Annotated in this window: 55 protein-coding genes (1 of these 55 running past the window's edge); 29 read left to right on the forward strand and 26 right to left on the reverse strand. The window is 61.9% G+C overall.

From position 1 onward, the window contains the following. From JST30_11020 to nrfH, 3 genes are all read right to left on the reverse strand, one after another. On the reverse strand, window positions 1-335 hold a 335-nt coding region (locus tag JST30_11020; GenBank protein ID MBS1714853.1), incomplete at its 3' end, for a hypothetical protein. A 280-nt stretch (window positions 336-615) separates the two neighbouring features. Continuing rightward, window positions 616-2,013 (reverse strand): ammonia-forming cytochrome c nitrite reductase subunit c552, encoded by a 1,398-nt coding sequence (locus JST30_11025; GenBank protein ID MBS1714854.1) that lies wholly within the window; start codon window positions 2,011-2,013, stop codon window positions 616-618. Beyond that, window positions 2,010-2,531 carry a cytochrome c nitrite reductase small subunit gene (nrfH, locus tag JST30_11030; protein ID MBS1714855.1) on the reverse strand — a complete coding sequence of 174 codons (522 nt, stop codon included), beginning with the start codon at window positions 2,529-2,531 and terminating at the stop codon, window positions 2,010-2,012. The genes JST30_11025 and nrfH overlap by 4 nt, the downstream gene beginning before the upstream one ends. 254 nt (window positions 2,532-2,785) lie before the next feature. On the opposite strand from nrfH, the gene JST30_11035 reads away from it, so the two are divergent. Next, on the forward strand, window positions 2,786-3,772 hold the full coding sequence (locus tag JST30_11035) for an alpha-ketoacid dehydrogenase subunit beta (protein MBS1714856.1): 987 nt from the start codon (window positions 2,786-2,788) through the stop codon (window positions 3,770-3,772). On the opposite strand, the gene JST30_11040 is transcribed toward JST30_11035, so the two are convergent. The 4 genes from JST30_11040 to rph all read right to left on the reverse strand — a co-directional run bounded on the left by JST30_11040 (window position 3,769) and on the right by rph (window position 6,843). After that, window positions 3,769-4,665: a hypothetical protein gene (locus JST30_11040; protein MBS1714857.1), complete on the reverse strand. Its 897-nt coding sequence runs from the start codon at window positions 4,663-4,665 to the stop codon at window positions 3,769-3,771. The two genes, JST30_11035 and JST30_11040, sit on opposite strands and share 4 nt — an antisense overlap. Window positions 4,666-4,761: 96 nt before the next feature. Beyond that, the gene (locus tag JST30_11045) at window positions 4,762-5,466 is read right to left on the reverse strand and encodes a DUF2807 domain-containing protein (protein MBS1714858.1); all 705 of its coding nucleotides are present in this window, start codon (window positions 5,464-5,466) and stop codon (window positions 4,762-4,764) included. Between the two features lie 55 nt (window positions 5,467-5,521). Continuing rightward, the gene (gene rdgB, locus JST30_11050; protein ID MBS1714859.1) at window positions 5,522-6,133 is read right to left on the reverse strand and encodes an RdgB/HAM1 family non-canonical purine NTP pyrophosphatase; all 612 of its coding nucleotides are present in this window, start codon (window positions 6,131-6,133) and stop codon (window positions 5,522-5,524) included. Further along, the gene (gene rph, locus JST30_11055) at window positions 6,130-6,843 is read right to left on the reverse strand and encodes a ribonuclease PH (protein MBS1714860.1); all 714 of its coding nucleotides are present in this window, start codon (window positions 6,841-6,843) and stop codon (window positions 6,130-6,132) included. The genes rdgB and rph overlap by 4 nt, the downstream gene beginning before the upstream one ends. A 115-nt stretch (window positions 6,844-6,958) precedes the next feature. Here rph and JST30_11060 point away from each other — a divergent pair, with 115 nt between their 5' ends. Together JST30_11060 and JST30_11065 are read left to right on the forward strand one after the other, a co-directional pair. Then, window positions 6,959-7,447 (forward strand): MerC domain-containing protein, encoded by a 489-nt coding sequence (locus tag JST30_11060; protein MBS1714861.1) that lies wholly within the window; start codon window positions 6,959-6,961, stop codon window positions 7,445-7,447. A gap of 288 nt (window positions 7,448-7,735) precedes the next feature. Continuing rightward, entirely contained in the window at window positions 7,736-8,947 is a 1,212-nt protein-coding gene (locus JST30_11065; protein MBS1714862.1) for a tetratricopeptide repeat protein, read from the forward strand. A 49-nt stretch (window positions 8,948-8,996) separates the two neighbouring features. On the opposite strand, the gene dnaN is transcribed toward JST30_11065, so the two are convergent. The 6 genes from dnaN to ilvE form a co-directional block, all read right to left on the reverse strand. Then, a complete protein-coding gene (gene dnaN / locus JST30_11070; protein MBS1714863.1) occupies window positions 8,997-10,097 on the reverse strand; it encodes a DNA polymerase III subunit beta in 1,101 nt (366 codons plus the stop codon). 18 nt (window positions 10,098-10,115) lie between these two features. Beyond that, complete coding sequence (locus JST30_11075; protein MBS1714864.1) at window positions 10,116-10,400, reverse strand: hypothetical protein; 285 nt, start codon at window positions 10,398-10,400, stop codon at window positions 10,116-10,118. Next, entirely contained in the window at window positions 10,397-10,942 is a 546-nt protein-coding gene (locus JST30_11080) for a sigma-70 family RNA polymerase sigma factor (protein ID MBS1714865.1), read from the reverse strand. Before JST30_11080 ends, JST30_11075 begins: the two co-directional genes overlap by 4 nt. An 87-nt stretch (window positions 10,943-11,029) precedes the next feature. Continuing rightward, the gene (locus tag JST30_11085) at window positions 11,030-11,815 is read right to left on the reverse strand and encodes a DUF4397 domain-containing protein (protein ID MBS1714866.1); all 786 of its coding nucleotides are present in this window, start codon (window positions 11,813-11,815) and stop codon (window positions 11,030-11,032) included. A gap of 45 nt (window positions 11,816-11,860) precedes the next feature. Next, a complete protein-coding gene (locus JST30_11090) occupies window positions 11,861-12,124 on the reverse strand; it encodes a hypothetical protein (protein ID MBS1714867.1) in 264 nt (87 codons plus the stop codon). Then, window positions 12,108-12,983 (reverse strand): branched-chain-amino-acid transaminase, encoded by an 876-nt coding sequence (ilvE, locus tag JST30_11095; protein ID MBS1714868.1) that lies wholly within the window; start codon window positions 12,981-12,983, stop codon window positions 12,108-12,110. Before ilvE ends, JST30_11090 begins: the two co-directional genes overlap by 17 nt. A 104-nt stretch (window positions 12,984-13,087) precedes the next feature. Here ilvE and JST30_11100 point away from each other — a divergent pair, with 104 nt between their 5' ends. Continuing rightward, window positions 13,088-14,539, forward strand: a complete 1,452-nt coding sequence (locus JST30_11100; GenBank protein MBS1714869.1) for a VanW family protein — start codon at window positions 13,088-13,090, stop codon at window positions 14,537-14,539. Between the two features lie 8 nt (window positions 14,540-14,547). On the opposite strand, the gene JST30_11105 is transcribed toward JST30_11100, so the two are convergent. Then, the gene (locus tag JST30_11105) at window positions 14,548-16,407 is read right to left on the reverse strand and encodes a hypothetical protein (GenBank protein MBS1714870.1); all 1,860 of its coding nucleotides are present in this window, start codon (window positions 16,405-16,407) and stop codon (window positions 14,548-14,550) included. A gap of 4 nt (window positions 16,408-16,411) precedes the next feature. Next, window positions 16,412-16,795: a hypothetical protein gene (locus JST30_11110; protein ID MBS1714871.1), complete on the reverse strand. Its 384-nt coding sequence runs from the start codon at window positions 16,793-16,795 to the stop codon at window positions 16,412-16,414. Between the two features lie 120 nt (window positions 16,796-16,915). Here JST30_11110 and JST30_11115 point away from each other — a divergent pair, with 120 nt between their 5' ends. Continuing rightward, window positions 16,916-18,325 carry a hypothetical protein gene (locus tag JST30_11115; GenBank protein MBS1714872.1) on the forward strand — a complete coding sequence of 470 codons (1,410 nt, stop codon included), beginning with the start codon at window positions 16,916-16,918 and terminating at the stop codon, window positions 18,323-18,325. 85 nt (window positions 18,326-18,410) lie between these two features. Here JST30_11115 and JST30_11120 read toward each other — a convergent pair whose 3' ends face one another. Continuing rightward, complete coding sequence (locus JST30_11120) at window positions 18,411-18,833, reverse strand: hypothetical protein (protein MBS1714873.1); 423 nt, start codon at window positions 18,831-18,833, stop codon at window positions 18,411-18,413. 187 nt (window positions 18,834-19,020) lie between these two features. Between JST30_11120 and JST30_11125 the strand changes: the two genes are divergently transcribed. Continuing rightward, entirely contained in the window at window positions 19,021-19,812 is a 792-nt protein-coding gene (locus tag JST30_11125) for a PEP-CTERM sorting domain-containing protein (protein ID MBS1714874.1), read from the forward strand. Between the two features lie 330 nt (window positions 19,813-20,142). On the opposite strand, the gene JST30_11130 is transcribed toward JST30_11125, so the two are convergent. After that, on the reverse strand, window positions 20,143-20,781 hold the full coding sequence (locus JST30_11130; protein MBS1714875.1) for a hypothetical protein: 639 nt from the start codon (window positions 20,779-20,781) through the stop codon (window positions 20,143-20,145). A 313-nt stretch (window positions 20,782-21,094) separates the two neighbouring features. Between JST30_11130 and JST30_11135 the strand changes: the two genes are divergently transcribed. Beyond that, window positions 21,095-21,727, forward strand: coding sequence for a hypothetical protein (locus JST30_11135; protein ID MBS1714876.1), 633 nt, complete (start codon window positions 21,095-21,097; stop codon window positions 21,725-21,727). A gap of 388 nt (window positions 21,728-22,115) precedes the next feature. Here the strand turns inward: JST30_11135 and JST30_11140 are convergent, their stop codons facing one another. After that, on the reverse strand, window positions 22,116-22,835 hold the full coding sequence (locus JST30_11140; protein ID MBS1714877.1) for an outer membrane lipoprotein-sorting protein: 720 nt from the start codon (window positions 22,833-22,835) through the stop codon (window positions 22,116-22,118). A 103-nt stretch (window positions 22,836-22,938) separates the two neighbouring features. On the opposite strand from JST30_11140, the gene JST30_11145 reads away from it, so the two are divergent. From JST30_11145 to JST30_11160, 4 genes are read left to right on the forward strand one after another with little or no spacing between them, the layout of a single operon-like run. Beyond that, entirely contained in the window at window positions 22,939-23,979 is a 1,041-nt protein-coding gene (locus JST30_11145; protein ID MBS1714878.1) for a hypothetical protein, read from the forward strand. Further along, window positions 23,948-24,877 carry a DUF4129 domain-containing protein gene (locus JST30_11150; GenBank protein MBS1714879.1) on the forward strand — a complete coding sequence of 310 codons (930 nt, stop codon included), beginning with the start codon at window positions 23,948-23,950 and terminating at the stop codon, window positions 24,875-24,877. Before JST30_11145 ends, JST30_11150 begins: the two co-directional genes overlap by 32 nt. After that, window positions 24,874-25,941: a hypothetical protein gene (locus JST30_11155; protein ID MBS1714880.1), complete on the forward strand. Its 1,068-nt coding sequence runs from the start codon at window positions 24,874-24,876 to the stop codon at window positions 25,939-25,941. The genes JST30_11150 and JST30_11155 overlap by 4 nt, the downstream gene beginning before the upstream one ends. Next, the gene (locus JST30_11160; protein ID MBS1714881.1) at window positions 25,938-27,011 is read left to right on the forward strand and encodes a glycosyltransferase family 4 protein; all 1,074 of its coding nucleotides are present in this window, start codon (window positions 25,938-25,940) and stop codon (window positions 27,009-27,011) included. The genes JST30_11155 and JST30_11160 overlap by 4 nt, the downstream gene beginning before the upstream one ends. Here JST30_11160 and JST30_11165 read toward each other — a convergent pair. The 3 genes from JST30_11165 to JST30_11175 are packed head-to-tail and all read right to left on the reverse strand — an operon-like array spanning window position 26,996 to window position 31,188. Next, the gene (locus tag JST30_11165) at window positions 26,996-28,324 is read right to left on the reverse strand and encodes a DUF1552 domain-containing protein (GenBank protein ID MBS1714882.1); all 1,329 of its coding nucleotides are present in this window, start codon (window positions 28,322-28,324) and stop codon (window positions 26,996-26,998) included. The two genes, JST30_11160 and JST30_11165, sit on opposite strands and share 16 nt — an antisense overlap. A gap of 28 nt (window positions 28,325-28,352) precedes the next feature. Continuing rightward, on the reverse strand, window positions 28,353-30,674 hold the full coding sequence (locus JST30_11170) for a DUF1592 domain-containing protein (GenBank protein MBS1714883.1): 2,322 nt from the start codon (window positions 30,672-30,674) through the stop codon (window positions 28,353-28,355). Next, window positions 30,640-31,188: a hypothetical protein gene (locus tag JST30_11175; GenBank protein MBS1714884.1), complete on the reverse strand. Its 549-nt coding sequence runs from the start codon at window positions 31,186-31,188 to the stop codon at window positions 30,640-30,642. Before JST30_11175 ends, JST30_11170 begins: the two co-directional genes overlap by 35 nt. Before the next feature lie 23 nt (window positions 31,189-31,211). On the opposite strand from JST30_11175, the gene JST30_11180 reads away from it, so the two are divergent. Then, window positions 31,212-32,636, forward strand: coding sequence for a family 10 glycosylhydrolase (locus tag JST30_11180; protein MBS1714885.1), 1,425 nt, complete (start codon window positions 31,212-31,214; stop codon window positions 32,634-32,636). On the opposite strand, the gene JST30_11185 is transcribed toward JST30_11180, so the two are convergent. Then, window positions 32,617-33,867: a hypothetical protein gene (locus tag JST30_11185; GenBank protein ID MBS1714886.1), complete on the reverse strand. Its 1,251-nt coding sequence runs from the start codon at window positions 33,865-33,867 to the stop codon at window positions 32,617-32,619. The two genes, JST30_11180 and JST30_11185, sit on opposite strands and share 20 nt — an antisense overlap. A 42-nt stretch (window positions 33,868-33,909) precedes the next feature. On the opposite strand from JST30_11185, the gene JST30_11190 reads away from it, so the two are divergent. From JST30_11190 to JST30_11200, 3 genes are all read left to right on the forward strand, one after another. Next, a complete protein-coding gene (locus JST30_11190; protein ID MBS1714887.1) occupies window positions 33,910-34,419 on the forward strand; it encodes a hypothetical protein in 510 nt (169 codons plus the stop codon). 141 nt (window positions 34,420-34,560) lie between these two features. After that, the gene (locus tag JST30_11195; GenBank protein MBS1714888.1) at window positions 34,561-36,075 is read left to right on the forward strand and encodes a DUF1800 domain-containing protein; all 1,515 of its coding nucleotides are present in this window, start codon (window positions 34,561-34,563) and stop codon (window positions 36,073-36,075) included. Between the two features lie 9 nt (window positions 36,076-36,084). Further along, window positions 36,085-37,377, forward strand: a complete 1,293-nt coding sequence (locus JST30_11200; GenBank protein ID MBS1714889.1) for a DUF1501 domain-containing protein — start codon at window positions 36,085-36,087, stop codon at window positions 37,375-37,377. 45 nt (window positions 37,378-37,422) lie between these two features. On the opposite strand, the gene JST30_11205 is transcribed toward JST30_11200, so the two are convergent. Continuing rightward, window positions 37,423-39,180: a redoxin domain-containing protein gene (locus tag JST30_11205; GenBank protein ID MBS1714890.1), complete on the reverse strand. Its 1,758-nt coding sequence runs from the start codon at window positions 39,178-39,180 to the stop codon at window positions 37,423-37,425. 62 nt (window positions 39,181-39,242) lie between these two features. Here JST30_11205 and JST30_11210 point away from each other — a divergent pair, with 62 nt between their 5' ends. From JST30_11210 to JST30_11220, 3 genes are read left to right on the forward strand one after another with little or no spacing between them, the layout of a single operon-like run. After that, window positions 39,243-39,986 (forward strand): SDR family oxidoreductase, encoded by a 744-nt coding sequence (locus JST30_11210; protein ID MBS1714891.1) that lies wholly within the window; start codon window positions 39,243-39,245, stop codon window positions 39,984-39,986. Continuing rightward, the gene (locus tag JST30_11215) at window positions 39,983-41,110 is read left to right on the forward strand and encodes an insulinase family protein (protein MBS1714892.1); all 1,128 of its coding nucleotides are present in this window, start codon (window positions 39,983-39,985) and stop codon (window positions 41,108-41,110) included. Before JST30_11210 ends, JST30_11215 begins: the two co-directional genes overlap by 4 nt. Further along, the gene (locus JST30_11220) at window positions 41,107-42,282 is read left to right on the forward strand and encodes an insulinase family protein (protein ID MBS1714893.1); all 1,176 of its coding nucleotides are present in this window, start codon (window positions 41,107-41,109) and stop codon (window positions 42,280-42,282) included. Before JST30_11215 ends, JST30_11220 begins: the two co-directional genes overlap by 4 nt. On the opposite strand, the gene JST30_11225 is transcribed toward JST30_11220, so the two are convergent. Further along, window positions 42,279-43,064, reverse strand: a complete 786-nt coding sequence (locus JST30_11225; GenBank protein MBS1714894.1) for a PD-(D/E)XK nuclease family protein — start codon at window positions 43,062-43,064, stop codon at window positions 42,279-42,281. The two genes, JST30_11220 and JST30_11225, sit on opposite strands and share 4 nt — an antisense overlap. Window positions 43,065-43,114: 50 nt before the next feature. On the opposite strand from JST30_11225, the gene JST30_11230 reads away from it, so the two are divergent. The 3 genes from JST30_11230 to JST30_11240 all read left to right on the forward strand — a co-directional run bounded on the left by JST30_11230 (window position 43,115) and on the right by JST30_11240 (window position 45,724). Next, window positions 43,115-44,146, forward strand: coding sequence for an endonuclease/exonuclease/phosphatase family protein (locus JST30_11230; protein ID MBS1714895.1), 1,032 nt, complete (start codon window positions 43,115-43,117; stop codon window positions 44,144-44,146). A 141-nt stretch (window positions 44,147-44,287) separates the two neighbouring features. Next, a complete protein-coding gene (locus JST30_11235; protein ID MBS1714896.1) occupies window positions 44,288-44,839 on the forward strand; it encodes a hypothetical protein in 552 nt (183 codons plus the stop codon). A gap of 39 nt (window positions 44,840-44,878) precedes the next feature. Further along, complete coding sequence (locus tag JST30_11240; protein ID MBS1714897.1) at window positions 44,879-45,724, forward strand: ABC transporter substrate-binding protein; 846 nt, start codon at window positions 44,879-44,881, stop codon at window positions 45,722-45,724. A gap of 95 nt (window positions 45,725-45,819) precedes the next feature. Here JST30_11240 and JST30_11245 read toward each other — a convergent pair whose 3' ends face one another. Beyond that, window positions 45,820-47,412 carry a M1 family metallopeptidase gene (locus JST30_11245; protein MBS1714898.1) on the reverse strand — a complete coding sequence of 531 codons (1,593 nt, stop codon included), beginning with the start codon at window positions 47,410-47,412 and terminating at the stop codon, window positions 45,820-45,822. 298 nt (window positions 47,413-47,710) lie between these two features. Between JST30_11245 and JST30_11250 the strand changes: the two genes are divergently transcribed. Beyond that, complete coding sequence (locus tag JST30_11250; protein MBS1714899.1) at window positions 47,711-48,880, forward strand: site-specific integrase; 1,170 nt, start codon at window positions 47,711-47,713, stop codon at window positions 48,878-48,880. A gap of 54 nt (window positions 48,881-48,934) precedes the next feature. Beyond that, complete coding sequence (locus tag JST30_11255; GenBank protein ID MBS1714900.1) at window positions 48,935-49,723, forward strand: hypothetical protein; 789 nt, start codon at window positions 48,935-48,937, stop codon at window positions 49,721-49,723. 11 nt (window positions 49,724-49,734) lie between these two features. Here JST30_11255 and JST30_11260 read toward each other — a convergent pair whose 3' ends face one another. Next, window positions 49,735-50,181 carry a hypothetical protein gene (locus tag JST30_11260; GenBank protein ID MBS1714901.1) on the reverse strand — a complete coding sequence of 149 codons (447 nt, stop codon included), beginning with the start codon at window positions 50,179-50,181 and terminating at the stop codon, window positions 49,735-49,737. Window positions 50,182-50,421: 240 nt separating this feature from the next. Here JST30_11260 and JST30_11265 point away from each other — a divergent pair, with 240 nt between their 5' ends. From JST30_11265 to JST30_11290, 6 genes are all read left to right on the forward strand, one after another. Beyond that, complete coding sequence (locus JST30_11265) at window positions 50,422-52,017, forward strand: MotA/TolQ/ExbB proton channel family protein (GenBank protein MBS1714902.1); 1,596 nt, start codon at window positions 50,422-50,424, stop codon at window positions 52,015-52,017. Beyond that, window positions 51,998-52,708, forward strand: a complete 711-nt coding sequence (locus JST30_11270) for a hypothetical protein (protein ID MBS1714903.1) — start codon at window positions 51,998-52,000, stop codon at window positions 52,706-52,708. Before JST30_11265 ends, JST30_11270 begins: the two co-directional genes overlap by 20 nt. A gap of 809 nt (window positions 52,709-53,517) precedes the next feature. Next, window positions 53,518-54,195, forward strand: coding sequence for a VWA domain-containing protein (locus JST30_11275; protein ID MBS1714904.1), 678 nt, complete (start codon window positions 53,518-53,520; stop codon window positions 54,193-54,195). Between the two features lie 131 nt (window positions 54,196-54,326). Further along, window positions 54,327-55,004 (forward strand): VWA domain-containing protein, encoded by a 678-nt coding sequence (locus JST30_11280; protein ID MBS1714905.1) that lies wholly within the window; start codon window positions 54,327-54,329, stop codon window positions 55,002-55,004. Window positions 55,005-55,062: 58 nt separating this feature from the next. Beyond that, a complete protein-coding gene (locus tag JST30_11285; GenBank protein ID MBS1714906.1) occupies window positions 55,063-56,136 on the forward strand; it encodes a protein phosphatase 2C domain-containing protein in 1,074 nt (357 codons plus the stop codon). Continuing rightward, window positions 56,133-56,375, forward strand: the start of a protein-coding gene (locus tag JST30_11290) for a protein kinase (GenBank protein ID MBS1714907.1). Its footprint extends 891 nt past the window's final position; the window shows 243 of its 1,134 coding nt (coding positions 1-243); it begins with the start codon at window positions 56,133-56,135; its stop codon lies beyond the right edge, outside the window. Before JST30_11285 ends, JST30_11290 begins: the two co-directional genes overlap by 4 nt.

The following is a 56,375-nucleotide window of genomic DNA, read 5'->3' on the forward strand; positions in this document are numbered from 1 at the left end:
CGAGGGTTTACGCCGTGAACACGAAGGTTTACGCCGTGAATCCGAGAGAGTCGTTTTACGATCTGTCCAAGTGTCCGACTTAAACATGACTTGATCGCCCAAGACGTCTTGCTCGTACGGTAGCTCACAGAGTCCTGGCGGGTGACGTGGCTATGGCGCGTGGCGTGGCACGCCTGTGGACATGGCCGGAGGACAAACCCGCTCGGTGTCCTCTTGGCTCGCAGGTGATGTCCTCGACCCGGTCTGCAACGGGACTGTCGCGCTCGGAAGGCTCGCCATGGCGCGTCGCCAGACCGGGCCACCCGACCGGTCTGGCGACGGTGTCCACGCTTCATCCCGCCTGACTGGAGACCGTTGCAGACCGGGGCAAGGACGCCGCGTCACGTTGGCCCGTGAAACCGCGCGTTGTGAGTCGGTGCGGACGAAGCCTCCAGACTCGGTTCGGCGGCGTGCGGTGTGAGGTGGTGTCCGGAGTCTGGAGGCAGCCAACGGGACAGGAGCGCTCGGAAGGCTCGCTAGAGAGCATTGCCAGACCGGGCCACACCGACTTTGCTCGATTGGGAGTCGGTGGTCCGTCACATGCGACTGTGGAAGTGGACGACCGACTTCCGAGGTTCATTTCGGCGCCGCCGCGAGGACGAACGGCTTGATATAGCCCTGTGCTTTCTCCTTGCTGGCGATGTCGGGAAGGGGGAGCGGCTGGGTGTGGCCGTATTTGGCGCGGAGACCGGCCGTCGCAAGGCGACCCTTCATGGAAAAGTTCAGTGACTTGTTCAGCACCCGCGCGCTCTCTTGCGGAGCGTGGAAACCCATGCCGTTCGTCGCGCTGACGTAGTCCCAGAACATCTGGGCGCGGCGCACGAGGTCGCGGGGGCCGGCGAGCTCTTCTTCGGTCGCGCCGGCTTTCCAGGCGTCACCGATCTCTAAATGAAGCGCGACGAGGGCGTCTTCGGCCTGGTCGAGCATCTCGCGGTTCTTGTCCTGGATCGAGTTGACGCGGGACTTGATCTCGCTTTCCGACCAGCGGTGGCAGACGCCGCACGAGTTGGAGAGGTTCTCGAGCGGGCTCCGGATCTGGTGGTCGGTGATCTTGACGCCACCCTCGGTCCGGTACGGCATGTGGCAGTCGGCGCACGAAACGTTGCGGTAGCTGTGGATCCCGTGTGTGTACACCTCGTAGTCGGGGTGCTGCATCTTGATCATCTTCGCGCCAGAGATCGCGTGGGCGAAGTCGACGTGGCCGTTCTTGTCGTAGTACGTCTCGAAGTCTTCGACGTCGAAGCCGTCGTCCCAGGGGAACGTGAGGTAGTTCTCGACTTTGCCTTTGAAGTAGTACTCGCTGTGGCACTGGGCGCAGACGAGCGAGCGCATGTCGTTCTGGCTGCTCTTGTTGATGTCCTTGCCTTGACGCTGGTAGGCCTCGACGATCGCAGGGCGGTTGATCTCCAGGTTCAGGTTGGTGGGGTTGTGGCAGTCACGGCAGCCGATCGTGTTGCCGATCTGGTCTTTGTAACTGCTGAACTTGGCGGCGTAGAACTTGGCCGGGCCGATCTCGGACATGAGGCGGGGCACATCGGGGCTCTTGCAGGAGTAGCACGTGCCGGGTGTCTTCTCGCTGATGCGGCCGGTGCCTCGGACGTCTTCGAGCGAGTAACCGTGCCCACGAGGAGCGTTGTAGTCTTTCGCGAACGGGTATCCGGCCCAAATGACGACAAGGCGCGGGTTCTCCTGAAGGTAGTCGCGCTTTCCGGAACCGGCGTATTTGGTCAGCGAGGTCATCTGGCGGGTCTTTTCCCAGCCTTCGAATTCGCGCGGGAAGCTCAGGCCCCACTTGGAGTTGTCGGTCTCCCATTGACCGAGCGGCGTGAAGAAGCGGGCGTGGCTTTGGGCTTCCTCGCCCCGCCGCTCTTGGACGGAGCCTGCAAGGAGCCCGAGAAGGAAGGTTCCACAGGCAGCGGCGATCAAGACCACAGGGCCGATCCAGGTGCGTCGTTTGGGTTCAGGTGTGCTCATGGTTTCTTTAGGCCGGTCATCCAGTCGGGAGTGACTGGGGCGAGCCGCGGGACGGCGGCGTTCGGCGCGCTGCTGATGCTGTGGACACTGCCGTGCGGCGTGCTCCTGTGGCAGTCGGTGCACCAGCGTTGGGCGTCGTGGGGGAACTTGACCGAGGACATCGTCGCCGTGTGACACCGGACGCAGTTCTCTTGGATCACTTTGCGCGACTCCGGAATCGGTCGCATGACTTGCGGCTCTTGGTGGAGCGTGAAGACGGTCGAGTGGCGGAGACCGTCGTTGGCCTTGAACCAGTACTTCCGGGCGACGGAATCGTGAGGGACGTGGCAGTCGTTGCAGTTCGCGACTTTGGCGTGGCTCCCGCGCTGCCAACTCGCGTACATCGAGTTCATGACGTGGCAGTTGATGCAGGCTTTGGGATCGTCGGAGGCATAGCTCAAGGCGTTGCTCGCCGTGGCGACGTAGGCCCCGAGTCCGATGAAAGTGCCGCAAGCCGTCCATGCGGCGACGGCGGTCACCCTCCTTGCCTTGCTTCCCGCGTTCGCCACTGGCTCCATCGTGAACTTCGCCTTACGATACGGCCAAAGCTTGACAAAAGGGTGTCCTTATTAATAATGACGGAGCCGTATGACGGTGGTCATAGTGCTCCCCGGACGGACGCCGAACCTTGTCGGGACCTCGTCCAGGGTCCGGCATCACGATGAGGGCAGGGGTATCCTGGGCGGACAGCGCGGGCAACGGCGCCCAGCCGATCCACCCTTCCAAGGTCCCTATGCCCGGCACAATCGAAACCACTTTCCGCGACGCCATCCACACTGCCATCGACGAGGAGATGGGGCGCAACCCCGACGTGTTCCTGATCGGTGAGGACATCGGCCGTTACGAAGGAACGTTCAAGGTCACGAAGGGCTTCTGGCCGAAATACGGCGAGCGGCGCGTCGTGGACACGCCCATCGTCGAACCGGGTTTCACAGGGATCGCGATTGGCGCGGCCATGGTCGGCCTGCGGCCGATCGTCGAGATGATGACCATGTCGTTCTCGATCCTGGCCCTCGACCAGATCATCAACCACGCCGCCAAGGTCCACTACATGACGGGCGGGCAGGCCAAGGTGCCGATGGTCGTCCGTGGCCCCGGCGGTGCGGCCAAACAGCTTTCGGCACAGCACTCGCACTCGATGGAGGGCTGGTACGCCCACTGTCCCGGCCTGAAGGTCGTGGCCCCGTCGACGGTCGAAGACGCTTACGGCCTCTTGAAGTCGGCGATCTGGGACGACAATCCCGTCATCTTCACGGAAAACCCGGGCCTCTACACGCTGAAGGGAACGATCCCGGACGACAAGGATTTCTCGGTTCCGATCGGTAAGTCCAACGTCTTGCGCGAGGGCAGCGACATGACCCTCGTCGGGTATTCGAGGATGACCCAGGTCAACCTCGCCGTGGCCGAGAAGCTGGCCGAAGACGGGATCAGCGCGGAAGTGGTGGACGTCCGGTCCCTGCTCCCGTTGGACACCGAGACGATCTACGCGTCCGTCCGGAAGACGCACCGGGCCGCGGTCGTCTATGAGGACTGGAAGTCGGGCGGGTTCGGTGCCGAGATCGCCGCCCGGATCGGCGAGGACTGCTTCGACGACCTGGACGCCCCGGTCGTGCGGGTCGGCGGACTCAACGTCCCGATGCCTTATGCGCGCGTTCTGGAACTCGAGTGCATCCCGGACGTCGACGACGTGCTCGCCGTCGTCAGGAAGAAGCTCGGCTAGTCCTTGCCGCCGCTTTCGGACGGCTTGCCTACGGCGAAGAACTCTCTCTCGCCGTTGATCGAGAGGCCGAACCTCGTGACCGCACTCCGGAAGCGCACGCGGAGGCGCTCGCCGTCCGGTCCGGGGAGGTAAGCGGGAAAGTCGTCCAAGGCGGTGCTCGCGTCGCGGACGAGGTTGTCGCCACCCGTGCCGCGAGGGAAGCTCAAGGTCGCGCCGCCCTCGCTCATGCGGAAGTCGCCGACGAGCGAGCAGGCGAGCGTGAAGGCAAGGGGTTGGGGCTGACCGAGTTCTGGGGCGTCAAGAACGACGTCGGCCATGAACGTGACGGACACGCGGTAGACGCCGTCTTGAAGCGAATAGACCGTGCCCTGGCGCGCCCCCGGCTTTTGGACGATCTTGAACTTGTCGAGGCGGACGGCACCGACGTTGAACTTCTGTAGCTGGGGTCCATAGTCGGCGGACGGTCCGAACGACTGGAACTCCTCGTTGTTCAGAAGGCACGCGCCTCGAAAGGTGAGCGGTTCGTTGACGACGCGGTCGAGGACGTAGTTCGACAGGGACACTTGTTGCGTCTCAAGGTCGATGTCCAGGTCGAAACTGCCTTTGCTTCGCAGGACGCCCCAATAGCCGATCTCCCAGACGGGCTTGGCCGCGACCATCGCGTTGACGTCGGCCTGGGGTTCGGCCGCCTTTCCCGGAGAGGTGCGCGAACCGCCCGGGTTCCGTCCCGAGTCGAAGTCGCCTCGGAACCCGCCTTCCGTCCAGAGCAAGATCTTCGCATTGCCGTCCGTGTACGTCCTGTTCGGATCGACCTGAAAGTGGAACTTTTGCGCCTGGGAGAACGCCGGACACACGAGAACGGCGGCGAGGAGCACGGTCGAGAGGCGTCGCATGGGAAGACCTTGGTCAGGAAAAGTCGAAGGAACCGGAATTCAGTCTAGCACGAGGTTTGACGTCCGGTTCCTGCGTCCGTTCTGTCCGTCCGCCGACTATTCGCGCCGTTTGACGGAGCCGGAACCGAACACGTCTTGGGACACGGTGGGATGTCCGCGATAGACGACGTCGCCGGAACCTGCGATCGTGACTTCGAGTTTGTCGGTCGTCCCGACCTGCGCGTCGCCGCTGCCTGCGATGGAGATTTCGGCCGACTTCGAGAGCAACCTGTCGGCCTTGAGGTTGCCGGATCCGGCGATCGAGGCTTGCAGGTCGTCCAGGGTCCCGCTCAAGGTGACGTCCCCCGAGCCGGCGACGCTCACGTCGAAATCTGCGCCTTTCAGCCCGTCGAAGACACAGTCGCCCGAGCCTGCCAGACTGAACGACGCGGGTTGCGGGCCTTTGACGACGATGGAGACGGGTCCGGGGTCGCCCTTGCCCGTCAGATGGATTTCGAGCGACTTGTCTTCCAGCCTGTATTTGATCCTCTTGAGCGTATCGGGCCGGCACTTGACGTCGAACGACGCCTTGGCGGCGCGTTGCCACGTGACGTCCATCGGACCGGACACGCCCAACGACTCATAGGTGCCTTGAAGGACGGTGGTCGGCGCGGAGACACGCTCCCCAGAGAAGTCGTCGAACGACTGTGCGAAGGAGCTCATTCCTTTCTTGAAGCCGACGATGCCGAAGACGACCATGCCGAAGAGACCGGCAAGGATGCCGACCATGACCAGAAGGGCGAGGAAGCGTCCAGGCTTCATAACCGAGAGTACGGACGGTCGCAGTGATTGGTTTCGGGACTTCGAACCGGGCCCATCAGCCGGCGACGCCGAGTTCGGCAAGGCGGTCGCCGAGCAGACGCAGGACTTTGCCGCGATGGCTGACGGCGTGCTTTTGCCCAGGTGTGAGGTCGGCCATCGTGCATCCGTGGTCCGGGAGCCAGAAGATCGGGTCGTAGCCGAATCCGCCGGACCCGCTGGGCGCGAGGGCGATGCGTCCTTCGCAGACGCCTTCGAAGGTCTCCGTCGGCCGACCTGGCGCGGCAAGGGCGACGAAGCAGCGGAACCGGGCGCCACGCTGCTCGTCAGGCAAGCCATCGAGCCGTTCGAGGACGACGCGCATTTTCTCGGTGAACGGAGCGTCCTCGCCGATGAAGCGCTTGCTGAAAACGCCCAACTCCCCGGGGATCGCGTCGATCTCGAGTCCCGCGTCGTCGGCCACGCACCACTCGCCCGTATGGGCGACGGCCGATCCGGCTTTGATCACGGCGTTTTCTTCGTACGTCGATCCGGTTTCGTCCGGTTCTGGCGCGCCGGGAAAGTCGGCGAACGTGAGAATCTGGAGGGAAGGGAACCGGGCCTGCAGGATCGTCGCCATCTCGACCCCTTTCTTGACGTTGTGGGTCGCGACGACGATCCTGTCGGTCAAACGCCTAAGACCTCGCGCTGCTTCGCGACGAGTTCGTCGATGCCTTTCTTGGCGAGCGAGAGCATGCGGCCGAGAGAGTCCGCACCGAAAGGCGCCGTTTCGGCGGTGCCCTGGACTTCGACGAACTTGCCCGAGCCCGTCATGACGACGTTCATGTCGGTGGCGGCGGTCGAGTCCTCCTCGTAACACAGGTCCAAGACTTCCGTGTTCCTGCAGACGCCCACGCTCACGGCGGCAAGCGGTTCGGGCAAGGGGTTCTTCCGGATCATCTTCTGCGACATCATCCACTGCACGGCGTCATAGAGGGCCACATAGCCGCCGGTGATCGAGGCACAGCGCGTGCCGCCGTCAGCCTGGAGGGCGTCACAGTCGATCGTGATCGTCCTTTCGCCGAGGCAGTCCAGGTTCATCACGGCGCGGAGAGCACGCCCGACGAGCCGCTGGATCTCCATCGAGCGACCGTTCGGCCCTCGGAACGAATCGCGCTGGTTGCGCTGTTTGCCCGAGCGGGGAAGCATGGAGTATTCCGCTGTGACCCAACCCTGGCCCGAACCCTTCAGAAACTGAGGGACTCGCTCTTCGACGGTCGCGGTGACCAGGACGTGGGTCTCTCCCATTTTGATCAGACAGGAGCCCTCCGCGAACTTCGCGAAACCTCGCTCCATCGAGACGTTCCGGAGTTGGTCAGGGGCTCTTCCGTCGGGTCGCATGTACCAGGGATAGTACCTGGCGGGCGGCCCGGTCCCCTTCGGATCGCGAAACTCCAGGAAGGAGGAAAGGCGGAACACTGTGCCTGCTCTGATGTGTCATACTGTTGCAATAAGCATGAAACGGTTCGACGTCGACAAGTGGGGAGCCTTTGCAAGCGGACTCTGCGCGGTGCACTGTCTGCTCGTGGGCGTCGCGTTCGGACTTCTGCCCGTCCTCGGGCTGGAATTCATGGCCTCGCACGAGGCCGAGATCGGTTTCTTTTCTGCGGCGATCCTGTTCGGGTTCTGGGCCATTGCCAGCGGCCGAAGGAAGCACGGTTCTTGGTTGCCGGCCAAGGTTTTTGCCGCCGGACTGGCCCTCGTCGCGGTCAGCCACTTCGTGATCGGCCATCCGGACGGGCACGGCCACGGGCTCCACTCGGCCGTAGGGCTGCAGTTGCCCGAGTCCTTCGGTGCTGTCGGCACGGCGATGGCGGTGGCCGGAGGTTTGACTTTGGTGGCGTTCCACTTCGTCAACCACAGGCTGGCGAACAAGGCCACTTGCGGGTGTCCGGTCTGTCACATCGAGGACGGTGTGCGTCCCGTCGTTCACGAGCGGCGCTAAAAAAGGCGGTCGTTCCCCGACCGCCCAAAAGTGCCTCACTGGAATGAGACCGATCATGAAGACTTGCACCGTACGTGCCTGATTCTCGGACGCTTCGCATTGGCGGACGTCGTCCTGCCAGCATGGAGTGGAACACCGCCCTGCGTCCCCTTGGCGGCGCTCAACTAGGATCGTGGCCATTGCTGGTTCGGAAAAACAGCGAAACTTCGTATAAGTTAAGGTTTTGAATCTGGCCGACCCGTTAAGTTTGAGCGCCGAAGGTCGATCGTCAGGGTAGGATCGGCCCGAGTGGCCACTTCCGGGCAAGCCCGTAAGAGGGCGGTGCGCCTGACTCCTCAAGCGATCGACCTCTTAACGCACAGACTGATCGACGACTGGGCTGCGCGCGGCGGCACGGTCAAATTGACGCGCGAAGCCAGAGCGGAGCGCCTTGGACTCAGTGTCGTCACGACGGACCGGATCCTGAAGGGCCTTGGGGTCGACAGGTCCAGTCTGATCACGGCTTTTACGAGCCTGGGACTTCCTTGGGACGACCGTTACTGCCGTTCTTGTTCGGAGGAAAGCGGACCACAGCCGACGACGGCCGTTATCGGGGCCCGACCGAAACGGACATGGCCCGTCGTCGCCTCGACGTTCGGGACGCTCGCGATCATCGTGGCGAGTTTCGTCGCATTGAGGCCGCTGACGGTCAGGGCCGACGACGATCCGGTCAGCAAGTGGCAAAGGGAATACGCGGCCACGATGAACGAGGCCGTCCAGGACTACTACGACGGCGACTATGAATCGTCTCGTGCCTTGTTGCGGAAAGCGAAACGCATGGCGGTCGAATTCAGGGACGTTTTGGCGATCGCCTGGTCGACACGTGTGGAAGCCGACCTGGAAGCCGAACGCGGGGATTTGGAGGCGGCTCTGGACAAGTACGGTCGCGCCCGGATCCTGTTCGAATCGGTAGGCGCCCTGGACGGCGTGGCCGCATCGATCGAATCGACGGCCGAAATCGAACTTCGATCCGGCCGCTTGAAAGAAGCACGGTCGCTCTATCTGGAGTTCAAGCGATTGGCCGAACAGCGCCAGGATTCTCCCGGCGTGGCGTCCGCCCTTCGCGGTCTCGGAAGCGTCGAGGCGAAGTCAGGGCGGCGCGACGCGGCCAAGGCGTCGTTCCAAAAGGGATTGAACGTCTTCTCAGACCGGCCTGACGACAACATCGCGGTCGACATCAGGGCCAGGCTCGCCCTCGTTTGGGCCGAGGAAGGGGACTTGAGAAGGGCCGCAACCGTCCTTGGACAATGTCTGCGGCACTGGCAGCGACAAGGCCATGAGAGGTGGGTGGCTACGACGCGCGCCCAACTCGCGTCGGTCTACATGAGGGCGGGCGACCTTGATCGGGCGCGTTCTGAGGCCGAGGTGGCGAGGACGGGGTTCCAGAACGTTCAAGACCGCGTCGGGGTCCGTGAATGCGAGCGCCTGCTCGAATCGATCGGCCTACGCGCGAACGGCTGACCCGTGACCACGCTGGACGGGGCAAGGGACGGCCCGCGCGGGGGGGCCTCTAACCCAGCGCCATCGGCATGACGACGCAGAAGCGGTTTTCGCCGCCTTCGATCGGACGGATCACGGCCGGACGGGAGGGCTCGGTCATCTCGGCGACCACGCCTTCGGTCGGCATCGATTGGAGGGCGTCCATGATATAGCGTCCGTTGAACGCGATGTCGACTTCGCCGTTCTTGCTGATGATCGACACCTCTTCCTTGGCTTCGCCGCGGTCTTCGCTCCTTGCGGAAATGACGACTTTATCGCCCTTGCCGCTGAAGCGGACGCGGTTGGCGTTGTCTTTGGCGAGGATCATCGCGCGCTTCACGTTCTCGTAGAGTTCCACGCGGTCGATGGTCCACATGCGGGTGAACTCCTGCGGCACGACCCGTTCCCAGTTGGGATAAGCGCCGCTCAGGAGTTGGGCGACCATCTTGGCCGAGCCGGCATCGACGGTGAGTCGGGTGGAATCGAAACGGACGGTGACGTTTTCGTCTTCGGCGATCGGCAGTTGTTTGATCGTGCGAAGCGCCTTTTCGGGGACGATGGCGGTCAGCGGGGAACCGATGCCTTCCCGGTGCATGCGGTTGACGGCGAGCCTGTGGGTGTCCGTCGCGACCATCGTCAAGACTTGGCCGTCGTAGCTGAACAGCACACCTGTCAGATAGGCCCGGCTCATGTCGTCCGAGACTGCGAAGGAGACCGAGTCCACTGCGGCCCGAAGCTCGCCCATCGGGATCGAGAGCTGCGATTCGGACTGGATGTCGGGGATCGGCGGGAACTCCTCGGCCGGGAGGGCAAGGAGCTTCCATTCCGACTGGTTCGCGCGGAGGAAGACGACCGTGCCCTCGAGCGTGATCTCGACCTGGCCGTCGGTCAGCGCGCCGACGATTTCCGAGAGCAGTTTCTGTTGGACGCACACCGACCCGTCGGTCTCGACGTTGGCCGCGCAATCGGCGGTGGCCCACATTTCTCCGTCACAGCCCATCAGATTGAGCGTCGCGCCCTCGGCTTTGAGCCGGATCGCTTGCAGGACCGGATGGGAGGAGCGGGCGCTGCTCGCCGACGAGGCGATCGACAGGGCCGCGGAAAGGTCTTTTCGGGTGACGGTAGCTTTCATGGGTCGGTTCCTGGGGCGTCAGGACTGGATGGGCAGATGATACTGCCAATAGCCGGGCGACGGGGACCGACGCTGGGCGTCGGCGCCTTGAAGCTGGAGCTTGAGCAGGATCCTATAGTCGGACTCCTCGGTCAAGACCGGTGCCGGCATTTGGCGGAGGGAGTCCACGGTGAACTTCAGGGTCACCATGTCTTGCGCGAGCGCCGGGTCGCCCATGGCCGCACGCTGAAGGTGCTCGTCCAACTCTTCGGGAAGGTCGCCGCCCGCGTAAAGGTCGACCAACTTGTCATAAAACTCGTTCATTTCAGTTTCTCTATCGATCCGCCGAGCCTGTCCCTGAGCGCCCTTCGCCCCCGGTACAGCCTCGATTTCAACGCAGGCACGCTGATCTGAAGGATGTCCGCCGCTTCCCGCGCCGAAATGTCCTCCAGGTCGCAAAGCACGAGCGGGTCCTTGTATTCGGGCGGCAGGTCGTTCAAGGCCTGCTGCACCGTCACCCTCAACGTGGCGCGTTCCTCCGTCCCAGTATAGTGCGCGTCGGTCGGCAGTTCCAACAGTCGGTGCTGCCGCATCTTGTCGATGCACAGGTTCCTGGCGATCCGGAACAACCAAGTCCGGAAGGCACCGTCTGCACGAAGCTCTTGCGACCGCCGCAAGACCCTGAGAAAGGTCTCCGCCGTCGCGTCCTCCGCGTCGCTCCGGTTGCCGAGCATCCGGAACGTGTAGCGGAAGATCTTCTCGCCGTAGAGCTCATAAATCCCACCGAGCGCGTTGGGATCGCCCTTGGCCAGGGCGTTCAGCCAGCGCCTTTCGGCAAGTGAGTCCTCGTGCTGAGTGTCCGACATAAGAAGACGGTGGCGCCTTGCAAAAAGGAGCGCGAGACGGCATTATATCCTTGCCGTCCCGCGCGGTGCCCGCAGAAAACCCGGGCGTCAGTCCTTGGTCGGGACCTTCAAAAAGGTCAGGGCGAGGGTCTCGTTCTGGTTCTGGCTCTCGACTCCGGTGGCGAGGACGACGTAGAGCGTCCCTGGCTGGAGGGTGATCTTGGGGATCTCGCAATAGATCTGTTCGCCTTCGGCGTCTTTGGCGATCCAGTGGTTGTTCCCGTCCGGGCTCGTCGTGCTGTACTCCTTCGCGTCGACTTCGAGGGTCGTGATCGAGCCGTACGTGATCGCTTCGGTCTGGAACTGCGGGTTGTCGCCGTAGTTCTGGAAGATCAGGGACGGGGTCGTGAACCCTTCCTTTCGGTTGAAGCCGTGGACGATGAAGAGCCTCGAGCGGTTGCCGTTCGGGGTCTTGCGGTCGATGACCTGGAAAATCTCGCGGAGCCGCTTGTCCTCTTCACCTTGGATCGGGTTCTTGATCCCGATGGCGGCGATCAGCGAATTCGTGTCCTTCTGGAAGATCATCGCCAGATTGTCGTACTGGTCGCTCCGGTCCGGCGGTTCGAGCGTCATGTCGTACCCGCCGTCGGCTTCGCTCCGGAAGGGGACCTCGATCGGGGCGGTGACGGTTTTCGGCGCCAAGTCCGTACCCTGTTGTTCGTCGTTCAAGAAGAACGCGAGGGGCCCTTCGGTGCTGGCGTTGACGAAGATGACGATGGGGTCCGCACCGACGCTGCCTCCGCCTCCACCGCCGTCGCCTCCGCAACCTCCCAGGAGCAACAACGTGGCCGTGAGGGTGGCGATGGCAAGTGAAGCGGCTCTTTTCAACGACATGTCAGCAAGCAAAGATACCAAAGTTCGGGGGGTGTGCATGGCGGGTCAGGGCTTCTCCAAGCTCTCCGGAGCGGTCACGGACAGCGTCGTATAGCAGAGCCCGCAACCCAGCAGGCCCGTGCGGCGATAGTCTTCAGACGTGCAGCCGCATAAGGGACAGACGCCCGAGAGCCGAGGCTTGTGCCGCATCGCGCTCAAAAGGCGGCCGAATCCGGCGATGCCGACACGGGCGTCGGTCTGTCGGAACCGCGAAGGCGCTGAAGCGCCTTCGCGGAGGAACACGGTCTGAGGCTTAGTCAAACGGGACACCCGTCATCGTATGCTCTCGGAACAGTCCGATCAGCTTTTTCGTGGCGGGCCCGGGCTTGCCGGAACCGATGGGACGGCCGTCAAGGCTCACCATAGGGATCACTTCGGCGGCCGTGCCGGTCAGGAACGCTTCGTCCGCGTCAAGGATGTCGTATCGGGTCATGTTGCACTCGTCGACCTGATATCCCGCGCCTTCGGCGAGGGAGACGACCGTGTCGCGGGTGATGCCGCGCAAGATCCCGCACGACGGGTGCGGCGTCTTGACGGTGTTGCCGTGAAGGACGAAGACGTTGTCGCCCGTACATTCCGCGACATAGCCTTGCGCGTTGAGCAGGAGGCCTTCACCCGCGCCCTGCTTGTTGGCTTCGGACTTGGCGAGGATGTTGCTCGCATACCGGCCGATACACTTGACCCGGGGGTCAAGGGCGTCCGGGGCGGCGACCCGGAACGACGTCGTGACGACGTCGAGACCGTGCTCGTAGGACTCCGGCGGATAGAGGCTCAGGGTCGAAACCATGACCATGACGTTCGGTTCGGTCTTGACCGCCCGTGGATCGAGTCCGAGACCGGACCCCCGGGTCACGTTGAGCCGGATGTAACCGTTGGTCTCGTCAGCCTTGCGGCAGACCTCCAGGACGATCGCCCGAAGTTTCGGTTGATCGAGCGTCATCTCGAACCCGAGATAACGGCAGCCGTGGTACAGGCGGTCGAGGTGTTCGTCGAGTTTGAACACCTTGCGTTCGTAGAAGCGGATGCCTTCGAAGAGCCCGTCCCCGTAGAGGTGGGCATGGTCGGCGACCGACGTAGTGGCTTCCTCGAGAGGGCTGAGACAACCGTTCAGCCAGACCAGTCTCGCCATGGAGGGCAGTGTACTCGGACCCTTCCTTGGGTACCCTTGGGCCTACCGGATCGTTTCGACCCGGATTGTCGTCTGTTTTCTTGTCGGTTAGACCAGGAGAGAGTTTGGCTAAAGCGAAAAGCGGAAAAGTGCTGAAAATGGCGCTCGTCGGCACGGGCGTCCTCGTCGCCGGCGGTGGCGGCGCGATCGTCGTCGCGTCGTCGGCCTACACGCCCCTCGTCTCGCCCGGGACGACGGTCGCCGGAGTGCCCCTCGGTGGTCTGACGAAGAAGGAAGCCACGGACAGGCTCGAGACGTGGTGGGCGGAGGCGTCCGCCCGCGAGCTCTCGCTGACGGCCGACGGTTTTAAGAACCCGCCGAAAGGGTTCACGCTCAAGAGCCTAGGCGTGCGGCTCGACGGGGAAGCCACGATGAAGTCCCTTCCCGTCGAGGATTTTTGGGCCAACTCGTCGCGGAAACTGTCCGGACAAAAGGTCAAATCCGCCTCCTTCGAGCCGAAGGTCCAGGTCGGCAAAGAAGCGGTCGAAGAGATCGCTCGGTACGTCGAAGCGAACCGGCCCGACATGGCGCCGGCGAAGGTCGACTTTGTAAAGGGCGAGATCGTCAAGTCGAAGGAAGAGGCAGGGTATGCCGTCGACGAACGCCTCCTTCCGACCGCGCTGGCCGCGGCCGGACTGAAGGGCGAGACCGTCGCCTTACCGTTGAAGAAGGCGGCGCAAAAGGTTCCCGACGAGGCCCTTGACGGCATCACCGACGTCGTCAGCACGTACACGTCGCACTACAGCGAAGGGAACACGAACCGGGCGAGCAACATCCGGAACGCCGCGCGTCGGTTGTCCGGCACGATCCTGATGCCGGGCGAGAAGTTCAGCTTTAACGGGGTCTTGGGCCGGAGGACGGCCAAGAACGGGTTCAAGCTCGCCGGCGTTTACAACAACGGCAAGCACGACGTCGACATCGGCGGCGGCATCTGCCAAGTGAGCGGCACGTTGTACAACGCGGTCTTGCTCGCGGACCTTAAGATCGTCAACCGGAGCAACCACACGTTCCCGGTGCCGTACCTTCCCGTCGGACGGGACGCCACGGTCAGCTTCCCGGCACCCGACTTTTCGTTCGCGAACTCGACGGACGGCCCGATCGCCATCTCGGCTTCAGCGGGAGGAGGCACGATCACGTTCCGCGTCCTCGGGAAGAAGGTCGACGGACAAGAAGTCTCGCTTTACACGGCCGGCCACCAGTCGTGGGGGCGTGCCGAAAAAGTGATCGTCGACACGAGCCTTGCGCCTGGACGCAGGGTGGTCGAAGAACCGGGCGGATCCGGACACCGCATCCAGACGTACAGAATCGTCAAGCTCAACGGTGTCGAGGTCAAGCGCGAGCACTTGGGACAGAGCGAATATCCTGGAGGTACCAGGATCGTTCGCGTGAACCCCAAAGCGGCGGCTCCCAAGCCGGTCAAACCTGCCCCTGGCGACGCAGGCGCCGACGCCCCTCCGACGGCTCCACCCGCCGGCGGTGGGACCGGCGACCCGGCCGGGACCAGCGGCGAAGGCTAGCGGTATCGCTAGCGCGCGATCTGGATCAGGAGCAACTGGTTTCCAGAATAAACGACCTTGCCGAGCGTCGTCAAGTCGGCAAGGGCGACGTTCTCCGCGCCAAGTCCGATCGTCGGGAACGCTTTCGTGTTCGGGGCGACGACATAGTCCGGTCTGATCTCGTCCAGGATCAGCTTGCGCTTGTCGTCGGGAGTCGCAGCGAGGTAAACGAGCGTCGAGAGGCCCCGACGCTTGCCGTAGTCCGGCGTCTCGCTCCAATGACCGGCATAGGTATAGACACCCGTCATGCCGCTCAGGATCGGATTGAAATCGGGTACCAGCGGAGTGCGGAAATCGGCCGGGCCGACCGGGTTCCAGACGCCCGGCATCGCGAGCACGACCGTACGGCCCTTGATGCTGTTCAAAACGTTCAGGATCTGCCCTGAGTCCTTTGAGAAGTAGACCGAATGCACGGTCGTCGACCCCACGTTGAGGTCGATGAAGTCCTTTTCCCGCTTGAACCACAAGATCGACGATCCGCACATCAAGCAAAGGGTCAGCGTCGCGACGAGGTTCCGGGTGCTCCTTTCGAGCGGCTTGAGGATGCTGACAAGCCCGTACGCCGCAAGGATCGCCCACGGAAGGATCATCCCCATGGCGAGCTTCCGTTGGAAGAGCACGGGCAAGTAGAGCGCGCAGAGCCCCAACAGCGCCCACGACCAGGCCAAGTTCCACGCGTCGTCCTCCTTGGCGAGCAACCAGAGGGCCCCAAGTGTGAAGACCGTCAAGACGCACCAGGCCCCCCAGTTCAAGAAGCCTACTGACGGGTCGTGACCGGCAGAAAGGGCCGTCAGCGCCGCCAAGAGGAGGACGACCGTACCGAACGCGGCCGTGCGCGTCTTTCCCACAGACTTCCAAGCGGCGACGCACGCGAGCACGACAGCGGGGAAGATCCCGAACAGCACCTGCCGGAAGTTCGGTGAATAGGTCAGCGTCGCCGCGCGGGCCTGGAAGACGGGATCCTTCGAAAGGACGTATCCAAGCCACACGGCGGCGGGAACGGCTCCGGCCGCGATGCACGCGGCCCGACCCACCCACAGTGGAGTCGCCTGACCTGTCTTCAACTGGGCGACCAGGTATCCGATCAGGACGAGCCCGACAAGGACCGTGTCATAGCTGTGGACGTTGGCAAGGACGCCGAACGCCAACGCCCCCGGAAGGACGGGCTTCCAGTGGTCTTTCGCTTCGATGACCGCTCCCAGAGTCCAAACGATCAGACACAGGCTGAACATGAACAAGCCGTTCGTCAGCGCCGAGGGGAAGACGAAAGCCTCGGGTTGCCAGACGTCGATCGGTAACCTTCCGAGCAACAGAGGTTTGAGCGCTTCAGGCCCGTTGACGATCTCCTGCCCGAACCTCTCCCAGACGGCGAACCCCAAACCCCCGCCGAAGCATCCGATGAGGAGCGCGAATTTCGCCGAGAAGGTCGAGAGCTTGAGCTTCGTCAACAGTCGACCGAAGGCGTGGACGAACAGGAACGTGAACGCCAACCGGGCGACGAACATCGCGACCGGGATCGTCACGAGCTTGGCCAGCAACCCCAGGACGAAGAAGTAGAGGTTGACGGTCAGGCCCGGTTGCGGGTCGGTCGTGAACCGGTTGTCAAAGAGGAAACGGCCCTCCATCGCTTGCCGCATCCATGCGGCATAGACCATGTGGTCGTCCAGGTTCGTCTGGATCCCGAAGTAGACCGAGCCTGGCGGCGTGATGATCCAGCCGATCAGGGTCGGGACAGCGACGATGACCGTGACGATGATCGCCTGGTTCCTGCTGAACCTGGCGATCTGCTCCCGGCGGAGGTTTTCCTGGTCGATGCTGTCGAGGGCCACGGGATCAAAGGGTCTTCGGAACCGGGCGCCCCATGCTCTTGTAAATGTCCTCGATCATCTTTGCGCTCTGCTTCGCCTCTTTGTTGTTCGGATCCGTCTTAAGAGCTTCTCGGTAAAGGGCCAGGGCCTTCGGATACTTGACCCGCGGCGCGAGCGATCCCGCCGTCATAACGGCGGTCCCGTAGTCCACAGTGGCCTTGACGTACGTCTTCTTGGCGGTCGCGTCTTTCGGCTTCTTCTTGAAGGCGGCTTTCGTGGTGGTGTACGCCTTTTCGAGCTTGGTCAGCTTGGCTTGGTCGGCGTTCGGCTTGGCGGCCGCACCTTGGGCGGACGCCGCGAACGGCAGGACGAGAGCGAAAAGGACGAGGGCGGTCCGGAACTGTCGCATCCTCCGATTATGCGCCGTCGGGCGATCGTCGGGTAGCGACGATGCGGTCCACGGTCGTCAAGAGGAGCCTGCTCCGCCCGAATAGCGTCGAACGATGCTGCTCAACCGTCCCTTAGCGGGATGACTCTTTTGACGAACACGGTGCTGTCCGCCTTGGCCGGGGCGGCTACGACGGGGATCCTTGTCGCCATGGCCGGGACTGTGTCCTTGCAGGACGCTAGCCCCGGAACGCCAGACGCGGGCCATTCGAACGTCAGCGGCAATTCGCTTGCTGCCCGATTTGGGGCGAACACCAGCCCCACTTTGGCCCGTGTCCAGATTCAGGAGGACGGTGCGCTTCAGGGCCTTCGCGCCATCAGCGGCACCGGCGTCGCCGTTTATGGCCAAAGCAACGCGACGACGGGGCTCGGAGCCGGAGGCTATTTCACGAGCAAGAGCGCAGGGGGCCGCGCATTGGTCGCCGACCAGTTGAGCGGCACGGGGAACACGGTCGGAGGCCTGTTCTTTACGCATTCGGCGACAAGCGTCAGCCTGTGGGGAACGGCCCGAGGCACGACGGGGTCTCCCGTCGGCGTTCGTGGTGACAGTTCGGCTGCCGAAGGGATCGGCGTGCAAGGGACCGGAACTGGCTATGGAGGCGTCTTTACGAGCACGTCGCCTGAAGGCATCGCGCTCAAGGCAGGAACGGACACGAGTACCGGAGCCGCGATCGTAGCGAGGGGCACGGGATCGAGCAAGAACTCGACGGTCTATTCCGTCAATCTGGGGACCAATTCGTTTTCGGCGGCTTTGTTCGGACGGACGTTCAACAAAGGTAGTTCGCACGGCTTGATCGTCAACAGAGGCGTTAGCGAAAACTCAGCGGTCACATACACCTCTGCGGCCGCAACGGTCTATGACGTTTCAGACACCGGTTCGACGATCGGACTCGGCGTCAGGACGTCGTCTCCCAACGGGTACTCCCTTTATGTCGAGGGCCCCAGTACCGGCAACAAGATCGCCATCCGCGCTATCGGTAACACCGAAGCCACAGGGACCAAGTCGTTCCTCATCGATCACCCGCTCGATCCGGAGAACAAGTCCCTTCGGCACTTTTGTGCGGAGGGTCCCGAACCCACGAACGTCTATTCCGGCACCGTCAAACTCGGCGGAGACGGCTCGGCGTGGGTGCAATTGCCGGCGTACTTCGAAGCGATCAACCGTGACCTGCGTTACCAACTGACCTGCGTGGGAGGTTTCTCCCCGGTCTACGTCGCCAGCGAAGTCAGTGGGAACAAGTTCAAGATCGCCGGCGGCAAGTCGGGGCTGAAAGTCTCGTGGCAGGTGACCGGCGTCCGGAACGACGCTTATGTGCGGCACAACGGCTTCAAAACCGAGGCCTTGAAGAACGAGACGGAACGCGGTTACCTTTATGCGCCCGAAGCGTACGGACGGCCCTCGAGCCGAGGGGTCGGCGCGGTGCATACAAGCATAAGGAACCCGGACGGAACCACGACCGTGGGGGGCAGGCAAGTCGCCGATCGGCCGTGATCCGGAACCCCTTCGTCCTCGGCGAATTTGTATCCGACGAGAACGAGGGGGCTCCGATTATCCGGACGATGACGTTCTGCCGGTGCTAGGCGCCAGTCGGAGGGACGACCTTTCCGCCGCCCTTGGTCCCTTTGTGCCGGTTCGCCAGCTTTTCGCGTTGGGCCGGAGTCAGGACCGCGTCCATCTTCGACTTTGTCTCCTCGTGCAGCGCCTTGAGCTGGTTCTTCAGCGCACCGACCGTCTGGTTGTCGTTCGCCCAGATGGCCTTGCGCCGCTCACGGGCCTGCGTCATGACGTCCTTCATCTGCTTCTTCTGGGCGTCGGTGAGGCCGAGCTTGTCGCCGAAGCGCATGCCATGACCGCGCATCTTCATCGCGTGCTCGCCCTTCTGGCCAAGACCGTTCTGTCCCTTCGCTCCCGCAACCTGGGCTCCGGCGAAACCGGCGACGCCGACGGTCAGCACGGCGCCAAGGGCCGCAGCGAGGATGGATTTGTGGAGTTTGCTCATCGAAAGGGAGTGACGACGGGCGGTCGCCGGGGTTCGGTAGGGCCCAAGTGAGGTCAGGTTTGCCCTAGAGGCAGTTTCGTCCAGGAACGGGCGGATTCTCCGAAGTGTGAGCCGCGTCACAGCGTTCGGACGGTTCTGCAGGCAGGCTGTCGGTGGCGCTCAAGTGCCGTGTCCAAGGAGAAAGAACATGAATCTCAGAACCATCAAATCTGCGCTAGCGGCGGTCCTCGTCTTCACGCCTGCCATCGTCCACGCCCAATGGCTCACGCACACGGGAACCGGTGTCAGCTCGACCGGCACCTTCTCCGGCGTGGGAGGAGCCTACGCTGGAACGGTGAAGACGCAGATCACGAAGATCGTCGACGGAGGCAACGACGGGGTTCCGGGCCTGACGCCAGGTTCCTTCGGATCGACGACCGCCGCATTCGACGCCGACTACCCTCTCAACCAACCGGGCGCGACGTTCGACAGCCTCGCGTTCGGCTACAACCATACGCAGGACAGCTACCTTGTCGTCATGGACTTTTCCGGGTTGGCAAACGGCGTCCTGCCCGCAGGTTCGACTTTGGCCGTCGCCGACCTGGACATCGAAGAGGACTTCATCGGCATGAAGGCCCTTGATCAGAGTCTCTCGACGATCCAATCGCCTTGGCTGTCCCAATATGCGGGCCTCAAAGGGTTCCTCGACTACAACGACACAGACGGATACCAGCCGAACCTCACTCAGCCGACATGGGGCTTCACGACGGACCACTATGACTTCGTCGGCATCGACCACAACGAGTCGTCGGGTCTCATCGGTTTCGAGACGCTGACGGACGTCCGGGCGATTACGTTCGGTGTCCGGAAACACTCGTCGACGGGCTATACCCACGTCGGAGGCGCCGGTATCGGAATCGCCGCCGTGCCCGAGCCGGCGAGCCTGACGGTTTTCGGCCTCGTCGGGGCGGCCCTCTTGCGACGGCGTCGGTCGCGTTGAGGGGCATCAGGGCCAGAGGGCGGTACCGCACCGCCTTCTGGCCCTGGGCGGAGCTGCGACCGACCGGAAGGATCGGTCGGGGTACGCGACGTCCCGTACGAAGACCGGCCCGGCCAAAGGCCGCTACCACTCTCCAGGGCTCTATGGGGCCGCACCGGAAGAGGCGATCGGTCGCGGGATCCGCGGCCGTCCGGATCAAGGGCGGCCGAGACCGGGCCAGAGATGGGCGTCCGCAAGGCCTCGCGGACCTGACCGCCCAGACGCCTCCCGGCGCAGAAAGGCCCCGCCGAAGCGGGGCCTATTGCCATCACCGGGAAACAGACCGGACGGTCAGGCGACCATGAGCTCGCCCTCGCCCGGCATGCCGCTGGAAAACACGGTCGCGACGTTCGACGGCAGGGACTTCTTCGTGCCTCGCTGGGCATAGACGCGGTAACTGACCTGTTCGCCCGCGGTCGTCCCCTCGTGCTCGTACTTCGCCTTCATCGTGCTGTCGAGGATCTCCCATTCGCCGCCGGGGAGCTGCAACTCGATCATGTAGACCGTGTTCGGGAAGTTTCCGTTCTTCTCCCACTTGAGGCTGTTCACCTGGTCGCATCCCAAGGCGACAAAGTCCGTCGGTTGATAGACGGGGCGTTCGCTGTGGTCGTTGGTGTGGACGTTCAGCCCGAGTTGCTGGATCAACGAGTCAGGCACGTTCGGGTTCGCCTGCCATTGGTTGGCGAGCGTCCGCACGGTGAGCAGGCTGCTCGCGCGCTGGTCGTTCTTGCCCATCGTCGCGACCATGGCGTCGTTCGCCTTGGCGATCTTATTGGTGAGCGAGGCGGCAAAGGCCGTGTTCGCAGTGTTCAGTTGGGCGATTTGAGGGGGCGTCAGACCGAGGGTCCCGGAATTGGCCGCAGCCGTGACCGCCAGGTTCGCCAGCCAGTCGGAGAGTTGCGCGTCGCTGAGTTTGTTGTAATCGGCCATGTCGGGGCTCCTTCGCCGTCGCGGCGCCTTCCTCGGCAGGGGGACGGGTATCGGTCCAGGTCCTGGCATCGGTCGGGCTCCGCGACGAGCGCTTGTTAGGGATCGTCGGCCATGGACCGAAGATTCTTTAGGTCAAAGGAATTTCCAGGTTCAAGACCGGGGACAGCGGGGCGCCGGGCGTCTTCGCACCGATGCGGGTCGGACTCCTGCGCGAAGGGCGCCGCGGCGCGACCTCGAAAGGCACGCGTCCTGTCCCGACGATCCGGTAGATTTGCGACCGACAGTTCTGGACGCCGTCGCTATACTGCCCGTCATGGTCAGGATTTTAGGGACCGTCGCTTTGGCTTCGTGGGCTCTGGCGTCGCAGGCCGCGTTCTTCGCCGACCAGATCGGGGGGCCGGGGTTCGTGAGCCCGAACGTCATGGTCCCGAACCAGAACGTCGTCAACAACCCTGTCTTCACGTCCGTCGCCCTGGACGATTTCGACGTGACGGCCACGCTCGTCACGAACTTCGTGGACATCGTCGCGCGGTGTACGGGCAGTTCCGCCAACCTCAGCGTGGCGAACTGGGGCTCCACCGGCCCGTGGCAGATGGACGTTTACGCCGATAACGGTTCGGGGACCGGCCCCGGCCCGGTGATCCTCTCGTTCGTGTACTCGCCCGGATCCTTCCAAGTCGTTCAGAAGAACTTTGCTTTGAACCAGAACATGGTCTGGTCGAACGCGCTGCTCCGGTTCAACGTGTCCGTAGCGCTCGTGCCGGGGAAATACTGGCTGTCCGTCGTGCCGCAAGAACCCTTCAACTCAGGCAGGACGTTCTGGACCGCGACGTCGAACTACCCTTCCGGTTCGCCGGCGAACAAGAACGCCCTGCTCTACGACCCGTTCAACAGTCAGACCTACTTTCCCACGGGGATGGACCTCGCCTTCCGGATCGACGGCTGACCTTTCGGGCCCGTTCCCGGGCCGGATCCGGTCCATGGACCGTCCGGACGCTCCTTTTGGGAGGGACTTGACGGGCTCCTCAGGTTCAAACGGGCTCTGAGGTGCGGTCTTTTTCTCAATGCGACGCGGCCTTTCTTTGAAGCGACGCCGCGTTTCCCTGTCATAGCACGGTCGTTCTGCGACGCGACGGCGTGGGCCTTCAAAGCGACGCCGTCGATCGTCATAGCGGTGCCGCAGACCGCCATAGCGACGGGACGACGCTCGAACCCGGTGCGACGACCACCTCGCACGGAGCACCGTTTTTTGGAAGCGGAGGAGTCCTGGCCAAGGGAGGACGCCGGGGATCCGGGGACGAGGGAACGGGGAACGGGGAACCCTTTGGCTTCCTTCAGTCCACCTTGAACAGCGATTCGGCGATGCCTTGGTTGACCTTGATGTTCAGGTAGGCGGTCGTGCCGCCGAACGCGCCGCTGGAGTTGCGGACGGTGGCTTTGGTGGGGATCCAGAGGCCGTTCACCTTCTGCGCGTCGGTGTAGGTGAAGGTGGCGAGGAGGTAGCCCTGCTGGTTGTACCACTCGCGTTTGGCGGTGAACTTGCGTTCGGGGTCGATCCAGACGCGGTGGCGGCTGCTGTCGTCGAGCTTCTCGATGTAGGTCAGGTCGAAGACGCCATAGCCGGCATAGTCTCCGGAGGCTTCCTTGCGGACGAACTTGGCGTTGATGAAGTTGCTGAAGAGGCTCGGCGTCAGGAGGCCGAAGTCGAGCGGGGTCTGGCGTTTGCCGGGGGCTTTGGAGACGTCGTCGCGCTGGTTGATGTTGGCGCGGGGGATCTTGACGAGCTTACGGCCGCCGTTGACGATGAAATAGATGTCGGTGTCTTCGACGCGGGCCTCCATCCGGAGCATCATCGGCTCCTTGAGCCAGACGTTGGACGATTTGAAGCGGTAGCTCTTGGCGAAGTCTTGGTTGATCTTGGCCAGCTCGCTCTGTTTCGCGGTCTGGACCTTGGCCGTGAACGAGAGGTCCTTGAAGGTCGTAGGGACGTATCCGGAGATGCTCTGTCCGAGTGGGGCGGCTGTCGCAACCAGGGCCAAGACCGTGCTCAACATGGTGTCAAGAGTTCATGACGGTCGGGAGGGTGTTTCCGTCACTCCGCTGCCTAGGACGCTGCGACCGTAGACCCACCGGCCCTCTAGGCCGTATAACAGACCGATGGCGCGGAAGTCCCCGGAAGACGCGATGGCCGCGCGGATGTCGGTGGTCGAACGGCACGCATGGTTGAGGCCGATGTCCGCGGGCGAGGCGATCGACCTGGCCTTGCGGTGCTATCAGCGGTCGGCCTGGAGCCTGCTCAAGCTGACGGCGGTTCCGATGGCGGTGGCGTTCTCGGGGATCGTGTTCGTGGCGATCGTGGTGTTGCCGGGGTTGTTCACGACGAGCGCGCCGCGATCGGCCGGAGTCGAGGCGGGAGAGCTTCTCGTGTCGTTGGTGCTCGGGTTCGCGGTGGGGCTGCCGTTGGTGTTCGCGGGGGTGGGGACGGTTTTGGGAACGGTGACGAAAGCGACGGCGGACGTCCTGGACGGTCGGGCGGTGGACGAGGCGAAAGCGGTCGAAGCGGGACGGACGTCGTTGCGGGCGGTCTTTTCCGGGATCGTGCGGGTGTTCTTCGTCGGGTGCGTCTTCTTCTTGTTAGCGGGAGGGTTCGCGGTCGTGGGGACGTTGTTGGGGCAATCGATGGGATCCGAACTGGCGTCAAGCCTTTCGGCGCTGATGGTGGGGCTGTCGGTGATGGCGGGGATGGTCTTCGCGCCGCTGTGGATGAACACTCGGGCGCTTTTGCCCGCCGTGGCGGTCCTCGAAAACGTCGGCTCGAAAGAGGCAGGGAAGCGGAGCGCGCACTTGATGAAGCGCTATCGGGGCCAAGCGAGCGCGGACGGTGTGACGTTCGGCGTTTTCCTGCTCCTCGTGTTCCTGGGGGCGGTGCTCGGGGCGTCGATGTTCTTCTTGATCCAGTTGACGGGGATCGGCGGCCGGATCGAAGCGTGGGTGACAGTCGCGGGCCTGTCGCAGCTGCTCGGACAGTTGGTCTCCTATCTTCCGGGCTTCGTTTGCCTGTGGCTGCTCGTCCCCTTTTGGGGGACGGCGATGACCGTCCTCTATTTCGACAGGCGCGTGCGGGTGGAAGCGCTCGACGTGCAAGTCATGATCAACGACATCAACAATGCGGACCGTCGCGCTCTTCTGCTCCGTTAGCCTCGCGGCCTCCGGTTGGGGCGCGCAGTCGGACGCGTTCGAAGAGCGGATCCGGTCGGTTCGTGACGAGACGTCGTTCCACCGGACCGTCAGCGAAGCCCCGGAGTCTTGGACGGAAGACGGGACGCTCGCCGACGAACTGGACAAAGCTTCGGAGACGGCCGACTGGAAGTCCGCGCAGAAGCGGCTGGTCGCGGCGTCGAGGTTACGACGGTTCGAAGAACGCGGCCCGGACGTCGGCCGCGTGACGGACCCCTCGACGACCGCGAAGTCGATCCTGGCGCGCCCCGTCTTCCGCGACCCGGGGGACCGCAAGAGCCGGAACTGGTTCTCCGATTCCGTCGACAGGCTTGTGAGGGTCGTCCGGGACTTCTTCGAGAAGCTCTTCAAACCAGACCTTCTTTCCGGGGGCGCGAGTACCGGCGGCGCTGCACTCCGGCTCCTCGAGCCGATCGTGTGGGGCGTCCTGATCCTCGGTCTTCTGGCCTTCGCCGTCGTCTTCATCGCTAAGTTCACGCTCGGTAAACGCGCCAGGGGGGCGGGAGGCGCCTTGTTGGACGAAGACGAGCCCGACTTGAACGCGGACGAATGGCTCTTGCGGGCAAGCGAGCTCGAGGCGAGGGGCGAACTGCGCGAAGCCGTGCGGTGCCTCTATTTGGCGAGCCTGCGGCGCATGGACGAGGCCGCGATCTTGCGGTTCGTGCGGACGGAGACGAACTGGGAGCACCTTCGCCGCTATGAATCAGGATCTGTCCGCCCGTCCGGACTCGACCTGCGCTCGATGACGAGGGAGTTCGACCGCGTGTGGTATGGGCACCGCGTCCAGGGAGCGGAGGACGTCGCGATGTTCCGGTCGTACTATAAAGTTGTCCTTCAAGCGATGGGGAGGGCGTCGTGAGGCGGCTCGTCTTGGCCGGAGTGACAGTCTTGGTACTTGCGACGGTCGCGTTCTTCGCCGCGCGCTCCGAGGGGATCGCCGATCCCCGGCCGAGCAACGTTTTGCCCAGCGGACTCGGCGCCTTGACCGAACTGCTGAAGGCGGACGGGTTCGATGTCCGCGTGGACGTGACGGACCGTCCCTCCGCCCCTTCCGACAGCCTGGTCGTAGCGTGCCTGGTCACGGGCAATGGATTCATGGAGTTCGTCAGGATGGTCCCCGACGGCGGCGAGAAGCCGATCGAAGACCACTTGAAGAAAGGGGGCAACGTTTTGGCGTTGCTCTACGAGCCCGACTTCGTGCAAGCGACGTCACAGGCCAGGATGGAGCCGGTCGGAGGGGACAGGCAGGTCTGGATCGGCCGGTTGCTCGACAGTCCGATCGACTTCTCCGACGAATGGCCGGACCGCGCTGTCGTCTTCGCCGGGGCTCGCGAGTTGGTGACGGCGGTCGGGGTCGAGGAAGGGACGATGGTGACGGTCCGCAGCGCGTTGTTCACGACGAACCGCTTCTTGTCCCGCGACGACGACGCCGCCTTTGCCTTGGAGCTGTTCCGGAAGACCGCTGGGCCGTCCAAAAGGGTCGTCTTCTTCCTGTCGACGCTCGGGCTCGGCCAGTCGCGCGGGATCATCGGATCGATCGGCAACTGGGCGGCCGTCCTCCAATGGCAGGTCTTCATCGTGCTCGGTGCGATGGCGTGGACGGTCTCGCGCCGTTTCGGCCTTCCCGAGGAGACGGCGTCGTTCCAGCGGGGTGCGCGGCAACTTTCGGACAGTCTCGCCGAAGTCTTGAGGGCCGGGAAGAAGCGACCGTTCGCGGCCAAGCTCATTGCCGACCAAGCGGTCCGCACGACGCGAACGAGGCTCCGGTTGCCCCCTTCGGCGACGATCGAGGACATCTTGAAGAAGTCCGACCGTGAGACGCGCGAGGCTTATGGGCGCGTCCTCAGTTCTTCCGAGGAGCGTGGTCCGCAAGCGGTCCTCACGGCCTTGCGGCAGTTTTTGGCCAAGATCGGGATCAAGTGACGGCGCCCTTACGGATCCTCGAGGTCGGATCGGCCATGCCGGACGATTGGGGCGGGATCGAGCGTTATGTCGCCGTCTTGTCGCAATCCTTGGCCCAGGCCGGACACGACGTCGCGGTCACGGCTCCTGTGGGCTCGCCGCTCTTCCGCCGGGCCGGGGTCGAAACGATCGGGCTCTCGGTCCGCGGCAAATACGACTTCGCCGGTTGTGCCGGTTATCTCAGGCTGTTCCGGTCGCGGCGGTTCGACATCGTGAACACGCACTTCTCACCGGACTACCTCATGCCCGCTTATGCGGCCCGCATCACGGGGCAGAGGGGGAGGGTTTTGACGCGGCACGTCGCCGTGACCCTGCGGGCTTCGCGCGTCAGGGCGTATTGCCGACTCTACGACAGGTTCATCGCCGTGAGCGGCGCCGTCCGTGACGACATGGTATCGGCAGGGTTCGGCGCGTCCTGTGTTTCGGCGGCCCATGCAGGAGTCCCAGCGTTGCGACCGTCGAAGTCAAGAGAGGACGCCCGGACAGGTCTGGGCATCGGCGTCGGTGCCTTCGCGGTGGGTTCGTTCGGGAGGTTGGTACCCGAAAAGGGCGTCAAAACCCTGATCGAGGCGGTCCAGAAGACAGGTGGCCGGACCGAGTGCCACGTCTTTGGAGACGGGCCGGAACGGGCCGCGCTCGAAAGGCAGGCAAAGGGCACTGCGACCGTCTTCCACGGGTACGTCCCGTCGATCGACGATGCGATGGCTGCGATGGACGTCGTCGCGATGCCGAGCGTATGGGTCGAGGCTCTGGGACTGGCCGTTCTTGAAGCGATGTCGGTGGGCCGGCCGATCGTGGCGTCGCGAACGGGAGGCGTCCCCGAAATCGTGGAGGAAGGGATCACCGGGCTCCTGACGCCCCCTGGGGACGCGGCCGCCCTCGCGGAAGCTTTACGACGACTCGATGCAGAGCCTGGCCTGAGCGCGAAGATGGGCGAAGCCGGAAAGCGGCTCCACAGCGAACGCTACACACCCGAGGCATTCGGCGAACGGATCGCGGCCGTCTACGCGACGGTTCAGAAGACGCCCTGAAGCTTGCCCGTACTGTCCCCGAGTCGCTCGACGTTGACGCCCGCATAGTCGAGGACGTTGAGGAGCAGGTTCGTCATCGGCGTCTGCGGCTTGACGACGAGGTGCCGTCCGGTCTTCAATCGTCCGCCGGCTTTGCCTGCGACGAGGATCGGAAGATCGTCGTGGTTGTGGCGGTTGCCGTCACTGATGCCGCCTCCGTAGACGAGCACGGTGTTGTCGAGAAGGCTCGAAGAACCTTCCTTGACCGACTGCATCCGCTTCAGGATGTAAGCGAGCTGCTCGACGTGGAACGTGTCGATCTGGCGTTTCTTTTCGAGCTTGGCGGCATCGTTCCCGTGATGGCTGATGTCGTGGTGGCCGTCGTTGATGCCGATCTCGCGATAGGGCCTGTTGCTCCCTTCGTTGGCGAACATGAGCGTGCAGACGCGGGTCAGGTCGGCCTGGAACGCCAACACCATCATGTCGCCCATGATCCGGACGTGTTCGCCCCGGTCCGAAGGGGCGCTCCCAGGGACTTTAAAGCCTTGGCCCTGTGCGTTCGCGTTGGCCTTTTCAAACCGTTCAAGGCGCATCTCGATCTCGCGGACGCCCTCCAGATATTCGTCGAGCTTGGACTTGTCCCGGGTGCCCAGACGGGACTTGAGGGACTCGGCCTCCTCTAAGACGTAGTCGAGGACGCTCCGACGGGTCGCTTGCCGCTCGGCCGAAGAGACCGCAGAACCACCCTCCGGACCTTCTCCGAAGAGCCGCTCGAACACGGCCCTAGGGTTGACCTCTTTCGCGTTCGGAGTGGACGGCCCCCTCCACGAAACGCTGGACGAATACGCACAGGAATAGCCGGAATCGCAGTCGCCCGCCAGTGCGCCCCGTTCGCAGCCCAGTTCGAGGCTGGCGAACTTTGTCGACCGACCGACGGCTTGAGCCGCGATCTGATCGGCGGACACGGCGACCGAAATATCGGCCCCGGACGTTTTCCGGGCTTGGACCCCGGTCAACCAGGTCGCGCACGAACGGGCGTGGTCTCCCGGCCCGTCCCCGTTCGCGAAGGCGTGCATCTGTGCAAGGCCGCTGACGACGTTGAGCGATCCCTGGACCTCCTTCAAGGGGGCTAGGATCGGTGACAGGCCGAGGGCGCCTTCGGCGGCGGGCGTCCAACCGGCCATGTCCACCCCGTTCGGAACGAACAGGAACGCCGTCCGGACAGGGGCTGCCTTCGCTTGCGCGGCGGCGAACGGAGCCAGGGACTCAAGGGCCGGTAGGGCGACAGCGACCCCTACACCTTTGAGGAACGTTCGTCGGTCGATCCTGCTCATCGGCACCTCATTGTAGTCGGACCTTGGTTCATTTCGACTTCTTGGAGAAAGGATCGGACGCGACGACCGCTTTGATCAGGGACCGGAACTTGTACCCGTCCTTTTCAGCCGCCTTCACGATGGTGTCCAGGTGACATCCGTCCTCGGGGCGCATGGCCCGGCCCGTGGCGAACGTAAGGAGCCTTTCGGCCAAGCTCCGGACGAAGTCCTTTTTCCGGCTCAGCAGGTGCTTTCGAAGCGATCTTGGGCCGTCGAGCTTCGAACCGTCGGGAAGCACCGTCACCGGATCGATGTCGAAATCGCCGTCTTTCGTCCGCCATTGACCGATCGGATCGAAGTTCTCCAGGCTGAACCCCATCGCGTCCATCGCCCGATGGCAAGTGGCGCAGTCCGGTTTCTTCCGATGGGCTTCGAGCCGCTCTTTCATCGTCATCGTCGGTTTGAGGACGACGTCTTCTGGCAAGGATCCGGCGCCAGGCGGAGGCGGAGGGGGAGGCGTTCCGAGAATCTGTTCCAAGACCCATTTGCCCCGCTTGACCGGAGACGTGCGGTTCGGGTTACTGGTCGTCGCCAGGACGCCGGCCATGCCCGTCAAGCCGCCTCGGGCCGGGTCGGTCCACTTGACTTTCCGGAACTTCGCGCCGCTGATTCCGGAGACTCCGTAGACTTTGGCCAACCGTTCGTTCAGGAAGCCGTAGTCGGAATCCAGGAAGACCAGGACGCTCGCGTCGTTGGCGAGGGCGTCGAGGAAGAACGCCTTGGCTTCCTCTGCCATGTCCTCGCGCAGTTCGGGGCTGAAGCCGGGGAACAGTCGGGGATCCGGTGAGATTCCTTCGAGCTTGCGCAACTGCAGCCATTGCATGGCGAAGTCCTCGGCCAGGCTCTGAGACTTGCTGCTCAGCAGCATGCGGTCGACCTGTTCGGCCACGGTCTTAGGGTCTTGAAGCTTGCCTTGGGCCGCGAGGTCCAAGAGTCGGTCGTCCGGCGCCGAGGACCACAAGAAAAAGCTCAGGCGCGACGCGGCTTCGAACGGTGCGACGGCTTCCCCGGTCACGACCGGCGCTTCTTCTTTGCGGAACAGGAAGTGGGGCGAACAGAGGACGGCCGTCACGCAGTCCCTGATCGCGGATTCGTAGACTTTGCCCTTCTTGACCGACGCGTCGAACACGGACATCAGGCGGGAGACTTCGTCCGACGTCACGTCTCGGCGGTAGGCCCGCCTCATGAAAGCCTTGAGGTCGCGCGCCGGGGTTTCCCGGTCGCCGGGGCCGTTCGGTTTCCTGACGATCGGCCCGTTCGGCAACCTAAGGGGTTCTGCGGCCTTCTCGAACACGATCTTGCTGACGAAAAGGTTGCGGTCGCGTTGGTCCAGCTCTGGGTTCTTGGGATCGTAGTAGTCGTTCGGGAACGTGATCCAAAACGTGGCGTCGCGGTCGTCGGCGGTCAGCGTGAACGGGATCTGGTACGTGGTCGGTTTGTCGGGGCCGTTCCGGACGACGACGTCATCGAGGAGCTTGTCCCGGAAGGCGACGCGCATCTTTGCGGGTTCGGGCCCGGCTTGTTGCGCGTAGGCGTCGATCTTTGCCGTGTACTCGCCAGGTTGAAGGTGGGCCAAGGCGACCGTCGCCCGTCCGGCCGACGTAAACGCAAGGACGTCTTCACCCGTCGCTGCGACACCCTGGGTCAGGGCCATTTTGTGGACTTCGACGGGAACGGAGACGGGGCCTGGGATCCGGACGGCGAGCGTGGCCGCACGCTCGGCGGCCGAGACGAGCTTTTCGACGTAGAGCGGCGACAAGGACAGGACGTCGCCGATGTTGTCGAACCCGCTTCCGACGTCGTCGGACGGGAAGTCCGTCGTGAGGTCGGTCTCGATCCCCAACAGGTCGCGCAGCGAGTTACGGTATTCGGAACGGTTCAAGCGGCGGATCGTGACTTTGCCCGCGTCCGCGAGGTTGCAGTCGGACGACAGGACGCGTTCCGCCCATCCGACGACGACGTCGCGGTCCGTACTTTTGATCTCAGACGGCGGCGGCGGCATCGTCGCCGACTTCACGTTAAAGACGACCCGCTCCCACTTGGCCCTTTCGGCAAGGGCGGATTTAGCCGTCCACGCTGTCGAGAGGTCGAGGCCCGCGGCGGCTTGGCGGCCAGAATGGCAGCCCGCGCAGTGTTTGGCCAGTACCGGTCGGACCTTCGTCCGGAACTCGGCATCTAGAGGGTCCTCGACCCGCGCGGGGGTCGCGACTCCCATGGCGAGTACGGCGACGGCCGTCGCGAATCCGGCACCGGACTTGACCCCGTTCGACCTGCCCTTAGACCGGACCTGACGCATGTCGTTCGCCCTCATCGTGCCGCCAATCGAGTGTCCCGACCAAGCGGACCGCGCCGTCTTGGGCGTCGACTCCTTTCAGGCAGAACGTCCCCGGGAACTCCTCTACGTCTATTATGGGATTGATCTTGGCGATCTGTTGCTCGATGAGACCGTGGGCGAAGGGAAGGCTGACCGATTCGAGGTCGACGTACAGTCGACGTCCGTTTTCGATCCGGAGGCGGCACACTGCGGCGACGCGCGCGCCGAACGCGGCTTTCGCCGACGCTTCGATCTTGATCGTTCCGGCTTCCGAACGGACCGAGAAGCGGGAGACGCCTGCCGGGGCCTGGCCCTCCAAGAAGGCGGCCAGACTCCCGTCGCTGACCGTGACCTCGAACTTGCCGGGCTCGTCGAGGGTCAGCCCGAACGGTTTCATCGTAGCGGCGGCCCGGGCCGACGTGAGGACGACTTCGTCCAAAACGAGTCCGTTCGGTAACGTCACGGATTCGGCACGGGCCGCGAGTGACTCCAGCTTAAGGTCGTCCGTCATAGGCTTTAAGGTAGTGTGCACCGATGATCGCGCTCTTGGCCGGTGCGGCCATGTCGTTTGAGTCGCCTGACCTCCCCGATCTTCCGCGCGAGTTCCGTGGAGCCTGGGTCGCGACGGTCGCCAATATCGATTGGCCTTCCAGGCCAGGCCTAGGTGCCGACGCCCAAAAATCCGAACTCGACGCGTTGCTCCACGAACTGGCCGGACTGAAGTTCAACGCGGTCGTCCTCCAGGTCCGTACGAGCGGCGACGCCCTGTACCGTTCGGGTCGCGAGCCTTCGAGCTGGTTCTTGACCGGGTCTCAAGGCGACGACATCGGATGGGACCCGCTCGCTCGCGCTGTCCAGGTCGGTCACCGCCTCGGTCTGGAAGTCCATGCTTGGTTCAACCCGTTCCGGGCCGGGCACCCGTCGCAAAAGGGCGGCTATTGCGAAGACCATATGTCCGTCGCTCGTCCGGACTGGGTCAAGCGGTACGGAAAGTACCTTTGGTGCGATCCAGGGATCCCTGAAGTGAGGACTCACGCCTTGGCGGTCATGACCGACGTGGTCCAACGGTATGACATCGACGGCGTCCATATCGACGATTACTTCTATCCCTATCCGGAGGGAGGCGCGGCGTTCCCCGACGGAGCGTCTTATGCTGCGTACGTCCAAGGCGGCGGTACGTTGCGCAAGTCGGATTGGAGGCGCGAAAACGTCGACGGCTTCGTCGAAACGCTTTACCGGTCGGTCAAGTCGGTGAAGCCGTGGGTCAAAGTCGGTATCTCTCCGTTCGGCATCTACCGGCCGAACGTTCCCGTGGGGATCGAGGCCGGGGTCGACCAGTACGAAGAGCTCGCCGCCGACGCCCGGAAGTGGCTCCGTGAAGGGTGGTGCGACTATATGGCGCCTCAGCTCTATTGGCGTACGGACTCGACGAAACAGAATTTTGGCCGCCTGTTATCGTGGTGGCGTTCCGAAAACGTCAAGGGCCGCCATCTTTGGCCTGGGCTCTACACGAGCCTTGTCGGTCCGGAGACGAAGAAGTGGAGCCCCGACGAGGTCGTCCGGCAACTGGGCTTGATCCGAAAGGGCGCCCAAGGTTCCGACCCCGGAGAAATCCACTTCAGCGCGTCCAGTCTGAAAGTGTCGAAGCTGGCCGAAGACCTTAAGAAAGGGCCGTACGCCTCGACCGCGGCCGTGCCCGAGACGTCTTGGGTCAAGGGTCAGGTTCCGGTCAGGCCGCGGGCGTCGGCCGAGCGACACCGGGTGACGTGGGACGTTCCCGAAGGTACGCGGTTCTTCGAAGTGTGGAAGCGGACGGACGGGGCTTGGACGCTCGTGCGGATCGGTTCCGGACCATCGGAAGTCTGGCCGGCCGGGTGCGACGCGTTGGCCGTTCGTGCCGTCTCCCGCGAAGGCCGGACCGGGCCGTCCACCGTCGTGGTCAGGCCAAAGGCAGGGTGAACCAGAAGCGGCTCCCCTCGTTCAACCGGCTTTCGACCCCCGTTTTGCCTCCGTGGGACTCGACGATGTGTCGGACGATGCTCAGGCCGAGGCCGGTGCCGCCACTGGCCCGTGACCGGGCCTTATCGACGCGGTAGAAGCGCTCGAAGATCCGGGGCAGGTCTTCGCTGGGGATTCCGATCCCGGTGTCGACGACCGTGAACTCGGCCGACCCGTCGACCCGGTGCAGGGCGACGTCGACCGACCCTTCGGTCGTGTAGTTGACCGCGTTTTCCAAGAGGTTGAGCAAGACTTGCGTCAGCTGCTCTTCGCTCCCTGTCACGATGATGCCGGGTTCGATGTCCGACCCGGTCTTGATCCCCTTCCGCTTGGCTTTGGCCGAGATCTGCTGGATCGCCGCGTTCGCCGTCTCGCTCAAGTCGACCCGGCCCTGAGCGGGCGGTTTCGATTCGGCTTTCGAGAGGGCGAGAAGGTCGTTACTGATACGGGTCAGCCGGTCGATCTCGCTCATGACCTTTTCGAGATAGCGGCGCGAGGCTTCGACAGGGGCTTCCGGTTCGTCGAGGATCGTTTCGGCCATGGCCCGGATCGTGGCCATCGGCGTCCGAAGTTCGTGCGATACGTTGGCGACGAAGTCCCTTCGCACGCGTTCGAGCCGACGCAGGTCCGTGACGTCCGTGACCGAGACGAAGAAGTGCGACCGCTCCGGACTTTCCGGCCAGACACGGGCCATGCCTGTCTTGTCGTAGGGGCTCCCGAACACGATTTCGAGCAAGGGAGGGTCCTGCCCTTGGGCGGCTGACTGGACCATTTCCGTGAGTTCCCGGCTGAAAGTCGCGGCAAGGATCGACCGGCTTGCCAGGTCGTTTCGGCCGAAGACCTGGTGAGCCCGCTCGTTGGCATAGAGGACGTCGCCTTTCGCGTCCACAAGGAAGATCCACACGTCGAGACCGTCGGCGAGTCCGTCGAGGGCCGCCCGGTTCTTCTGCGACTCTGCTTCGAGGAGGGCCGCCTTGGCCGTCAGCCGTTCGACGGTCGTCCTGCACTCGGCCGCCGACTTTCGGACGTCGCGGAGAACGACCGTCCCGAGTACGGCGAGGACGGCGCCGAAGGCGAGTGCCGTTTCTCGCGGTCGAGCGAGACCGCCGAATCCGGAAGCGAACAAAAGCGCCGAAGCCACGAGGACGCCGATGGCGCACCAAGTTGCCGGTCTTTGTCTCGTTCGCTCCACGTTCGTCCGGTTTCGATTATGGTCGTGACAGAATGGGAGTCCGTGTCCCGTTGGCAGAACTTCTCGATTTGGCGCGGACGGCTACCGCACTGGCGTGCGGACGGAGTCTGGTACTTCGTCACGTTCCGCCACCGGAGGGAATTGGACGAGGACGAGCGGGCCGAGCTCTTCACCGCCTTCGTCCGCCAACCGGCGTCGAAGTGGGAACTGGCGGTCCTGTGCGTCTTGCCTGAGGTGACGAACCTGATCGTCTCGTTGCCCGAGCAACGCAGCCCCGGCAAGAACGAGCTTGAGGACATCGTCGAGCGCTGCAAGACGAAAGCGGGGAAGGCGATCGTCAAAGCCTCGGGGGAGAGGTTCCCTCCGTTCTATTCCGAAAGCTACGACCGGATCGTCCGGGACGAGGCCGAAATGGCGGAAAGGGTCGGGGAAATTGCTCGTTCTCCCTACGAAGCCGGCCTCTGTACGGTGGAAGAAGAGTACAGGTTTCTATGGTCGACATGGAATCCAATGGAAGAGAACGATCCCTTTGGACAGCAGACTTCCCCTTGACCCTCATCGTCCTTCGGCCCGTAGAAATACTGGACTTCTCCTCGCAAAAATCCCGTCCACGGGACATGCCCGTATAGTCATTCAAGGCCCGCGGCGACCTGACAGCCTGTGCGGAAGGGGAGCTTAAGGCCGGAGAACAACATGAATGAACGAGTGACAGCCGCCGCGCAAGCGGTGGGCGGTGCGTTCGATGCTTTGCCGGAACAAAGTTCCCGGCGTCTTCTCTTCACTGTCGGGGGTGCCGCCGCGCTGTCGTTACTGGCGACGAAAGCGCAAGCACAGACCAAGCCCCCAGGGTACGAGGCGACCGCGAACTGGCGGAAGCCGACGAACCGCCTTGTGCGCCGCATCACCAACGGGCTCGATTCGACCGAGACGTCGATCGCCGCGAGCCTCGGGTTCAAGGGCTATCTTGAAAAGCAACTGGCCTACGAGACGATCAACGACAACGACACCGACCGCGTGGTCGCCGGGCGCTGGCCTAAGATGTTATGGACGGAAGCCCAGCTCTACGACGACAACGACCAGTGGAACCAGTACCTGCAGTTGGTCCATTCGACGCTGTACCGGGCGATCTACTCGCGGAAGATGCTCTACGAGCGCATGGTCGAGTTTTGGACGGACCACTTCAACGTGTCCATCGACGCCGTTTCCACGTCGTTGATGACTTCGTACGTCCAGAAGACGATCCGAAGGCACGCGATGGGGAAGTTCCCCGACCTGCTCAAGTCGACCGCGCACTCGGCCGCGATGTTGAACTTCCTCAACAACGATCGGAACTCGGCCGACGACCCCAACATCAACTATTCCCGCGAACTGCACGAGCTGCACACCGTCGGCGTCGACGGCGGATACACGGGTAAGGACCTGCGGCAGGCCGCGCTCGTCTTGTCCGGTTGGACCTGGTCTTGGTACTACAGCAGTTACAACCGGGGTCGCTTTAAGTTCGAGATCGACCAGCATGCGGGCGGCGACAAGGTCGTCATGGGTCAGACGTACAAAGAGTCCGGTCAACAGGAAGGCGAGCAGCTCCTGACCTACCTTTCGTTACACCCGAACACCGCGAAGTTCATCACGAAAAAGCTGATCCTCAAGTTCTTGGGAGACCCCGTGCCGAACGACGTATGGCAAGCGGCCCAAACGGCGTTCCTCAGTACGGGCGGCGACATAAAGGCCGTGCTTCGCGTGATCCTGACCGAGAAGAACCTGATGGCGGCGAACGCGAAGTACAAGCGCCCGTGCCATCTCTTGGTCTCGATGCTGCGCGGCTGCAAGTCTCGCGCGTACCAGTACGACTCCCTGATGTGGTTCATCAACGACGCGGGGAACTTACCGTTCAACTGGTTCCCGCCCGACGGGTATCCGGACCGGTTCGAGTTTTGGGCGCCGTCCCAGCTCCAGCGGCAGAACGCAGGGTTCTTGCTCGCCCAGAACTACTTCAACGGAGTAGTGACGGACATCAACGCGACGTTCGGCATGGACAGGAGTCCGAACGGCTGCCTCAAGACGATCAACGATAAGCTCTTCGGCGGGGAGATGTCCGACGCCGACCGCACCGCCCTTTTGCAGTTCCTGCAGAAGGAGACCATTGACGACGACCGGCTCAAAGGGGCCATCGCTCTGGCCGTGAACTGCCCGAGCTTCCAGTGGCATTGAGGTGACACGATGACCGACACACACGAAAGACACTGCTGTACCGAGTACAAATCGGTCTCGCGACGGACGTTCCTTGGGGGAGCGACAGCGGCGAGCGTCGCCGCCGCCCTCGGTTATTCCTGGCTTCCCAGGGTCGCGTTCGCCCAGACGCGCGGCACGCGCGACGTGATCGTCTCCGTCTTCCTTCGCGGCGGCGCGGACGGGTGCTCGATCTGCGTCCCTCACGGCGACGCGGGCTACTACGCGGCGAGGCCGACGATCGCCGTCCCCAAACCGGGAAGCGGACAGAGCGGCGCGGCGACGGACCTTAACGGGTTCTTCGGTTTCCCGCAGGCGATGCTGCCGTTGCTCCCCGCCTACCAGAACGGGCATTTGGCGATCGTCCATGCGGTCGGCTCCCCGAACTGGTCGCGGTCGCACTTCGATGCCCAAAAGTGGATGGAGATCAGCCACCGGAACGACATCAACGACACGTCCGGATGGCTCGGACGGCACCTGGCGACGTCCACAGAAATGTTGGCGGGCGCTCCGATGCGTGCCGTCGGCCTCGACTGGGGCGGACTGTCCCGGACATTGGCAGGCGGGCCCAAGACGCTCCCGATCCCGGATCCCGACAATTTCGGCTTCACCAACTGGATGCCGGACCGGAACGAGATCAACACTTGGCTCGCGAACCAGTACAACCGTGTCCAGGACATGACGAAGCAAGCGGCCCGTGACACGCGGAACGTCATCGCGACGCTGGACCGGATCGACTTCGACGGCTATCATGCCGGCGGAGGCGCGGTCTATCCGGACACGTACTTCGCCCGGTCGCTCAAGGCGACGGCGGCGATGATCCGCGCGAACATCGGCCTCGAAGCGTCCCACATCAACTTCGAAGGGTGGGACACGCACAGCGACCAAGACCCGGTCGGCGGGTACATGCGCAACCACATGGGTGACCTTGCCCAAGCCTTGGGCGCGTTCTATAAGGACCTGTTCGCGGTCGGCCGGACGGACTTCACGTTGGTCGTCATGAGCGAGTTCGGACGGAACGTGCTCGAGAACGGTTCACGCGGGACGGACCACGGAGCCGGCAACTGTATGCTCGTCATGGGCGGAAAGGTGAACGGTGGCCAGGTGTACGGTTCGTGGCCCGGATGCGGCGCGAACAAGCTGTTGGACGGATACGACCTGCAGATGACCACCGACTATCGCGCAGTGCTGTCCGAGATCGTCAAGAAGCGGTTAGGGAACAACAACTTGACGACGGTGTTCCCGGACTACACTCCGCAGTTCTTGAACGTCTGCCAGGCCTGAGCCGAGCGCGGGGCACCGGAACCGGACCGGTGCCCCGCCGTCTCTCTAGCGGCCTCCCCCGTCGCGTCGGGACCGAGAGGCCGCCGCCCGCTCTCTGAGCTTGTCCAGAGGATTGTCGGGGATCGAAATCGCCGCGACGAGGAGCATCATCTCGTCTGTCGTCTGCTCGCCCCAGCGCACTTCCTTCGGAGGCTCGTTCGGGTTGTTCGGGTTGCCCGACGAGTTGTCGAACACCGCCTCGATCCTGACCTTGGAGCCGGCCGGAAGCACTTTCGGAGTCTTGAGCGCGTAGGTGAACTGCCAGTTGAAGTCCCAGTCGTCGATGGCGATCAAGGGCTCTTCGGTCTTGTCCGGCTTGATCAACGTCGCCTTCATTTTGCGTCCGAGCAAGTGCATGTGCGGCATCAACGAGTAGAGCTTGACCGCGACCGGAATCGGGATCGTCTGCGTGAACTTCTGGTCGGCGAGGTCGGGTTTGATCCGGATCCCGAGATTGGCCAACCAGGCGATCTCGACCTTGTTCTTGACCTTCGTGGCGTCCTTCGCAAAGTACAGTCCGACCTTCGTCTGATCGGTCTCTTCCTTGCCGCTCTTGTGATAGTGGACCTCCAGCACGACGTTGGTCCCTGGCTTCAGCAGGATGCCGGCGTCCTCGGGCATCCGAGTCGGCATGAGGCCGGGAGCCCACCCGCCCAAGGAGTTATCGGGGACGAAGCCTGGTGAGCCGAACGTCATGTAGCCGCCGTCGACACCCTTCGTCGCCAAGACCTTGTCGGCCGCGCCCTTCTCGTCCAGCCAGAGAATGACGTGGTGGACGATCCGCTTGTTTCCCGGCCGGACGTCGATGGCCTGGACGTAGGTCGGCGCTTTGAGGTCCGGTTTCAGGACGAAGTGCCAGTACTCGTCGTTCCCATCGGCAGCGACCTTGAACGGCTTCGGCATCTGCACGGTCATGTCCGGCTCGCCGAGGGGCCAGTCGGCGGGGAATTTTGGTGGAGACGGTTCCTTGGCGGCATCGCCGCGAGGAGCCTTGGCCTCGGCCCAAGCCGCCAACAGTGCGATTTCGTCCGCCGTCAGACGGTTCTCGTGCTCGAAGTCGCCGATCCCTTCGACCGCCTTCCAAGGCGGCATCCTCTTTTGGGCCGTAACGGCCGCGATCGTCGGAGCCCAGTTCTTCGCGTTCTCATAACCGATGAGAGAGAACGGTGCGACCTGTCCGGGCCTATGGCACGTCACGCAATGGTCGTTCAGGATGCGCGCGACAGCGTCCGCGTAGGTCGCTTTGATCATGGGCGGGGCTTCTTCGTCGGGCGAGAACACACAGCCCTGAGGAGTCGTGCTCCGGAGGGGAACGGGCCTTCCCGAGACGACGGCCCGCAGGGCGTCGCGAAGGTAGCTGGTCTTGACGTGGTCGAGGACCTTGTTGTCGTCGATCGCCCCTCGGTACAGCTCGCGGCCCATGACGTGTCGGACGACGACGGTGGGCACGACTTCGATCCTTTCAGAGCGGGCGTCCTTGCCCGCTGGATCGGTCTGGCACGGGAAGGCGAACCCTCGTTCCTTGGTGAACGCGGCCACCTTGGACGCATCGTCGCTCGCCTGTGGGAAGAGGCCCGTGAACGAAACGCCTTCGTCCGAAAACTCCTTGACGAGCGCGTTGATCCTCGACGTATACGCCTGGGTCAGCGGACATTCCGTCCCCATGTAGAACGTGACCAGGATTTCGGCCTGGGGCCGTTGGACGGACTTGAACGCGGCCGTGACCGTGACGACCGCCATAGCGGCCAGGACTCCTCTTGCCAAGATGTGCATGACCCTCTCCGGTGCCAAGACCTTACGGACCTCGGTGTGTCACAGTTTACAGGATGGTGGAAAAGAGGGTCTTAGTGACCGGGGCGTCACGGGGGATCGGCCGGGCGATCGCGTTCCGGCTGGCCCAGGACGGATGGAAGGTCGCTCTGCACTATGCGGCGGCTCGGAGCGAAGCCGAAGCGGCCGCGAAAAACCTCGGCGCTTCGTGCCAGGGCGTCTATCAGGCGTTGCTACACGAGCCTGTGAACGCCGAGACTTTGGTCCAGCAGGCGCTCAAAGACGGACCCCTGCACGCGGTCGTCAACAATGCCGGCGTCTATACGAAGCTGGACTTCGTGACGTCGACCGACGCCGAGTTCGAATCGACCTATGCGCGGACGATGGCCGTGAACTTTCTGTCTCCCGCGCGTCTCATTAGGACGGCGTGCAAGCGATTCATCGAGCAGGGCGGTGGGAAGGTCGTCAACGTCGCGAGCCGGGTCGGCCATCGCGGCGAGGCCGGAGCCACGGCGTATTCGGCCAGCAAAGCCGCGCTCCTCAATCTGACCCGGGCGCTCGCCGTCGAACACGCCAAAGAGAACGTCCAGCATTTTGCGATCGCGCCCGGCTGGGTGGAAACGGCCATGGCAAGGGAAGGTATGGAAACGAGACTGCCTGAAATCCTCAAAGAGATCCCGCTCGGTCGGATGGCGAAGCCGGAGGACTGCGCCGCCGCGGTCGCGTTCCTGCTCCGCGACGAAGCGTCCTACCTTTCCGGAACGGTCATCGACATCAACGGGGCGAGCTACCTGCGATGACCCCGCTCCTTGTCGGGCTCCTCTTGGCGGTGCAGGACCGCTCCGAAGTGAAGCAGACGTTGGCCAACGGCGCGACCGTCTACACGCGCCGGATCGAGGATTCACGGTCGTTCTGCCTCACTCTTGGTTCGGCGTCGTTCGCCGCGACCGAGCCGTCCGAGACGCACGGACTGAGGCATTTGATCGAACACCTTCAAGCCTTGGGATCGAAGCGCGACGTCGACCGCATGCTCGAATCGCAAGGCATGATGTTGACCGCGGAGACCACTCGGGACAGCGTGATTTTCGAGGTCAGTGGCCCGAAGGACAAGTTCGACACGGCCCTCAAAGCCGTGCAAAGCCTGTTGGACGGACTGACCGTGGACGCGGACGAAATCGCAGCGGAAGCGGGCACGATCCGGCAGGAGCTGGCCCTAAGGAAGTGGAGCACGGAGTTGGTGGCCGACGCTTGGACCAAGGCCTATGGAGAAGGCGCACTCGACCCGTTCGGAGATCCCGACCGATTGGCCAGCGTCACCGTCGACACCTTGAACGCCGCGCGGTCCGAGATGTTCAAACCGAGGAGGTTGTGCCTCGTCGCGACAGGCGACATCAACGCCGAAGCAGCCGCAAAGTCCCTTGCCGAGGTGCTCGATCCGCTAGCGGCGGGCGACCCGCCATCGACCGAGTTCCTCCGACCGGCGTCACGTGACGCGGTGCTCGTGGGTTCGGCGGTCGGGGAGGCGGTCGGACTGACCGTCGGGCCTCTGACAGAACGGGAGACCCTGGCTTCGATCGCGGCCGCGTTCGGCCTACAGTCTTGGGTTCCGGACGCGACCCCGGTGTACACGCCCTCACAGCGGAACGGCGTCGTCGTCGTGGCTGTCCGACCCGGTTGGAGCAAGGTCGCTGCCACGCTGGCAGGCCGCGAGCGCCAAATCGCTTCGACGGGCCTTGCCGCCTTGCGGGGTTGGGCCCGGACCGTGCTTTCGACCCCGTCGACGTTGGCCAAACTGATGGCTTCCTCACTGTCAGTCAGACCTGGATTCGACCCTAAGACCCTCATCGAGGAGACGTCTTCCGTCGGACTAGCGGACGTCGAGGCCAAAGTTTCGGCCTTTGCCAAGGCAGGATCGGGATCATGACCGCCGTACTGGCCTTGGCGACCGTGCTCGGAGGCCCGAAAGTGATCGAGGTTTCCGAGCCCGGATGCGGCCAAGTGGTCGTGCAGGCGTTCGTCAAGGCGCCGCCGAACATGTCGGACCGCGAGCAAGCTGCGTGGGACGTGCTGGCTTTGACGCTCTATGACGGGACGAGCGAGTTTTCGCGTTATCCGCTCGTTTCCTACGGGTCTCAAGCCGGTGTCCCGCTGAAGATCGAGGCTTGGCCGGACTTCCTCTCGATCCGGATCGTCGAACCCAAAGGGGGGTTGGCCGTAGGCGCCCAGATCCTCGAATCGCTGTGCTATCGGGCGAGCTTGACGACGCAGGCCACGTTGGAGTCGGTCCAGACGTTGCGCCGCCGTCGCACCGACGGCTGGACGGCCGGACTGTTCAATCTCGATCCGCCGTACGACAAAGTCACCGTCGAGCAAGTACGGAACCTCTATGCCGTCGCCTTCCGGCCGGAGAACACGACTCTGGTCTTCGGCGGAGAACTCCTCGGCGGCGAGGGACAAAAGGAAGCCGCCCGACGCTTCGTCGCGGTCGGCCCGGCGCCGTCACGTTTACGGTTCGACCGTCCAGCGAGGCCCCGGATTTCCACGAAGGACCGCGTGGCGACGTTCGAACTGTGCGGCGAACCGTTGTCGCCGAATTCCGTCTCGGGTAAGGCCAAGGTGCTCGCGACGTTCGCGCTCGGCGTCGGAAAGGACACGAGCCTGTTCCGGATCGTCCGTCAGCAGATGCGCCTGTCGTACCGCCAAGAAGCCGTCTTATGGCCGTCGCAGCGCGGCTGGTCACCCCGGTTTTTGTTCGCGCGGTCCGCCGCCGACGCCGAACCAGAAAGCTTGGCCGAAGTCCGCGAAGCGCTCCTCAAGGACGTTCAGACGTGGGAAGCTCCCGTGTTGGAGCGGGCGAAAGCGATGGCAAGAGCCTCGTTCGACGGCACGTCGCCTGTCACGCCGTTTTGGGTCAGTCCGGAAGGTCGGATGACGTCCGTCCTGAGCGACAGGTGCGCCTGGACGGGCATCAACGCGATGATGACGGGTGGAACGGTCGGAGTCCCCGATTTTACGGACGTGACGGTCGAGGAGCTGAAAGCGGCCGCGAGCGACCTGATCGATAAGGCGCAAGGCGCGTTCGTCCCGGGCGGCTAAGCGCCTTCGGGCCGTTCTTCAAGGAAGTCGTAGTCCTCGTGCTTCTTGCAAAGGGGCAAGAAGTCGCAATCGCGGCACAGGTCGCGGAAACTCGGGACGAGCGATTCGTAATCGCGGTTCAGGATCTCTTCGCCGATCATGCGCACGTCGCGCAAGAACTCCTCGGAGTCCTTGTCGCTCATGGATGCCGATGCGGAAACGCCCGTCCTCACGGCCATGATGGTGGCTCGGACGGGGCGGTCCGGGAAGCGGTCGCGCAGGAGGGACTGATAGCAGCACATCGCCAGATCGGTCGCAACGTCGGCTTCGGACACGGACCCTCTCCCCGTCTTGTAGTCGACGACTTCGACCGTCCCGTCGTCGTGTTCGTCGACCCGGTCGAGACGGCCGAGGAGGACGAACGGTCCGAGATCGAGCCGCAACGACTTTTCGACCCACATCGTCCGGGCCGTCGCAGGACGCGACACCGCGGCCTCGACGTATTTCTCAAGGATGGACTTACCCTCGCTCAGGGCCTGCATCATCTCGTCCTGGCTGCTATAACCGGCGTCGACCCAAGACTCTTCGAGAGCGGCGACGGCCTGCTCGGTCGTCTCGACACCTTGGTCGCCGCTGTCGTGGAACCGTTGAAGGACCGCGTGGAGGCTCGTACCGAAGGAGTAATAGGACTTCGAGCGCAGGTACCACTTGCCTCGAGGGTCGAGGTACGTCAAACGGTATTTCGTCGGACACGCGAGGTATGTCGTGATTTTCGACGGGCTCAGGGTCGGTTTCGCAGGCACGTGGTCGTCCTGACGTGATTTTGACCGCAAGACGTGAGTAACGTCGCGACATGGACACGAAGCGACTCTTGCCGTTCGCCCTCATTGCAGGCCTCTTGACCGTCCGGTGCGGACAAGAAGGAAGGGCCCAGACGGTGCGGGCGTCGGACACGGTCCGCGTCGCGACGTACAACCTCCAATGGTTCAGCGAAGACGCCGATCCGGGCCGTATCGCGAACATCAAGGCCGTCCTGAAAGAAGTCGACGCCGACGTCATGGGTTTTCAAGAAGTCCAGAGCGCCAAAGCCCTCCGCCAAGTGCTCGACGACCAATGGGACGTGGCCATGGTCGACGATCCCGAGGACCAGCAAGAGACGGCCGTGGCCGTCAGAAAGCCGTACGTTCTCGCCGGGTTCGAACCCGTGTTCCCGTCGCCGTCGCTCGACGGCTCCTTTCCAGGCGCCAGGGACGTGTTGCGTGCGACGGTCCAGACGCCCGACGGGAAGGCCCTCTTCGTCCATGTCGTCCACATGAAGAGCCGGCGTGGCGGAAGGGCGACGACGGATCCGGCCCGGACTTCGGCGTGCGGCCTTTTGGCCGCTTACCTGCGGGGCAAGACGGACGAGCCTGCCGTCGTCATGGGTGATTTCAACGACGCGCCGGACGACGCCAGTCTGAACGTCCTCGAGTCCGGAGACCTGATGGCGACGGGCGGTTCGAACGTCGATCTGCAGCGGCTGATGGTCAATCTCACGGAGTCACTGGCCGCCCGCGATTTCGTCACGATCGACCTCCAATCGCTGTACCAAGGCCGGCCTATGACGCCAGTCGTCCCGGGCGCTCAAAAGGACAATGCGCGGCTCAGGGGGCAGGACTACGAGTTTCCCAGAGACGTCCGGGTCCCCCAAGCGTTCTTCGACCAGATCCTTGCGACTCCGGCCCTCGCTTCGACCGTCGGTAACGTCAAAGTCTATGCCGTGGACGCTGCCTTACGGGGCCGGAAGGGCAGGACCGTCGTCACGGAAAACGGTGTCGATTATGCGGAGAAGGGCGATTTGGCCAGCGACCACCTTCCCGTTTCTGCGGACTTGAAGCTCCCATGACCGACACACCGGCAAGACGACGGGGAAGAAGCATGGTCCCGGCCCGCCCATGTTGTATAATGGAGCCTGCTCTTCGGAGACGATACTTTCGGATCCAATTCTATGAAATGTTTAAATTCGGCACTGAGGGCGAATGTTCTTGTGCTAACAATCATCTCGGCTTGCCCCTTCGGGGCGGCACAGAGCGTCGTCTGGGAGGGCGAACTCGATTCCCACGACACGTCGTTCAACCGGGCCAGCGAGGACGGCGACAAGGTGTCGTTCATCGGGACGAACGTGTATTACGACACCATGCCGTTCTACGTCTCCCTTGACGGTAAGTACACGTTCGAGTGCTTTCAGCCCGAGGGTTGGGACGGCATGATCTTCGTCTACAACACCACGTTCGACCCGTCGAAACCCTTGAAGAACTGGTGCTATGGGAACGACGGTTACGAAGGAGACTTTTCAGTCCTGGACGGACACAGCGACGAGGAGGTCTATGGTTCCCGTATCGAAGACATGTCACTCAAAGCCGGAGTGCAATATTACGCGGTGACGACGTCCTTCTACAACTATTCGACAGGCGAGTACAACGATGGGATCGGAGACGGCCCGGGCCGAGTGACGCTCGGCGTCGTTCCTGAGCCGGTCGTCGCCGTTCCGTTCGTCCTCGGGCTCGCGTCGCTGCGCCGCCGTCGCAAGTCGCGCTGAGGCCCGAAGCGACGAGCGCAGGCTGGTACCCTCGGGCCGATGACGATCCGTATCGGGCACTCGCCGGACTCTGACGACGCGTTCATGTTCTACGGACTGGCGAACGGCCGGGTCGAAAGCGAACACGATTACGAACACGTCCTGCGTGACATCCAGACACTGAACGAGTGGGCCCGAGAGGGAAGACTCGAGTCGAGCGCGGTCAGCGTCCATGCGTTCGCCTACGTCGCGGACAAGTACGCGCTCCTACGGCACGGCGGAAGTTTCGGCGAAGGCTATGGCCCGATGCTTGTGGCTGAAACGCCGATGTCCCTTGACGAGGTCAGGTCGGCCAAGATCGCCGTGCCGGGCCTGTTGACCAGCGCTTACTTGGAGCTCTGCCTTTGGTTCGAGGACAAGTTCGGCCCGGGGGTCCGGCCGGACGTCGATGTCGCCCCCTTCGACGAGATCATCCCTCGCATCCTGGACAAGACGTACCGGGTCGGCCTGATCATCCATGAAGGGCAGCTCACTTACGAAGAAGAAGGACTGTCCGAGATCGCGAACATGGGGAAATGGTGGCGCGACAAGACGGGCGGGCTTCCGTTGCCCCTCGGCGTCAACGTCGTAAGGAAGGACCTTGGCCCAGAAATCTGCCAAGAGGTCTCGAGGTGCATGCGTGAGAGCATCGATGTGGGATTGAATGAACGGGCGAGCGCCTTGGATTACGCCCTCCAGTTCGCGCGCGGCATGGACAGGGGGACCAGTGATACCTTTGTCGGGATGTACGTCAACGACCGCACTCGGGACATGGGCGGGGAGGGGGTCAAAGCGATCCGACTGCTCCTCTCCGAGGGCGCAAGGATCGGGATCGTTCCTAGCGTCCAGGTCGACGTCATCGACTGAGCGGGCGCCGCGCCGACTGTCACGTCCCTTGGTGGCGGGACGACCTGGAACATGCCGGCGTCTCCTTCGACTTCGGCGTTAGTCCGTCGGATCCGCTATTTGCGAAGCACCCATCCGTTCGGGTCGATGACCGGAGCGGCCCCTGAATATCGGACCGTGCCCTTGCCACCGTCCATCGGGACGCGCACGGTCTTGCCGTCCACCACGACGTCGAGAGGCATGGGGAAGGGAAGACCTTCCGATGTTTTCCATGCTAGGGTGAGGACGCCGTCGGACGATTCCGATTCCAAGACGGGAAGCGACGCCTGGCGGACATAGACTTCGAAGAACCACGACAGGTCGCGCTGAGATTCGCGCGAAGCCACGGTCACGAAGTCGTCGGTCGTCACGAACCTCAGGGCGCGTCCATCCGTCCACTTTTCTGACTCGGGAGTCGGATAAGCCATGCGGCGGATCGACTTCAGGAACGCCTCGTCGCCGATCAAGTACCGCAGCGAGTTGAGGACGAGCGCTCCCTTGTCGTAGATATCGCCGCCATAGGCTTCGCTCGACGTCTCCTCTCGCGGAGCGACCGGGGCGGCGTTGCGGACGTTCCGCTTTCGCCCCTTCATCGCGGCGAAGTAAGCGTCCTTGCCCCGTGTCTGTTCGATGTAGAACGTGTCCAGGAAGCTCTGGAAGCCCTCATGGATCCACATGTCGCGCCAATCGGCGTTCGAGACAAGGTTCGCCCACCACTCGTGCCCGAACTCGTGGAGGAGAAGCCAGTCCAACCCGTCCGGAGCGAACCGGAACCTGTTGCCGTAGGCGATCGCGGTCGAGTGCTCCATTCCCAGATGAGGCGTCTCGACGATGCCGAGCTTGACCGATCGGAACGGATAAGGCCCGCAATACTTCTCCATGAACGCCAGGTACTTCTTCTGCTCGGCGATCAGCTTGGGCGCCTGCGCTTTGTGCTCTGGTAGGACGTAGAACCCGATGGGGACGTTCTGACCGCCGACCGACTTCACGGTGTCCTTCACAAGCTCGTAGGGGGCCGCATTGAAGACGAGGGAATAGTTGTTGATCGGCAAGGGCATCTCCCAGACGAACGTCGAGGTTCTGTCGGGGTTTTTGATGGTCTCCTTCAGCCGGCCTGGCCCGACGGCGGTCAACGGAGCGGGCACGGTGATGCGCATCGTGGCTCGGTCGGGCCTGTCGGAAGGGTGGTCCTTACAGGGGAAAAGCAGGTCCGCGCCCGCTCCTTGGAGCGCGACGGAGATCCAGTCCGCGCCGCTCGGCGTCTTCGCCCAGACCGTGCCGCCGTCCCACGGTGCGTTCTTGGCGACGTGGGGAACGCCGGCGTAGGTCGTTTCGATCCGGATCGCGTCGCCCGGTTGTTTCGACATCGGGAAGTGGACGCGCAGGGCGCCTTTCAGCCGTTCGAACTTCAGGGCGGTCTTTCCGTCCGTGATCTTCGAAACCGCAAAGGGGTCGTCGAGATCGATGAGGACCGAAGCGGTCGGAACGACTGTCTTGGCGAGCATGACCGTCATCCCTCGGAACGACTTGGCGGCCGGATCGACACGGAGCGAGACGTCGTACGATTGGACGTCGTAGGCGGCTTGCTCCAGCTTGAGGACGCCGCCGGACACTTCCTGTTGCCTCAGTGCTCCGGCACCGAGCATCGTGATGGCCGCGAGTACGGTCATGGAGGAGTCCAGTATGACGCGTGTCGGCCTGTTTTCGGGATGGACGTGCGGTCGACCGTGGCGACTCGGAGTGGTCGGGTGGAAAGTGGCTGCCGCAGTAGGACTCGAACCTACGACCCGCTGATTAACAGGCTCGAGTTGGCTCAAATCTCGGCGTCTCAGCACGTCTCTTTTAAGTTCAACTCGTTAGGAGTCCTATCTACTGAGGTCTCTTGTCGTCTCTCTAAATCCATCGCGTAAACTGCACTTAAACTGTGGCTTTCTCGGATACAATGCTTTCACGGAGCATTTGAAAAGGATGGCCAAGAACGAGAGACGTGAGCGCGGCACGGGCAGCATTTTCAAGCGTGGCAACGGCTACGTCGCGCAGGTGTTGGACGGCTACAGGGACGACGGTTCGCCGCGATACAGACAGATCCGAACCAAGAACCAGGACGATGCCGTTAAGGCCCTCAACGACGCCAATTCTAAGCTCTCGCAGGGCCTACCCCTGCTTGAAGGCAAGAGCCCGAGGCTCGGCGTGTGGCTCGACATGTGGCTTGAGGAGTACATCAAGCCGAACCGGGAGCCGAAGACCTACGACTTCTACAAGCTACACATTGAGAAGCGTCTCAAACCAAACTTGGGCCGCATCGACATTCGTCGCCTTCGACCAGTCGACGTCACGCAAATGATGCGTGTCATCGAAGAAGACGGGGCGTCGAAGATCACGATAAGTGCAACTAGGCGGACACTTCGCGCGGCACTCACGGTGGCGATGAAGAACGGGCTGTGCGGCGACAACCCCGTCACAAAAACATTCGCACCCAAAATCCAACGGAAGCGCAAGGTGTACTTTGACGCCGAGCAGGTTCAGGCACTGTTGGCGGCATTAGCAGGCTCTTCTGTCGAGAACCTTGTCAGATTCACCATGGCGACCGGAGTCCGGGTCGGTGAAGCAACCGGGATCACGTGGGAGAATGTCAACCTAGACAAGCAGACGGTACTGATCGAGAACCAGCTCCAGAGAATCGGGAAGAAGTTAGAACTCAAGCCTCTCAAGACCGAAAAGAGCATCAGGACGATGCCGCTGGTCGGGCATTCGCTGGAGGCAATTCAGAACGAGAAACTTCGACATGCCATCGAAGGGTACGTAAACCCACTTGGGATCGTGTTCTTGAACCCCTGGGGTCGGCCCTTCGATCCGAAGTTCGTCAACGCCCGACTGCACGAGGCTTTGACAGCGGCCAATTTACCAATAACCGGCATGCACTCGCTGCGCCACAGCGTAGCGACCTTCATGTTGATGTCGGGGCTCAACATGCACCAGGTCAGTCGATACTTGGGCCATTCTCAGATCGCTCTTACGTCCAACCTTTACGGCCACGTTTTGGACAAATCGATGCGCGACGCCGCGGAGGCTCTCCAGACTTCCTATCTAGGGGTGACTCCTTCCGAATCCAGCGGTTCCGAACCGGAGGTGAGGTGAGTGGCCCCGTCAAGAGACCAAGAAGAGAATCGGCGTCAAATAGAGCGCACAATCTTGAGGCTTGAGTCTGAATACGACTTTCCCGGGTTCCTCGACCATCTTGCGTCAGCGATCGATATCTTTGGCCTAAGTAAGGTCGAGTATCCAGACTTCGGACGGTTTTGGGCTGGTGTCAAGGAAGTCAATGGAATGTTCTCGGACTTGGAACTGCATCGCTCCGACAGGGCCGCACTTCGGGAAAGGCTTTCAAACCTCTGTAGCGTTGCCAAGGAGTCTCAACAGGAATACCGGACTGAGTTCAATCGTCAGTGCGATGACCATCGAGATGAAATCTCGGTTGCGATCCTAGGACTTCGAAATAGTCACGACCTGGACTGGTTGGGCACCATGATTGGTGGCCCTGACTTAAAGTCGTTTTGGGCCGACCAGGCAGAAGTGCGGGAGCTCTTCAAGACCCTCAAACCGCTGAGAAGGGACGAACGCGAGAAGCTCTGGGATGAGCTCAACGCACTTTGCGACAAGGCCCGCTACTACCAGGATCAATTGAACCGGGCAAGAGACGGCAGGAGGGAGGAGTGGCGCTCTAAAATGCATGACTTGATCGACTCCTGGAGCCAGCAGGTCGATAAGAAGAACGTTCTCATCGATCGAATATGTGGACAAATCCAAGACCTTGAAAGCAGGAAAAGTGACGCACGCACAGAAGAATTCGCGGACACAGTGCAAGGTTGGATTGAAGACAAGGAGACATTTATTTCTAAACTTGAGTCTCAGATCAGTGAACTAAAGGACAAGATCACGGATGTGAGCGAACGATTGGACGCGAGCGAAGCACGCCGCTAAAGCGCCTCCATTTACTCGACGAAACGCCAAGGACTGCCAGGGGTTGTGACTTTCTCTATGAAGTCTTCTAGGTTGAGGTTCACTCGTGCGTTTGACGCTAAATCATGAAGCTGCACACTCTTGCCGCGTGCCCCATCAAAGAACGATGTCACGATGAACGTCTTTCCAGAATCTCTTTGAACAACTTCCTTGTTTCTTAAGAATTCTATTTGTGATTCCATATCTTGGGTTAGTAGCCGCGTCTGCTCTCCAGGCGGTAATTGTGTCTGATCTATGTTGACCGACAAATCGTGAGACTGTTCATCAACTCCATCGGCCTCATCTGATCTTGCCGTGCTTTCAATATCGCCATCAAGAGTTGCCGGTGATTCCGTCGAGCGTTTGGATAGTTCTTCCTCTATAGCGGGCTCTATTTCTAGCGATGTCTCTAACTGTGTGAGTTTTGGTACTTCATTCATGCTCCCAGTTAAACACTTCATAAGTCCATTTCATAGAGGTTATTCACAAGGGTATCTGGCAAATGCGGTGAGAACATATGCCGCGCTCTTCTTCAATTCAATGGAACGCGTACAACCAACCGAGAATCATAGTGGCGAGCTAGCAACCATCATAAGTCAGACTCGGATGAATGATCGTGTCCAACCCTGACGCTTTTTGCCGCTTGCATGGACTAGAATGCACCCTTGGAGTTCTGACGAATGTTCCTCTACCCAATCATCGCCTGCGTTGCCCTCACAATCTTGGTGACCGTTTTCGCGATAGGCGGGCTCGTCGCTGCAGGGCGGTGGCTCCGGCGCCAGACGCTAGAGCTGCAGGCCCGTGCGATGCAGCTTTCCAAGGGGGAGGATCCCTTTCCAGAGCTGACAGGACTAACGTCCGGCTCGGCCACTTCAGCGGCACTTTCGGCCTTTTCTTTTGCGGTGGCCACTGGCGATCGTGCTGAACCAGCAATCCTCGCCATAGCCCGGAGACTCAAGGAGCGGTACAGCTCGGGCGACGTGTCCGTTACTACAAGCGAGTTGATGGATCCGCTCGACCTTGAGACTGAAAGGCGGTCGTTGTTCGCCAGAAGGGCATACGGCATCGTTGTCTTTCTAGGTCTCCTAGGGACCGTCCTAGGGTTGCAGGCGGCCCTGGCGGACATGGGTCTCATGGGCGATCTCAAAGAAAGCAAGGAGCTCATCAGCTTTGTCAATCGGTCGAAAGACGTGCTCCAGCACTTTGGGCTAGCATTCTTTGCCACCGCAGGGGGCGTAATTGGGACGATCGCCATCGGTGCATCAGAGTATTTCTTCGCGAAGCGGCGCGAACTCACCATTCTGAACTTCACCTACTTTGTCGACACCGAAATGCGGCCGTTTATCCGCGCCAGGTTCGCCCCCGCTAACGGGGCATCCGCCTCTGCCGCAATTATCACGGTTCTAGAATCGATGGCATCGGCCCTGCCTGCCGCAGCTAAGGAGCTCACTGAATTGACTCACCAAGCGGCTCTGGCGGCTTCCGTGTCATCCGAAGCGGCGAACAAGAGCCTGAGTGCGGCAAGCGTCCTCGACAGTGGGTTTTCGAGCATCGAGGACCTTCCCTTGGCACTGACCAATCATCTGTCCGCGGTTCAGTCAGCTAGCCACCAACTCGTTACCACGTTGGACAAGGTATCCAGAGGATCGGAGTCGCTACTTGTCCAACTCTCCGATACGGTGATGCGACAAACCAAATTGCTAGAGGATACATCACACTTCTTTAAGGAATCTTCCAAGCTCTCAAAGCAAGAGGTAGAGCGCGCTCAAGTTCTCACCGGCTCGATTGCCTCGACAAAGACAGTATTGGAGAGTATCCACAAGGAACTGGTGACGACAAAAAGCACAATCCCGTCGGTAACGGACCTCGTTCAAGGCATCTCAGGTTTGCTACCAAAGTCTAATTCGGACAGTGCCACTTTGGAGCTTACGCAGGCCCTAAAGGACGTTCAACTAGCGCTGAGAAATGCCGATCGTCCAACTACTTCCCTTGAACCTAGCCGGAGTTCGATCAACCATGCAGCCCCGGTGCCCGAAATGTCGGAACTGACCTCTGCATGCAAGAGGTTGGAGGTTGAGATCCAGTCCCTTCGTACGGCTATACAGACGGTCGCGACGTTGCCGACTGTCTGTACGGCGCGTAGCCCCGCCGATCTTTCTCCTGCGGACGGAGAACTAGCAAACATCCATCGCGTGCTATTTGACATTAGAACTATTCTCCAACGATCAAGCGAGAAACGCCCGTGGTGGCAGGTTGGTGGCCGAAAAGATGCCTAGCGCGAGATATAGAAGGGCTCGGTCAGAACCCAATGCATACGTTGTATTAGTCGACATCACGCTTGCTGTCGCCTTCTTCTTGATTGTGTTCGCAATAACCTTTGCGATGAATAATAGCCAATCAATATTCAAAATGACACGAGAAGAACGGCAGGTCTTAATCAGAGGTCAGTTCGCAGATGCTCTGTGCACTGCTCTCCAGGGTCGGCGCGGCACGTGGAATTCAGAAGAGCGAAGACTCCCGATTGTCGGTCCCAATGGCGTTCCGGTCGCCGAGATATTCGAGAACGCGAGCTATCAGCGAATATCGATTTACGCACCACAGTTTGAACGCGGCTCCAGCTTGCCGACGGAACAATCGCGGTCTTCATACCGGCAGATTGGTGCGGTCATTGCAACGAATCGCAAGAGCTTCAGTTACCTTCAACTTCAAGGCGTGGCTGAGCCGTCCGAGCTTTCTAACGATGCCGAGAGAAAAGCGCTCAGCAGAGCTAGGGCAGATTCTGCGGAAGATGTTCTTGTGCAGGAGGGTCTCATTCGAGGTGCCAGTTCCCAGCAAGATCGAGCCACATCGCCTTGGATGGATCTTCAGTTCGTTGTTCCCTTTGGAGTTGGCTCGCGGCTGTACGCAGATTGGCAAGGAAACCGTCGTGTCGATTTTATCGTGTTTTATCCTGATAACGAACAATGAAACTAGCTCGATGCACCAATTGTTTTTTCCCTACCGCGACGGTTATCTCACGATGCCCAGGCTGCGACACCATTAGGACGGAATCCGAAGGAGTTGAGGAGTGCATTTGCGTCGCAGCGTATGGATCGATAAGGGCTCTGGGTTCCGTGCAACTTGCTCTTAACTCGGAGAGTGCCAAACTCCTGGGAAATGAGGCTGTTAGGACTAACCCCGAACTTGCGCAGCTGCTCGTGTATAACGAGTGCCCCTTGGAGTCGGGCGAATATTGGACTGCCTTACACACCCGGCGTCTCGTCTTCTGCGACATACCCGTCCTCGCTCTGGACTGTTCCCGCAATTCGGCACGGGACATAGAGGCCGTAGCAATCTTTGGCGTTGCCCTTGCCGACCATAGCGTCAATAGGAGCGGCCTCGTTGTGATAGTATGCACCCATCAGATGTTAGAGCTGGCTCCACCTGCTGTTCGTGCGACCACCGGATCTTGGAGCAATGATCGCACCGACATATGGGAATCCCGAAAGATGTTGACTTGGGACTGGGTCGGTGAGACTTTTCCGTCGCTGGCCCACGCATTGTCTGACAGAGTCCTGCTGAAATGGAATGTCGCCTGCACCGCCTCGGGGGCAAATCTTGGAAAAAGGTCGATGACAAAGAACCCCAGCCGGGGAGGCGGGCTGGTCTTAGAGGCTCTCCTCCAGGCAAGCCTCGTGTTAAAGCCCCAAGGCCGATCTATTGGGAGATTAACCGACCTTTCGTCGAGCTTGCTCGGATTGGCACTCCCAGGGCCTGAACGGGTATCGTCGTAGCCGATGCAGGGCTTCAAATACGTCGTTGACATCGCGATGTGCATTGACTCCACGGGGAGCATGAAGGACTTGCTGGACGTCGTCAAGACGAACGCGATGAGGTTCCAGTCAGACGTCGAAAGTGCTCTGAAGTCCAAGGGAAAGCAAGTCGATGCCCTCCGAGTCAAGGTCATCGCCTTTCGAGACTTTTTTGTCGACAGCGCCAGGGCGATTGAGGAATCACCGTTCTTCGTCCTTCCAGAGGAAGGCACCCAGTTCAGTTCGTTTGTCAGCGCACTAAAGGCGACAGGCGGCGGCGGAAACGGGGGCGAGTCGGGACTCGAGGCTCTGACCCTGGCGATTAGATCCAAGTGGTCGAACGATGGCGACCGTCGACGTCACATTGTTGTGCTCTGGACAGACGACGCGGCCCACAAGCTTGAAAAAGGGGCGAGAGAGAGGCCCCAGGCTTATCCGCGGGACATGCCAGCCAACCTTGAAGCCCTTACCGACCTGTGGGAGGGACAGGGTAACATGTCAAGGTCTGCGAAGCGGCTCATTTTGTTCGCTCCGGATGCATACCCTTGGAGCGACCTCGCGAAGGATTGGGAGCTGTGCCTGCAATACAAATCTCAAGCGGGCACAGGGATCGACGGACATGACTACTCAAGCATCGTCGACGTCATCGCCAACAGCGTCTAGCGCTCCACGCAGCCACCCTGCGCGCGACCTTTCGCTGATTCCCCACTTGGCTCCGGATTGCCAAGGCACACCCAGAGGTGAGGTAAGCTCTGTGTCCGGTCGGCGGGGCCGACGGGCGTGGGAGCACTGGTATGCAGGGCATAAAATACACCGTTGATCTTGTAATGTGCATCGATTGCACAGGAAGCATGGGACATGTGATGGAATTAGTAAAACAACATGCTCTCAAGTTTCATGACGACGTGCGGCGCGAATGCGAGGCCAAAGGCAAGTTCATCGATACCATGCGAGCTCGGATTATTGCCTTCCGCGATTTCTACGCCGACGGCAGCGACTCACTGGTTGTCTCAGACTTCTTCACACTGCCTGATCAATCCTCGGAATTTTCCGCCTTTGTCAGTGGCCTGAACCCTTCTGGAGGAGGAGATCTGCCGGAATCCGGGCTAGAGGCTCTGGCTATTGCTATCCAGTCTCCTTGGAACACCGTTGGAGATCGAAAAAGGCAGGTAATAGTCATGTTTACTGACGACGCCGCGCACCCCCTTGAGAAAGATGCCGGATCGAAACCAGCAGTCTATCCGCCTGACATGCCGAAGAACTTCTCTGCTCTAACAGACTTGTATGACGGACAGGCCAGCCCGATGCTCTCCAGCGCCAAACGACTCATCATTTACGCTCCAGACGCGACTCCGTGGACAGAAATAATGTCCCATTGGGACAATGTCGCTCACCTGGCTTCCCAAGCTGGGAAAGGACTTGAAGAACACGATTACAACCAGATTGTTGATATGATCGTGGGCAGCATCTAGTCATGGAGGCCCCGCCATTTGGCATATCGTACGACGTCTTGGATACTGCCTGTTCCATATGTCCGAATCAAGGCTAATTCCAAATCCGTTACAGCTCACCTTCAATGATCCCGTCCGAGAGGATAATGGTGAGGACGCCGACCCGGTGGTTTTCACCTTTGGTTCTGCAGGTGCAATGGGCGTGTTTGACGGACTTGGTGGGGCTGGTGCAGCAACATACGCTGTAGGTGAACAGATTCGAAGTGGAGCGTATGTCGCCTCCAGAGAGTCCGCTCAGACTTTCGAGCAGGTATCACGTTGGATACTTCGAGCCCTCGCTGGGAATGTCGGCGCCTCTTTTCTCGACGACATCGATGGATATCAAAAGTGTTTCTGGAAATGGCAATTTTCCAGGAGACTGACCGACGAAGCTCAAAGACTTGTCCCCCAAAGGGATGAAGCGACCCAGGGAAAGTTGCAGTCGCGGATGATCCGGACTCTACCTACGACGATCGCAGCAATGTTTTACGGGCAAGACGGGAATGCAGTTGATATTGGTTGTCTTTGGGCAGGTGACTCGCGTTGCTACTTATTCACCCCAGACAACGGACTGCAACAACTAACCGACGATGACCAAAAGCATCCGACAGACGCCTTACGTTCTTTGGTTGAAGATACAGTAATGTCCAACTGTCTTAATGCCGACGGTGATTTTCAATTGAACTGGAAACACATATTGAGACTGGAGTCGCCTTTAATACTTGTGGCCGCTACAGACGGATGTTTCCAATATTTACTCAGCCCTGCACACCTCGAACATGTGTTGCTCGTCAGCTTGCAAAATGCAAAGGACATGGAATCTTGGCGCGATGAGATTCGCGGGCTTATTGCTAAAGACCGAGGTGACGATGCATCAATGGCAATAGTGGGGCTTGGATGGAAGGACTTTTCCGCCGTAAGAACATCCTTTGCGAGTAGGCTCGACCTCGTGAAGTCTAAGTTCATTGACCCTGTCGATCAGGCCCGTCAAAACGAGAACTCGACCGACCAGGAGCAAGCGGACTTTCAGGAAGTTCGTCTAAAGACCTGGGATGAATACAAGCTTGGCTACAACAAGTATCTGCGTGATGTCGAGATTGGAGTTCCGAGATGAGCGAGACAGTTGGAGCTTATGAGATAGTATCCAAGTTTGACACTGCTGGTGGTGGTCAATGTCAGTGGGCCTTTGCGAGGAAGGACGGCAGAGATTTCTTTATCAAGAGGTTTTTGGCGCCAAAGTATCCGACCGAGGATAGTCACGGGAGTAAGAAGACTAGGGAGGGCAAGAGGGCGCGATGTGAGGCGTTTGAGAGACACCACCGAAACCTTATGTCGCTTCTTTCAGATGCTTCT

The sequence above is a fragment of the Armatimonadota bacterium genome, assembly GCA_018268395.1.
GTDB lineage: Bacteria > Armatimonadota > Fimbriimonadia > Fimbriimonadales > Fimbriimonadaceae > JAEURO01.

What these genes read in the sequence shown, in the direction of transcription:
- JST30_11200 (MBS1714889.1), top strand. Translation starts at nt 36,085, where the DNA reads ATGACCGACACACACGAAAGACACTGCTGTACCGAGTACAAATCGGTC.
- JST30_11265 (MBS1714902.1), top strand. Translation starts at nt 50,422, where the DNA reads ATGTTCCTCTACCCAATCATCGCCTGCGTTGCCCTCACAATCTTGGTG.
- JST30_11245 (MBS1714898.1), bottom strand. Translation starts at nt 47,412, where the DNA reads ATGACCGTACTCGCGGCCATCACGATGCTCGGTGCCGGAGCACTGAGG.
- JST30_11150 (MBS1714879.1), top strand. Translation starts at nt 23,948, where the DNA reads ATGCGGACCGTCGCGCTCTTCTGCTCCGTTAGCCTCGCGGCCTCCGGT.
- JST30_11250 (MBS1714899.1), top strand. Translation starts at nt 47,711, where the DNA reads ATGGCCAAGAACGAGAGACGTGAGCGCGGCACGGGCAGCATTTTCAAG.
- JST30_11125 (MBS1714874.1), top strand. Translation starts at nt 19,021, where the DNA reads ATGAATCTCAGAACCATCAAATCTGCGCTAGCGGCGGTCCTCGTCTTC.
- JST30_11180 (MBS1714885.1), top strand. Translation starts at nt 31,212, where the DNA reads ATGATCGCGCTCTTGGCCGGTGCGGCCATGTCGTTTGAGTCGCCTGAC.
- JST30_11165 (MBS1714882.1), bottom strand. Translation starts at nt 28,324, where the DNA reads ATGAGCAGGATCGACCGACGAACGTTCCTCAAAGGTGTAGGGGTCGCT.
- JST30_11275 (MBS1714904.1), top strand. Translation starts at nt 53,518, where the DNA reads ATGCAGGGCTTCAAATACGTCGTTGACATCGCGATGTGCATTGACTCC.
- JST30_11115 (MBS1714872.1), top strand. Translation starts at nt 16,916, where the DNA reads ATGACTCTTTTGACGAACACGGTGCTGTCCGCCTTGGCCGGGGCGGCT.
- JST30_11280 (MBS1714905.1), top strand. Translation starts at nt 54,327, where the DNA reads ATGCAGGGCATAAAATACACCGTTGATCTTGTAATGTGCATCGATTGC.
- JST30_11075 (MBS1714864.1), bottom strand. Translation starts at nt 10,400, where the DNA reads ATGAACGAGTTTTATGACAAGTTGGTCGACCTTTACGCGGGCGGCGAC.
- rph (MBS1714860.1), bottom strand. Translation starts at nt 6,843, where the DNA reads ATGCGACCCGACGGAAGAGCCCCTGACCAACTCCGGAACGTCTCGATG.
- JST30_11145 (MBS1714878.1), top strand. Translation starts at nt 22,939, where the DNA reads ATGGCGCGGAAGTCCCCGGAAGACGCGATGGCCGCGCGGATGTCGGTG.
- JST30_11140 (MBS1714877.1), bottom strand. Translation starts at nt 22,835, where the DNA reads ATGTTGAGCACGGTCTTGGCCCTGGTTGCGACAGCCGCCCCACTCGGA.
- JST30_11110 (MBS1714871.1), bottom strand. Translation starts at nt 16,795, where the DNA reads ATGCGACAGTTCCGGACCGCCCTCGTCCTTTTCGCTCTCGTCCTGCCG.
- JST30_11080 (MBS1714865.1), bottom strand. Translation starts at nt 10,942, where the DNA reads ATGTCGGACACTCAGCACGAGGACTCACTTGCCGAAAGGCGCTGGCTG.
- JST30_11215 (MBS1714892.1), top strand. Translation starts at nt 39,983, where the DNA reads ATGACCCCGCTCCTTGTCGGGCTCCTCTTGGCGGTGCAGGACCGCTCC.
- JST30_11285 (MBS1714906.1), top strand. Translation starts at nt 55,063, where the DNA reads ATGTCCGAATCAAGGCTAATTCCAAATCCGTTACAGCTCACCTTCAAT.
- dnaN (MBS1714863.1), bottom strand. Translation starts at nt 10,097, where the DNA reads ATGAAAGCTACCGTCACCCGAAAAGACCTTTCCGCGGCCCTGTCGATC.
- JST30_11045 (MBS1714858.1), bottom strand. Translation starts at nt 5,466, where the DNA reads ATGAAGCCTGGACGCTTCCTCGCCCTTCTGGTCATGGTCGGCATCCTT.
- JST30_11040 (MBS1714857.1), bottom strand. Translation starts at nt 4,665, where the DNA reads ATGCGACGCCTCTCGACCGTGCTCCTCGCCGCCGTTCTCGTGTGTCCG.
- ilvE (MBS1714868.1), bottom strand. Translation starts at nt 12,983, where the DNA reads ATGGCGAGACTGGTCTGGCTGAACGGTTGTCTCAGCCCTCTCGAGGAA.
- JST30_11170 (MBS1714883.1), bottom strand. Translation starts at nt 30,674, where the DNA reads ATGAGGGCGAACGACATGCGTCAGGTCCGGTCTAAGGGCAGGTCGAAC.
- JST30_11120 (MBS1714873.1), bottom strand. Translation starts at nt 18,833, where the DNA reads ATGAGCAAACTCCACAAATCCATCCTCGCTGCGGCCCTTGGCGCCGTG.
- JST30_11175 (MBS1714884.1), bottom strand. Translation starts at nt 31,188, where the DNA reads ATGACGGACGACCTTAAGCTGGAGTCACTCGCGGCCCGTGCCGAATCC.
- JST30_11240 (MBS1714897.1), top strand. Translation starts at nt 44,879, where the DNA reads ATGACGATCCGTATCGGGCACTCGCCGGACTCTGACGACGCGTTCATG.
- JST30_11060 (MBS1714861.1), top strand. Translation starts at nt 6,959, where the DNA reads ATGAAACGGTTCGACGTCGACAAGTGGGGAGCCTTTGCAAGCGGACTC.
- JST30_11210 (MBS1714891.1), top strand. Translation starts at nt 39,243, where the DNA reads ATGGTGGAAAAGAGGGTCTTAGTGACCGGGGCGTCACGGGGGATCGGC.
- JST30_11135 (MBS1714876.1), top strand. Translation starts at nt 21,095, where the DNA reads ATGGTCAGGATTTTAGGGACCGTCGCTTTGGCTTCGTGGGCTCTGGCG.
- JST30_11260 (MBS1714901.1), bottom strand. Translation starts at nt 50,181, where the DNA reads ATGAATGAAGTACCAAAACTCACACAGTTAGAGACATCGCTAGAAATA.
- JST30_11130 (MBS1714875.1), bottom strand. Translation starts at nt 20,781, where the DNA reads ATGGCCGATTACAACAAACTCAGCGACGCGCAACTCTCCGACTGGCTG.
- JST30_11025 (MBS1714854.1), bottom strand. Translation starts at nt 2,013, where the DNA reads ATGAGCACACCTGAACCCAAACGACGCACCTGGATCGGCCCTGTGGTC.
- JST30_11035 (MBS1714856.1), top strand. Translation starts at nt 2,786, where the DNA reads ATGCCCGGCACAATCGAAACCACTTTCCGCGACGCCATCCACACTGCC.
- JST30_11195 (MBS1714888.1), top strand. Translation starts at nt 34,561, where the DNA reads ATGAATGAACGAGTGACAGCCGCCGCGCAAGCGGTGGGCGGTGCGTTC.
- JST30_11230 (MBS1714895.1), top strand. Translation starts at nt 43,115, where the DNA reads ATGGACACGAAGCGACTCTTGCCGTTCGCCCTCATTGCAGGCCTCTTG.
- JST30_11085 (MBS1714866.1), bottom strand. Translation starts at nt 11,815, where the DNA reads ATGTCGTTGAAAAGAGCCGCTTCACTTGCCATCGCCACCCTCACGGCC.
- JST30_11220 (MBS1714893.1), top strand. Translation starts at nt 41,107, where the DNA reads ATGACCGCCGTACTGGCCTTGGCGACCGTGCTCGGAGGCCCGAAAGTG.